The sequence below is a fragment of the Streptomyces sp. NPDC008092 genome (assembly GCF_042957285.1).
Lineage (GTDB): Bacteria > Actinomycetota > Actinomycetes > Streptomycetales > Streptomycetaceae > Streptomyces.
Window position 1 is genome coordinate 396,008 of the sequence record NZ_JBIBHY010000004.1, and the last position, 56,841, is coordinate 452,848.

The 56,841-nt window shown below is 73.8% G+C and carries 46 protein-coding genes and 1 tRNA gene (2 of these 47 only partly in view); 19 read left to right on the plus strand and 28 right to left on the minus strand.

Annotation, left to right across the window (positions count from 1 at the left end; translation table 11 throughout):
• The 3 genes from ACFZB3_RS14780 to ACFZB3_RS14790 all read right to left on the minus strand — a co-directional run.
• On the minus strand, positions 1 to 23 hold the beginning of the coding sequence (locus tag ACFZB3_RS14780; RefSeq protein ID WP_391374918.1) for a single-stranded DNA-binding protein. 457 nt of this gene lie to the left of the window's left edge; only the first 23 of its 480 coding nucleotides appear in the window; it begins with the start codon at positions 21 to 23; its stop codon lies beyond the left edge, outside the window.
• A gap of 407 nt (positions 24 to 430) precedes the next feature.
• Positions 431 to 2,689, minus strand: coding sequence for a GTPase (locus ACFZB3_RS14785; RefSeq protein WP_391374920.1), 2,259 nt, complete (start codon positions 2,687 to 2,689; stop codon positions 431 to 433).
• A gap of 3 nt (positions 2,690 to 2,692) precedes the next feature.
• Entirely contained in the window at positions 2,693 to 4,300 is a 1,608-nt protein-coding gene (locus ACFZB3_RS14790; protein ID WP_391374923.1) for a dynamin family protein, read from the minus strand.
• 321 nt (positions 4,301 to 4,621) lie between these two features.
• Between ACFZB3_RS14790 and ACFZB3_RS14795 the strand changes: the two genes are divergently transcribed.
• Both ACFZB3_RS14795 and ACFZB3_RS14800 read left to right on the plus strand, forming a co-directional pair.
• Positions 4,622 to 4,694, plus strand: a tRNA-Arg gene (locus ACFZB3_RS14795).
• Positions 4,695 to 4,849: 155 nt separating this feature from the next.
• Positions 4,850 to 7,738 (plus strand): BTAD domain-containing putative transcriptional regulator, encoded by a 2,889-nt coding sequence (locus tag ACFZB3_RS14800; protein ID WP_391374926.1) that lies wholly within the window; start codon positions 4,850 to 4,852, stop codon positions 7,736 to 7,738.
• Between the two features lie 100 nt (positions 7,739 to 7,838).
• On the opposite strand, the gene ACFZB3_RS14805 is transcribed toward ACFZB3_RS14800, so the two are convergent.
• The 5 genes from ACFZB3_RS14805 to ACFZB3_RS14825 form a co-directional block, all read right to left on the minus strand.
• Entirely contained in the window at positions 7,839 to 10,649 is a 2,811-nt protein-coding gene (locus ACFZB3_RS14805; protein WP_391374929.1) for an AAA family ATPase, read from the minus strand.
• 218 nt (positions 10,650 to 10,867) lie between these two features.
• The gene (locus ACFZB3_RS14810; RefSeq protein ID WP_391374932.1) at positions 10,868 to 12,853 is read right to left on the minus strand and encodes an acetoacetate--CoA ligase; all 1,986 of its coding nucleotides are present in this window, start codon (positions 12,851 to 12,853) and stop codon (positions 10,868 to 10,870) included.
• Positions 12,850 to 14,505: a bifunctional 3-(3-hydroxy-phenyl)propionate/3-hydroxycinnamic acid hydroxylase gene (locus tag ACFZB3_RS14815; RefSeq protein ID WP_391374935.1), complete on the minus strand. Its 1,656-nt coding sequence runs from the start codon at positions 14,503 to 14,505 to the stop codon at positions 12,850 to 12,852. The genes ACFZB3_RS14810 and ACFZB3_RS14815 overlap by 4 nt, the downstream gene beginning before the upstream one ends.
• A 144-nt stretch (positions 14,506 to 14,649) precedes the next feature.
• Positions 14,650 to 15,588, minus strand: coding sequence for a fumarylacetoacetate hydrolase family protein (locus tag ACFZB3_RS14820; RefSeq protein ID WP_391374937.1), 939 nt, complete (start codon positions 15,586 to 15,588; stop codon positions 14,650 to 14,652).
• 38 nt (positions 15,589 to 15,626) lie between these two features.
• Complete coding sequence (locus tag ACFZB3_RS14825; RefSeq protein WP_391374939.1) at positions 15,627 to 16,754, minus strand: VOC family protein; 1,128 nt, start codon at positions 16,752 to 16,754, stop codon at positions 15,627 to 15,629.
• A 136-nt stretch (positions 16,755 to 16,890) separates the two neighbouring features.
• Between ACFZB3_RS14825 and ACFZB3_RS14830 the strand changes: the two genes are divergently transcribed.
• Positions 16,891 to 17,526 carry a TetR family transcriptional regulator gene (locus ACFZB3_RS14830; protein ID WP_391374942.1) on the plus strand — a complete coding sequence of 212 codons (636 nt, stop codon included), beginning with the start codon at positions 16,891 to 16,893 and terminating at the stop codon, positions 17,524 to 17,526.
• Positions 17,527 to 17,645: 119 nt separating this feature from the next.
• On the opposite strand, the gene ACFZB3_RS14835 is transcribed toward ACFZB3_RS14830, so the two are convergent.
• The 4 genes from ACFZB3_RS14835 to ACFZB3_RS14850 all read right to left on the minus strand — a co-directional run bounded on the left by ACFZB3_RS14835 (position 17,646) and on the right by ACFZB3_RS14850 (position 21,838).
• Positions 17,646 to 18,323, minus strand: a complete 678-nt coding sequence (locus ACFZB3_RS14835) for a TetR family transcriptional regulator (RefSeq protein WP_391374945.1) — start codon at positions 18,321 to 18,323, stop codon at positions 17,646 to 17,648.
• A 190-nt stretch (positions 18,324 to 18,513) separates the two neighbouring features.
• Complete coding sequence (locus ACFZB3_RS14840) at positions 18,514 to 19,434, minus strand: MarR family transcriptional regulator (RefSeq protein ID WP_391375804.1); 921 nt, start codon at positions 19,432 to 19,434, stop codon at positions 18,514 to 18,516.
• A 209-nt stretch (positions 19,435 to 19,643) separates the two neighbouring features.
• Positions 19,644 to 21,113, minus strand: a complete 1,470-nt coding sequence (locus ACFZB3_RS14845) for a DHA2 family efflux MFS transporter permease subunit (protein ID WP_391374948.1) — start codon at positions 21,111 to 21,113, stop codon at positions 19,644 to 19,646.
• A gap of 59 nt (positions 21,114 to 21,172) precedes the next feature.
• Positions 21,173 to 21,838, minus strand: a complete 666-nt coding sequence (locus tag ACFZB3_RS14850; RefSeq protein WP_391374951.1) for a hemerythrin domain-containing protein — start codon at positions 21,836 to 21,838, stop codon at positions 21,173 to 21,175.
• Positions 21,839 to 21,989: 151 nt separating this feature from the next.
• Between ACFZB3_RS14850 and ACFZB3_RS14855 the strand changes: the two genes are divergently transcribed.
• Together ACFZB3_RS14855 and ACFZB3_RS14860 are read left to right on the plus strand one after the other, a co-directional pair.
• Positions 21,990 to 22,961 carry an NAD(P)-dependent oxidoreductase gene (locus ACFZB3_RS14855; protein WP_391374954.1) on the plus strand — a complete coding sequence of 324 codons (972 nt, stop codon included), beginning with the start codon at positions 21,990 to 21,992 and terminating at the stop codon, positions 22,959 to 22,961.
• 122 nt (positions 22,962 to 23,083) lie between these two features.
• Positions 23,084 to 23,368, plus strand: coding sequence for a chaplin family protein (locus ACFZB3_RS14860; RefSeq protein ID WP_391374957.1), 285 nt, complete (start codon positions 23,084 to 23,086; stop codon positions 23,366 to 23,368).
• Positions 23,369 to 23,436: 68 nt separating this feature from the next.
• Here the strand turns inward: ACFZB3_RS14860 and ACFZB3_RS14865 are convergent, their stop codons facing one another.
• The 7 genes from ACFZB3_RS14865 to ACFZB3_RS14895 form a co-directional block, all read right to left on the minus strand.
• Positions 23,437 to 24,303, minus strand: coding sequence for a tyrosinase family protein (locus ACFZB3_RS14865; protein WP_391374959.1), 867 nt, complete (start codon positions 24,301 to 24,303; stop codon positions 23,437 to 23,439).
• On the minus strand, positions 24,287 to 24,793 hold the full coding sequence (locus ACFZB3_RS14870; protein ID WP_391374961.1) for a tyrosinase family oxidase copper chaperone: 507 nt from the start codon (positions 24,791 to 24,793) through the stop codon (positions 24,287 to 24,289). Before ACFZB3_RS14870 ends, ACFZB3_RS14865 begins: the two co-directional genes overlap by 17 nt.
• A 124-nt stretch (positions 24,794 to 24,917) precedes the next feature.
• Entirely contained in the window at positions 24,918 to 25,442 is a 525-nt protein-coding gene (locus ACFZB3_RS14875; RefSeq protein ID WP_391374964.1) for a hypothetical protein, read from the minus strand.
• A 215-nt stretch (positions 25,443 to 25,657) separates the two neighbouring features.
• Positions 25,658 to 26,242 carry a vitamin K epoxide reductase family protein gene (locus ACFZB3_RS14880; protein WP_391374966.1) on the minus strand — a complete coding sequence of 195 codons (585 nt, stop codon included), beginning with the start codon at positions 26,240 to 26,242 and terminating at the stop codon, positions 25,658 to 25,660.
• Complete coding sequence (locus ACFZB3_RS14885) at positions 26,242 to 26,742, minus strand: DUF5949 family protein (RefSeq protein ID WP_391374969.1); 501 nt, start codon at positions 26,740 to 26,742, stop codon at positions 26,242 to 26,244. Before ACFZB3_RS14885 ends, ACFZB3_RS14880 begins: the two co-directional genes overlap by 1 nt.
• 131 nt (positions 26,743 to 26,873) lie before the next feature.
• Positions 26,874 to 27,164: a hypothetical protein gene (locus tag ACFZB3_RS14890; protein WP_391374971.1), complete on the minus strand. Its 291-nt coding sequence runs from the start codon at positions 27,162 to 27,164 to the stop codon at positions 26,874 to 26,876.
• Positions 27,165 to 27,418: 254 nt separating this feature from the next.
• On the minus strand, positions 27,419 to 27,658 hold the full coding sequence (locus ACFZB3_RS14895) for a chaplin family protein (protein ID WP_391374974.1): 240 nt from the start codon (positions 27,656 to 27,658) through the stop codon (positions 27,419 to 27,421).
• A gap of 268 nt (positions 27,659 to 27,926) precedes the next feature.
• On the opposite strand from ACFZB3_RS14895, the gene ACFZB3_RS14900 reads away from it, so the two are divergent.
• From ACFZB3_RS14900 to ACFZB3_RS14940, 9 genes are all read left to right on the plus strand, one after another.
• Positions 27,927 to 29,018: a DUF3344 domain-containing protein gene (locus tag ACFZB3_RS14900; RefSeq protein WP_391374977.1), complete on the plus strand. Its 1,092-nt coding sequence runs from the start codon at positions 27,927 to 27,929 to the stop codon at positions 29,016 to 29,018.
• Positions 29,019 to 29,076: 58 nt separating this feature from the next.
• The gene (locus tag ACFZB3_RS14905; RefSeq protein WP_391374979.1) at positions 29,077 to 30,288 is read left to right on the plus strand and encodes a glycosyltransferase; all 1,212 of its coding nucleotides are present in this window, start codon (positions 29,077 to 29,079) and stop codon (positions 30,286 to 30,288) included.
• Positions 30,285 to 31,706: an exopolysaccharide biosynthesis polyprenyl glycosylphosphotransferase gene (locus ACFZB3_RS14910; protein ID WP_391374982.1), complete on the plus strand. Its 1,422-nt coding sequence runs from the start codon at positions 30,285 to 30,287 to the stop codon at positions 31,704 to 31,706. The genes ACFZB3_RS14905 and ACFZB3_RS14910 overlap by 4 nt, the downstream gene beginning before the upstream one ends.
• Positions 31,707 to 31,708: 2 nt before the next feature.
• Positions 31,709 to 33,019: an O-antigen ligase family protein gene (locus ACFZB3_RS14915; RefSeq protein WP_391374985.1), complete on the plus strand. Its 1,311-nt coding sequence runs from the start codon at positions 31,709 to 31,711 to the stop codon at positions 33,017 to 33,019.
• Positions 33,020 to 33,111: 92 nt separating this feature from the next.
• The gene (gene murJ / locus ACFZB3_RS14920) at positions 33,112 to 34,734 is read left to right on the plus strand and encodes a lipid II flippase MurJ (protein ID WP_391374987.1); all 1,623 of its coding nucleotides are present in this window, start codon (positions 33,112 to 33,114) and stop codon (positions 34,732 to 34,734) included.
• 85 nt (positions 34,735 to 34,819) lie between these two features.
• Positions 34,820 to 35,509, plus strand: a complete 690-nt coding sequence (locus ACFZB3_RS14925) for a polysaccharide deacetylase family protein (RefSeq protein ID WP_391375807.1) — start codon at positions 34,820 to 34,822, stop codon at positions 35,507 to 35,509.
• A gap of 1 nt (position 35,510) precedes the next feature.
• Entirely contained in the window at positions 35,511 to 36,650 is a 1,140-nt protein-coding gene (locus ACFZB3_RS14930; RefSeq protein ID WP_391374990.1) for a glycosyltransferase, read from the plus strand.
• Positions 36,647 to 37,288: a lipopolysaccharide biosynthesis protein gene (locus ACFZB3_RS14935; protein ID WP_391374993.1), complete on the plus strand. Its 642-nt coding sequence runs from the start codon at positions 36,647 to 36,649 to the stop codon at positions 37,286 to 37,288. Before ACFZB3_RS14930 ends, ACFZB3_RS14935 begins: the two co-directional genes overlap by 4 nt.
• Positions 37,285 to 38,403 (plus strand): GNAT family N-acetyltransferase, encoded by a 1,119-nt coding sequence (locus ACFZB3_RS14940; protein WP_391374996.1) that lies wholly within the window; start codon positions 37,285 to 37,287, stop codon positions 38,401 to 38,403. The genes ACFZB3_RS14935 and ACFZB3_RS14940 overlap by 4 nt, the downstream gene beginning before the upstream one ends.
• 23 nt (positions 38,404 to 38,426) lie before the next feature.
• Here the strand turns inward: ACFZB3_RS14940 and ACFZB3_RS14945 are convergent, their stop codons facing one another.
• On the minus strand, positions 38,427 to 39,761 hold the full coding sequence (locus ACFZB3_RS14945; RefSeq protein WP_391374999.1) for a glycosyl hydrolase: 1,335 nt from the start codon (positions 39,759 to 39,761) through the stop codon (positions 38,427 to 38,429).
• A gap of 161 nt (positions 39,762 to 39,922) precedes the next feature.
• On the opposite strand from ACFZB3_RS14945, the gene ACFZB3_RS14950 reads away from it, so the two are divergent.
• Together ACFZB3_RS14950 and ACFZB3_RS14955 are read left to right on the plus strand one after the other, a co-directional pair.
• Positions 39,923 to 41,398: an ATP-grasp domain-containing protein gene (locus ACFZB3_RS14950; RefSeq protein WP_391375002.1), complete on the plus strand. Its 1,476-nt coding sequence runs from the start codon at positions 39,923 to 39,925 to the stop codon at positions 41,396 to 41,398.
• Positions 41,398 to 42,654 (plus strand): FAD-dependent oxidoreductase, encoded by a 1,257-nt coding sequence (locus ACFZB3_RS14955; RefSeq protein WP_391375005.1) that lies wholly within the window; start codon positions 41,398 to 41,400, stop codon positions 42,652 to 42,654. Before ACFZB3_RS14950 ends, ACFZB3_RS14955 begins: the two co-directional genes overlap by 1 nt.
• Before the next feature lie 140 nt (positions 42,655 to 42,794).
• Here the strand turns inward: ACFZB3_RS14955 and ACFZB3_RS14960 are convergent, their stop codons facing one another.
• Positions 42,795 to 43,046 carry a chaplin family protein gene (locus ACFZB3_RS14960; RefSeq protein WP_391375008.1) on the minus strand — a complete coding sequence of 84 codons (252 nt, stop codon included), beginning with the start codon at positions 43,044 to 43,046 and terminating at the stop codon, positions 42,795 to 42,797.
• A 255-nt stretch (positions 43,047 to 43,301) separates the two neighbouring features.
• A complete protein-coding gene (locus ACFZB3_RS14965; RefSeq protein ID WP_391375011.1) occupies positions 43,302 to 43,718 on the minus strand; it encodes a rodlin in 417 nt (138 codons plus the stop codon).
• Between the two features lie 266 nt (positions 43,719 to 43,984).
• Here ACFZB3_RS14965 and ACFZB3_RS14970 point away from each other — a divergent pair, with 266 nt between their 5' ends.
• On the plus strand, positions 43,985 to 44,398 hold the full coding sequence (locus tag ACFZB3_RS14970; protein ID WP_391375014.1) for a rodlin: 414 nt from the start codon (positions 43,985 to 43,987) through the stop codon (positions 44,396 to 44,398).
• A gap of 154 nt (positions 44,399 to 44,552) precedes the next feature.
• Positions 44,553 to 44,963 (plus strand): rodlin, encoded by a 411-nt coding sequence (locus ACFZB3_RS14975; RefSeq protein ID WP_391375017.1) that lies wholly within the window; start codon positions 44,553 to 44,555, stop codon positions 44,961 to 44,963.
• Between the two features lie 58 nt (positions 44,964 to 45,021).
• On the opposite strand, the gene ACFZB3_RS14980 is transcribed toward ACFZB3_RS14975, so the two are convergent.
• From ACFZB3_RS14980 to ACFZB3_RS15000, 5 genes are all read right to left on the minus strand, one after another.
• A complete protein-coding gene (locus ACFZB3_RS14980; RefSeq protein ID WP_391375020.1) occupies positions 45,022 to 46,932 on the minus strand; it encodes an AMP-binding protein in 1,911 nt (636 codons plus the stop codon).
• Between the two features lie 109 nt (positions 46,933 to 47,041).
• Entirely contained in the window at positions 47,042 to 48,541 is a 1,500-nt protein-coding gene (locus ACFZB3_RS14985; RefSeq protein WP_391375023.1) for a von Willebrand factor type A domain-containing protein, read from the minus strand.
• A 168-nt stretch (positions 48,542 to 48,709) separates the two neighbouring features.
• Positions 48,710 to 49,573: an ABC transporter permease gene (locus tag ACFZB3_RS14990; RefSeq protein ID WP_391375026.1), complete on the minus strand. Its 864-nt coding sequence runs from the start codon at positions 49,571 to 49,573 to the stop codon at positions 48,710 to 48,712.
• Entirely contained in the window at positions 49,570 to 52,215 is a 2,646-nt protein-coding gene (locus ACFZB3_RS14995) for a CocE/NonD family hydrolase (protein WP_391375029.1), read from the minus strand. Before ACFZB3_RS14995 ends, ACFZB3_RS14990 begins: the two co-directional genes overlap by 4 nt.
• 530 nt (positions 52,216 to 52,745) lie before the next feature.
• Positions 52,746 to 54,143, minus strand: a complete 1,398-nt coding sequence (locus tag ACFZB3_RS15000) for an amino acid permease (RefSeq protein WP_391375032.1) — start codon at positions 54,141 to 54,143, stop codon at positions 52,746 to 52,748.
• Between the two features lie 349 nt (positions 54,144 to 54,492).
• On the opposite strand from ACFZB3_RS15000, the gene ACFZB3_RS15005 reads away from it, so the two are divergent.
• A complete protein-coding gene (locus ACFZB3_RS15005; RefSeq protein ID WP_391375035.1) occupies positions 54,493 to 55,323 on the plus strand; it encodes a hypothetical protein in 831 nt (276 codons plus the stop codon).
• A gap of 54 nt (positions 55,324 to 55,377) precedes the next feature.
• Here ACFZB3_RS15005 and mmsA read toward each other — a convergent pair whose 3' ends face one another.
• Positions 55,378 to 56,841 carry the 3' portion of a CoA-acylating methylmalonate-semialdehyde dehydrogenase gene (gene mmsA, locus ACFZB3_RS15010; protein WP_391375038.1) on the minus strand. 39 nt of this gene lie beyond the right edge of the window, so the window shows 1,464 of its 1,503 coding nt (coding positions 40–1,503); its start codon lies off the right edge, out of view; its stop codon occupies positions 55,378 to 55,380.

Sequence of the window (56,841 nt, forward strand, 5' to 3'; positions counted from 1 at the left end):
GCGCAGACCATCGTCTCGTTCATCACGAACCCCTCCCACGCCCGGCCGCCGCGGCCGGGCGGATCCGCGTACGGGTCCGTCCCGTACGGCTGTGTCCACCACGGCGACCGTGTGCGTGGGATGCGTTCGCGCTCGTGTTCGTCTTCGTGTTCGTGCTCGTGTTCGTCGAGTGCGTCCGACTGCATCGGTGTGCGTCGGTGTGCGTCCGTCCGCGTCCGTGCGGGTCGCGATCGCCGTGGGACCAGACTGCCGCCGCCGACCCGGGCCCGCCGGGCGCTGTGGACCACCGCCGGGCTGTGGAGAACTCCACCACCCGGACGAGTGACCCCCGTCCCCCGGACGGAGCCTCACCCCGGCCCGAGACCCGACCGCGGCCCCGGACCGAACCCCAACCGCAGCCCCGGCACCGGCACCGGCACCGGCACCGGCCTCACCCCACTCCGGCGCTCGTCCGCGTCACCCTCGCGTACTGCTCCCGCACCTCCTGGTACCGCAGCAGCTCCGCCGCCACCGGGTCCAGCACCCGGGCCCGCCCGCAGCCGGCCGCCGCCTCGCGGAGCCGGCGTTCCGCCTCCAGGCCGTAGCGGCGGGCCGGGCCGCGGGCCGCCATCCGGCAGCCCCACTCGACCAGCGGGCCGCCGATGATCCCGGAGACCATCAGCAGCACCGGCACGCCCAGGTTGGGCGCCGTCACCCCGGCGATCTGCCCCACCAGCCACAGCCCGCCGACCACCTGGAGGAGCGTCATGGCGGCCTGGGCCAGCACCGCCACCGGCCACCAGCCGGGCCGCGGTGGCCGCCCCGGCGGCAGCCCGGCCTGTGCGGCCAGGTCGTCGAGTGCCTCCGGCAGGCCCTGCGAGCCGCGTACGGCCGCCTCGCGCACCGCCTGCGCCCAGGGCGCGGGCAGTCCGGCCGAGGCCCGCTCGGAGACCGTGCGCACCGCCTGCTCGACGCGCTGCCGCGCGGTGGCCTCCACCTCGGGCTGCGCCTGCTGCAGACGCCCGGTGGGCGGCTCGCCGCGCTTCTGGTGCCAGCGCCACAACCGGAGCCAGGGCGTGCCGCAGGCCCGGTTGGCGTTGCGCCGCCAGGCCCGTTCGGCGGCCTCGCCGGCGGCGGTGGCGCCGACCGCGTCCGCGAGCCGCCCGGCGAACTCGTCGCGCGCGTCCTCGCTGAGGCCGGCGCGCCTGCCCGTGGCGTAGACGGGCCGCAGCCGGGTCGCGGCGGCGTCCACGTCGGCCGCGACCCGGCGGGCCGCCGCGCCCCGCTCGGACACGAACTGGCCGAGCACCTCGCGCAGTTCGCCGACGCCGTCGCCGGTGAGCGCGGACAGCGCGAGCACGGTCGCGCCCGGGTCGCCGTACTCGCCGAGGGCGATGCCGTCGTCGTCGAGCAGCCGGCGCAGGTCGTCCAGGACCTGGTCGGTGGCCTCGCCGGGCAGCCGGTCGGTCTGGTTGAGGACGATGAACATGACCTCGGCGTGGCCTGCCATGGGCCGCAGATACCGCTCGTGGAGGACGGCGTCGGCGTACTTCTCGGGGTCGACGACCCAGATCACCGCGTCGACGAGTTTCAGGATCCGGTCGACCTGCTCGCGGTGCTGGACGGCAGCCGAGTCGTGGTCGGGCAGGTCGATCAGGACCAGTCCGCGCAGCTGCGCGTCCGCCTCCGGGTTGTGCACGGGGCGGCGGCGCAGCCGGCCCGGGATGCCGAGCCGGTCGATGAGGGCGGCGCTGCCGTCGCTCCAGGTGCACGCGATGGGTGCGGCGGTGGTGGGCCGTCGTACGCCGGTCTCCGAGATGGCGACTCCGGCGAGCGCGTTGAACAGCTGGGACTTTCCGCTGCCGGTGGCGCCGGCGAGGGCGACGACGGTGTGCTGGCCGGAGAGCCGGCGCCGGGTGGCCGCCTCGTCCAGGACCCGGCCGGCCTCGGCGAGGGTGTTGCTGTCGAGACGGGTGCGGGAGAGGCCGACGAGTTCGCGCAGGGCGTCGAGGCGGGAGCGCAGCGGACCGTCGTACGCGAGCGGGGCGGGGGCCGGGGCGCCCGGGCCGCGGGTCTCCACGACGGGGACGGCGGCTTTGGCGGTCTCGGTGACCCGGCGGGCGATGAGGCCGTCGTCCCAGACGTCGTCGGCGTTGGCCGGATCGTCCGCGGCGGCCGGATCGCCGGCGGCCGACGGGCGGCCGTCGGCAGTGGTGGCGGTGGCTGTGGCGGCGGGCGGGCGGTCGTCGGCCGGCTCCCGTTGCTCCCGCACGCGTGCGTGCGGGACGTTCTCGGATTCGGCGGCCGCCGAGGAGACCGGCTTGGCTCCGGGGGCTCCGGGGGCTCCATGGCTTCCGGGGGCTCCATGGCCTCCGAGGGATCCGGCGGTGTCCGCGTGCTCCTTGGTCACCTTGGCCACCTGGGTCACCTTGGCCACCTGGGTCGCCCTGGGCGCCTTGGACTCCGTGGAGCCCTCGGACTCCGTGGGCTCCGTGGGGCCCTCGGGCTCCCTGCGGTCCGTCCCTGCCTCGTCCCGGTGCCGGTCGCCGGCCGGGGCACGGTCCCGTGCGGACTCGCGTACGGCGTCCGGGGCGGGGTCCGCCGCGGCCGGTCCGTTCTCGAAGTCGCTGGCGTAGTCACCGGTGAAGTCACTGGTGTGATCAATGCGTTCCATGTGATCCGTGTGGTCGTGGTCAGTGACGGCGGTCACCGGTCACCTCTCCTTCTGCAGGACGGACAGGGCGGCGATGAGTTCGGCCTGGGGTTCCGGGTGCACGTCGAGGGCGTCGAGCGGGGCGACGCGGCGCTCGCGCTCGGCGTGCAGGACGCGGTCCACGTGCTCGGAGAGCAGCCGTCCCGCGCGGTCGCGCAGCCGCAGCGCGCCGTGGGCACCGATGCGCTCGGCCAGCCGCTCCCCCGCGACCTTGGTGCGCCGGCCGCCGAGCAGCGCGGTGGCGACCAGGGCGGCGACGACCTCGGAGTCCGGGGCGACGCTGCGGTCGAGCTCGCGCACCTCGTCCTCGGCGTACTCCTCCAGCTCGCGCCGCCAGCGCCGGACGGCGAGGCCGATGCGGTGCTCGGCGCTCTCCAGGGACGGGTCGCGGTCGGTGAGTCCGGCGGCGGCGGAGGCCGGCTCGCGGCGCCAGGCGTCGTCGACGCGTTCGTCGGCGGCGGTGACGGCGCAGAGCAGCAGGGCCGCGAGGCTCTCCACCAGGGCGTCCAGGAGTTCGTCGGCGGAGCAGTCGAGGGGGTAGGCGCGCCAGCGCTTGAGGGCGTCGCCGGCGAGGACGGCTCCGCTCTGCAGGCGCCCCTTCACGCGTGCGTGCTCGCTGTCGAACGCCGTGTCGACGGCGGAGGTCAGGCGCAGGGCGGCGGCGTACTGGGCGGCGGCGGCGCCGGCCAGCTCGGGCATACGGGCCCTGAGGGAGTCGAGGAGGCCGTGGGCGGTGCGGGCCAGGGTGTGGCTGCGCGCGCCGGGGTCCTGGGCCTGGTGGAGGAGCCAGGCGCGCAGCGGGGCGACCGCAGTGGCCGGGAGCAGGCCGCCGCCCCAGGCCGACTCGGGCAGCTCGGGCACGGTGAACCGGGGTACGTCGCCGAGTCCGGCCTTGGTGAGGAGGGCGCCGTACTGCCGGGAGACCTCGGAGACGACCGTGTGCGGGACCCGGTCGAGGACGGTCACCAGGGTGGCGTCGTACTCCTTGGCGGTGCGCAAAAGGTGCCAGGGGACGGCGTCGGCGTAGCGGGCGGCCGTGGTCACCATCACCCAGACGTCCGCGGCGCAGATGAGTTCTGCGGCGAGGACGCGGTTGTCGACGACCAGGGAGTCGATGTCGGGGGCGTCCAGCAGGGCGAGGCCGCGCGGGATGCTGTCGGCGGTCTCGACGCGCAGCACGCGCGCGGTGTTCTCGCCGGGGAGGAAGGGGTCGTCGCTGGGCTCCTGGTGCGGTACCCACTCTCGGGTGAGGTCGGGCAGCACGCGCATGCCGCTGAACCAGTGATGGTCCTCCGGATGACAGACCAGGACCGGTGTGCGGGTGGTCGGCCGCAGCACGCCCGCCTCGCTGACCCGGCGGCCCACCAGTGAGTTGACGAGGGTCGACTTGCCGGCGCCCGTGGATCCGCCCACCACGGCCAGAAGTGGCGCTTCGGGCTCTCTGAGGCGGGGCACCAGATAGTCGTCGAGCTGTGCGAGCAGTTCGTCGCGGTTGGCACGCGCGCGTGGAGCCCCCGCCAGGGGCAGCGGGAAGCGTGCGGCAGCGACACGGTCGCGCAGGGCGGAAAGTGTGTCGAGCAGCTGAGGCCGTACGTCCAAGGTCACCACATGCGAAGAATGCCCAATTTTAGGGGAATTCTGAAGCATATAGACATGTCTGCGTGCCGACAGGACACAACGGGCGGAAGGGGCGACTGGGACGGAGGCACAGTCCAGGCATAACGAGTGCACAACACCCGGTGCGTCGGGCGCCAAAAGCGATGCACGATTCGTACCTGCCTGCGATTATCAGGACCGCTTCACCGAACCTCCACATTGAGCCACGGAGGCGAAGCAACAGGGACAAGGAGCGGGGAGTTCTATCCTTGTCCCCGGCAACGTCACGGACCCGCCCCCACCAGGGCAGTGCGTACGAGGCCAGCACAGCCGGCCCCCGTAGCTCAGTGGATAGAGCAGGCGCCTTCTAAGCGCTTGGCCGCAGGTTCGAGTCCTGCCGGGGGCGCTTCGCAGGGGGCGGTGGGGCCACACAACAAGTGGCCGGTTCTGTCCCGTCGCCGTAGCGGATCTCCCGTCCTGGCGCCCGCGGTGACCGGCGGGCGGGTAAGGGGCCTCTCCGAGCCGCCTGAGGCGCTTTTCCCGACGGCTAGACTCCGGCAGGTGGCGACGGCGGGGGAAGGGTACGAGTTCGGGCTGCTGGGGCCGCTGAGTGGCCGCCATGACGGGCGCGAGCTGGATCTGGGCAGCCCCCTGCAACGCGGCGTCCTGGTGCGGCTGCTGCTCGCAGACGGCCGCCAGTGCGGCCTCGACCAGCTCGTCGACGCACTGTGGGAGGAGCCGCCCGGCAACGCGGTGCGCTCCGTGCAGACGTACGTCTACCGCATCCGCCTCTCGCTGGGCGAGGAACGCTCCCGGCTGGAGACCACGCAGGGCGGATACCAGCTCGGCATCCCGGAGCAGGCCGTCGACGCCCTGCGCTTCGAGCGGCTCGTCCGGGACGGCGAGGAACTGCGCGCCGCGGGACGGACCGGCCCCGCCCTGCGGGCCTTCGACGCCGCGCTGGCGCTGTGGTCGGGGGAACCGCTGTCCGGCGTGCCCGGCCCCTACGCCCGGCGGCACCGCCGGCGCTTCGCCGAGCTGCGGCTGAACGCCCGGGTGGCGCAGTTGGCGTGCGCCGGTGACCTGGGCGAGCACGCCCGGGTGGCGACGGAACTGATCTCGCTGATCGCCGACCATCCCCTGCGGGAGGATCTGTACGCGCTGCGCATGCGTGCGCTGCACCGCGCCGGGCGGACGGCGGAGGCCCTGGCGGTCTACGCCGCGGCCCGCGAGACCGTGGTGGCCGAACTGGGCATGGATCCGGGGCCGGAGCTGCGTGAGCTGCAGGCCCGCATCCTCGGCGGCGCCGGGCCCGACACCGCCGGGCCGCGGACCGGGAAGAGCGGCGCCGGTACGACCGCCTCACCCCGCGCCACCGCCTCACCCCGCGCCACCGCCTCACCCCGTGCCACCGCCTCACCCCGTGCGACCGGGTCCGCCGGTGCCTCCGGGGCCGCCGGGTCCGCCGGGTCCGCCGTTGCCTCCGGGGCCACCGTGTCCACCGGTGCCTCCGGAGCCGCCGTGTCCACCGGTGCCTCCGGAGCCGCCGTGTCCACCGGTGCCTCCGGAGCCACCGTGTCCACCGGTGCCTCCGGGGCCGCCAGCGACACCGCGACGCCGCCGGGCGGCCTCGGGCAGCGCGGCGGACCGGGCGCCGGCGGCGGCGCCGACGGTGCCGGGCGGTCCGCGACGGCGCCGGTGGCGGATGTACCGGCCGGCGTCCGACCGCAGCAACTTCCTCCGGCGCCCGGCGACTTCGTCGGCCGGGAGCGGCTGCGGGAGCGGCTCGGGCTCGCGTTGCGGCCCGGCGCGGAGGCGGTCGCGCTCGCGGTGCTCAGCGGTATCGGCGGCGTCGGGAAGACCGCGCTCGCGCTGCGCGTCGCCCACGGCATCCGCGGCGACTACCCGGACGGGCAGCTCTACGTGGACCTGCGGGGCGACGGCGGCAGCCCCGCCGATCCCGCGGACGTACTGGTCGACTTCCTCCTCGCGCTCGGCATGCCCGCCGCCCGGATCCCCGCGACCCCCACCGCCCGCGCCGGGGCGTACCGCACCCTGACCGCCGACCGCCGGATCCTGGTGGTCCTGGACAACGCGTCCGACACCGCCCAGGTGACCCCGCTGCTCCCGGGCACACCCGGCAACGCCGCGCTGATCACGACCCGGCACCGGTCGCTCGTACCGCCGGGTGCGACGCGCATCGAGGTGCCGGTGCCCGGTCCGCGGGAGGCGGTGGCCATGCTGGGCCGGTTCACCGGCGACGCCGAGGTCGCCGCCGCCCCGGAACTCGCGCTGGAACTGGTGCACGCGTGCGGGCAGCTGCCGTTGGCGCTGCGCATCATCGGTGCCCGTGCGGCGGCGCGTCCCGGCCGCGGGCTGGGCGCGCAGTTGCTGCGGCTGCGCGCCGAGGAGCACCAGCTCGACGAGTTGCGGGCCGGCGGCATGTCGGTGGAGGCCACCTTCCAGGTCGGCTACCGGGCGCTCGCGCCCGCCCAGGCCCGGGCGATGCGCCTGTGCGCGCTGCTCGACGCCGCCGACTTCCCGGTCGCGGTCGCGGCGGTGCTGCTCGACCGGCCCGGACCCGAGACCGAGGAGCTGCTGGAGCACCTGGTGGAGGCCGGTCTGCTGGAACCGCACTCGGCCGACCGCTACCGATTCCACGACCTGGTACGGGCGTTCGCCGCCCGGCGTGCCGCTCGCGAGGATCCCGTGGCGGACCGCGAGGCGGCGCTGGTGCGGCTGACGATGTTCCTGCACGCCACCCTGCTTCAGGCCATGAGCGCGACCGAACAGGCCGGCTCGCTGAGCACCCATCTCTTCCCCGTGCCGCTGACCGGACTGCGGTTCGACGACGCCGGGCAGGCACGCGCCTGGCTGCTGGCCGAACACACGCTGCTGGCCTCGGTGTTCTCCCGGGTGCTGCGCGACATCCCGGACGCCGCGCGGATCGCCGTCGCCGCGCTGTCGGTGGTCGTGTCGAGCGGGCTCTTCGCCGGGCCCGCGCACCAGCGCGAACTGGAGCGCATCACGGACCAGGCGGTCGCGGCGGCCGGGCTGGGCGACGACCCCGCGTGGCAGGCGCAGACCCGGCACATCCGGGCCTGGCTCGCCTTCATCCGCGGTGACCTCTCAGCGGCCGAGACCGATCTGCGCGAGGCGATCCGGCGGGAGAACGCCGTCGACGACCCGGTGCCGTTCTACATGTCCACCCGGCTGCTGTCGGTCGTCCTGGCGGACCAGGGGCGGACCGCGGAGGCCCTCGGGTTCTTCGCCGAGTCGGAGGCCGTCGCCGGTTCCGAGGACGACCCGAACAGCCCGGCCTGCTTCGCCCGGGAGGTGGGCCGCCTGTTCACCGCCCTGAGCTCGGACCGGGCCGAGGTGAACATCTCCGCGGCCGAGCATGTGTACGAGGTGAGCGACCGGCTGCGCGAGGAGGCGGCGAAGCACTGAGGCCCGCCGGTACGGGAGGCGGGCCGGTACGGGAGGCGGGCCGGTACGGGAGGCGGGCCGGTACGGGGTCGCGGTGCGCCGAGCGGGTCCGGCGGGGCGCTCAGCGGATCCCGAACGCCTCGTCCGTGCGGTTGCGGTGGGCGTTGACCAGCTGGACGCGGGAGTTGACGTCGAGCTTGGCGAACACCGAGCGCAGGTGGGTGCCCACGGTGTTCGGCGAGACGCCGAGTTCGGCGGCCGCCGACCGGTTGGTGTGGCCGGCGCTGACGAGGGCCGCGACCCGGGCCTCGGCCTCGGTGAGGGCGGACCAGCCGTGGGCCGGGCGGGAGGCCCCGGCGGACCAGGCGGGGCGCCGGATGCCGGCCTTGCGGGCCGCGCGGTGCAGTGCGTCCTGCGCCGGGCGGGCGCCCATCAGGTCGTAGATGGCCCAGGCCCGGTCCAGGTGGACGGCGGCCTCCGCGCGCCGGCCCCGGGCCGCGAGCAGCTTTCCGTAGTCGGCGGCGCCGCCGGCCCGGAGTTCGGGGCGGGGGCTGCGGCCGAGGGTGTCGGCGGCCCGTTCCAGCAGGGTGAGGTCCTGCCGGGCCAGGCCCTGGGTCTGGTAGGCGATCCCCTCGTAGCTGACGACCCCCGGGTTGCGGGCGGCGCCCTCCTCCGCGAGGGTGAGCGCCTCCTTCGCGAAGCGCTCGTCGCCCGCGGCCGTGCCGATCGCCAGCAGCAGCCGCGTCCAGCCGGGCCACCAGGGCCAGCAGGTCCTCGACTCGCGGGCGGTGTAGAGGACCGGCGCCAGGATGTCCACGGCGTCCGCGGGCCGCCCCTCGGCCGCGGCGAACCAGCCGCGCATCAGCCGCAGGCTGGGCTTGCGGATGCCGTCGTCGGCCCTGCTCCGGCTCTCCCGGTCCGCGACGAGCCGCTTGGCCCGCTCCCACTCGCCGCGCAGCGCGCACACCGAGGCGTGCACCACGACGGCGTCCAGCTCGTAGACGTGGCCGCCCAGTTCGCCGCTCAGCGAGATCAGCGCCCGGGCCCCGGACTCGGCGTCGTCCAGCCTGCCGAGGTTGAAGTCGTGCCACATGTGGGCGGACAGCAGGGAGGGCCGGACCGCCTCGACCTCGTCCCGGGCGTCGGCGAGGGCCGCCGCGATGAGCGCCTCCGACTCCTCGTAGCGGTCCAGGAGCTGCAGCTCGATGATCTCGCCTGCGACGTGGTTCACGCCCTCCAGCTCCCGCAGTTCCCGGAACGCGGTCATGGCGTCGAGGTGGTGCCCGGAGTTGCGGCCGACCTCCCCGACCGCCTGGAGCGCCAGCACCATGGCCTCCCGGTCGCCCACCGCCCGCGCCTGCTGGAGCACGGCCGGCGCCACGGCCCGGGCCGCGCCGGCGTCGTGCCCGGTCAGCGCCAGGGCCCGGGCCGCCTCCAGCCGGGCCCGCAGCGCCGGTGAGATGCCGGGCAGCGCCAGCACCCTGCCGATCCGCTCGACGGAGTCGCCGAGGTTGCCGGTCAGCCACAGCGCGCGGGACATCAGCACCTGGATCCGGGCCGTCGTCTCCGGCTCGCTGGTGCGCCGCAGCAGCGTCTCCGCGAGCCGTACCGCGTCGGCCGCGCGCTGCACCCGGCCCAGTACGTCCACGCCGTGCTCGCCCGTCTCCCGCCACACCCGGCTGCCCGGCCGCAGCAGCCGGAACGCCTCGGTGATCAGCTTCCCGGCGGTCTCGGGCAGCGCCGGTACGGCTTCCTCGGCGGCGTCCCGCAGGATCCGTACGCAGGCCTCGTCGTCCCCGGTGACGCTGAGCCGGGCGTGCGGGGCGGCCTCCAGGGGGCTGTGGCCGCCGGCGATCAGGAAGGCGGCGCAGCCGCGGTGGAAGCGGCGCCGGGCGCCGTCGGAGAGGGCGCCGTAGACGGTCTCGCGGACCAGGTCGTGGCGGAAGCCGATCCGGTGCCCGACGGCGCCGAGCAGTCCGCAGGCGAGGGCGGCCTCCACGCCGGTGGCGACGGCGGCGTGGTCGTGCCGGGGGGCGAGGAGTTCGGCCATCTCGTCGACGGCGAAGGTCCGGCCCAGCACCGAGGCCATCCGCACCACGTCGGCGGCGGCCGGGCCGAGGCCGGCCAGCGACCGGCGGACGCCCGCGATGAACTCGTCGGGGACCCGCTCGGCGGGCTCGCCGCGCGCCTCGGCCCGGACCAGCCCTTCGAGGACCTGGACCGCGAGGAAGGGGTTGCCGCCGACGCCGTCGAGCATCCGGCGGACCGGCTCCGACGGGCGGCGGCCGAGCCGGTCCCGGGCGATCTGCAGGACGTCGTCCCGGCCGAGGGCCGCCAGCGGGACGACGGTGACGGGTGTGGAGGGGCTGGTACGGGCGGTCAGGTCGCGGAAGACCGGGCAGTCGGCGTCCCTGCTGGTGAACACCCACACCAGCGGATGTCCGGCGAGCCAGGCGGGCAGCGCGGCCAGTGCCGTACGGCTGAGCTGGTCGGCCCACTGCACGTCGTCCACCGCGATCAGGACGGGGGTGTCCGCGGCGGCGCGCTCCAGGATCTCGCCGATCCGGTCCATGAAGGTGAGGGGCCGCGCCGACAGCCCGTCGAGCTCGGCGATCTCCCCGGCGCCGGCTGCGGCCCCGACCCGGGTCCCGGCCTCCGTCCCGGCCGGGGCCAGCGGCCCCGACCTGAGCGCCATCAGCAGGGGTGCGCCGGGCGAGGTCCGGGCGATCTCGTCCACGGAGCCGCGTCCGATCACGAAGCCGAGCGGGGCGGCCTCGGCGGCCAGGGCGTCCAGCAGGGCGCTCTTGCCCATCCCCGGTTCGCCGGCGACGAGCACGATCCCGCTCTGGCCGGACCGGACCGTGCGGCGTAACACCGCCAGCCCCAGCGACAGTTGTTCGGAACGACCGCGCAGCGGCGTGCCACGACCCAAGACCACTCAACTCCCACGCTCGTCGTCCGGTGCCCGGGTGCCGCTTCCCGGGCTCCCGGGCCGAGCAGGAGAGTGCGGGCGGATGCCGCGCGGTCGGAGCTCTCCAGGTACCCGGACAGCACGGCCCCAGCCTGCTGCCGCGCCCGCCGGCCCGGCATCCCGTGCACCGCGTAGTCCCGCCGCCCGCGCGACCACGCGCTCCCCGGCCGGGCCGTCGCTCAGGCGGACCGCTCCCGGCGTGCGGCGCCCAGCCGGGCGTAGTGGTCGAGGAGGTCCGGCGCGTCCACGGCGGACGGGTCGGCGGCCTCGGCCACCGGGGCGCCCTGGAGCAGGCGTTTGACCGGGACCTCCAGTTTCTTGCCGGTACGGGTGTGCGGGACGCCCGGCACTTCGAGGATCTCGTCGGGGACGTGGCGGGGCGAGGCGCCGGTGCGCACGGCCTCGCGGATCCGGTCGCGGAGGGTGTCGTCCAGGACCGCGCCGGGCGCGAGGACCACGAACAGCGGCATCCAGTAGCCGCCGTCCGGCTCCTCCACGCCGATGACCAGGGCCTCGGCGATCTCCGGGAGGCGTTCGACGACGTCGTGGATGTCGGCGCTGCCCAGGCGGACCCCGTTGCGGTTGAGCGTGGAGTCGGAGCGGCCGTGGACGATCACCGAGCCGTGTCCGGTGACCGTGATCCAGTCGCCGTGCCGCCACACGCCCTCGTACGCCGAGAAGTAGGCGTCGCGGTAGCGGGTGCCGTCCGGGTCGTTCCAGAAGTACAGCGGCATCGACGGCATGGGCCGGGTGACGACGAGTTCGCCGACCCTGCCGGTCACCGGGAGGCCCTCGGCGTCGTACGCGGCCAGTGCCACCCCCAGGTGCGGTGCCGACAACTCGCCTGCCCAGACCGGGGTGCTGGGCGCGCTGCCCGCGAAGCCGGAGACCACGTCGGTGCCGCCGCTGATGGAGGCCAGCAGGATCCGCTCGCCGACGTGGTCGCGGACCCAGGGGTAGGCGGAGGCGGGCAGCGCGGATCCGGTGCAGCCGACCACGCGGATGGCCGAGAGGTCGTGGGCGGACGGGTCGATGCCGAACTTGGCCATGCCCAGCAGGTACTGCGGGCTGGTGCCGAACACGGTCACCCGGTGCCGGGCGGCCAGCTCCCACAGGGTGTCCGGCCTGGCGAGAGGCGCCGGGCTGCCGTCGTAGGTGCAGGCCGTGGCGCCGGTGAGGAGGGTCGAGACGACCAGGTTCCACATCATCCAGTGGGTGGTGGTGTACCAGAGGAGGCGGTCGCCGGGGCCGAGGTCGGAGTGCAGGCCGAGGGTCTTGAGGTGTTCGAGCAGGACTCCGCCGTGGCCGTGCACGATGCCCTTGGGCAGTCCCGTCGTACCCGAGGAGAAGACGACCCACAGCGGGTGGTCGAACGGGACGGGCAGGAAGGCGAGTTCCTCGGCGCGGGTGGCCGCGTCCTCCCAGGGGACCACCAGCGAGGGGTACGGCCGGACGGGCCACGGCAGGTCCACGTGGTCGACCAGCAGGGTGGCCTTCAGCGTCGGCAGGGCGGCGGCGAGTTCGAGGACGGCGTCGCGCCGGTCGTGGGTCGCGCCGTTGAAGAGGTAGCCGTCGGCGGCGACCAGGACGACGGGTTCGAGCTGGCCGAACCGGGCGGCGGCGGCCCGCGGCGCGTAGTCCTGCCCGCACACCGACCACACGGCGCCGAGGCTCGCGGCGGCGAGGAACGCGACGATCGCGTGCGGGGTGTTGGGGAGGTAGCCGACGACCCGGTCACCCGGTCCGACCCCGAGGTCGCGCAGGGTGGCGGCGACGGAGGCGACCTGGGCGCGCAGGCGGTCCCCGGTCACCGCGTACCCGGAGCCGGTCTCGTCCAGGGCGAGGAGAGCGGGCCGGTCGGCCGGGAGGTCGCGCAGCGCGTGGTGGGCGTAGTTGAGGGTGGCCCCGGTGAACCAGCGGGCGCCCGGCATCCGTTCGCCGTCGAGCACCCGCCGGTACGGGGTGGCCGCGTCGATGCCGAAGTACTCCCACACCGCGGCCCAGAAGCCCTCCAGGTCGGTGACCGACCAGCGGTGCAGGGCGGCGTAGTCGGTGCCGTCCCGCCCGTTGCGGCGGGCGAAGTCCATGATGCGGCTGTCCGCCACGGCCTGCGGGTCGGGGGCGGCGAACGGGGCCGGGCTGGTGCGGGAGGCCGGGTGGGTCATGACGTGGTGCTCCTCGGCAGGCGGTACTCGATGAGGTTCTCGACGAGGTTCTGCTTGGGGTTCTCGGCGGGGTTCCGGTCGGGGTTCCCGGCGGGGCGGCGGCTGCGCGCGGTGTGCAGCAGGGAGGCCCAGGCGGCGGGGTCCGTGAAGGCGCGGCCGCCGGCCGGGACGACGTCCAGGACGACCCGGTCCGGCCGCAGCAGGACGGCGTCGGCCCGGCCGGCGCGCAGCCAGGCGGCGAGGGTGCCGTCGTCGTGGAGGCCGGTCACCGGGACGGCGCGGGCGCCGAGTCCGTGGGCGAGCGCGGTCGGCGAGGGCGCGGGAGCGGCGGCCGTCAGGACGGTGAAGCCGTCGCCGAGCACCTCGTCGAGGCGGACCCGGCGGCCGCGGCGGCCGCCGTCACGCACCCAGGGCTGCGGGCAGTGGGTGCCGGCGAGGCCGCGGCGGGCGCCGCGGCGGACGAGGGGTCCGGCGGTCAGGGCCGGGCTGAGGTCGCGGCCGGCCGCAGCGGTCAGGCCGGGGATACGGCAGGCGGCGGCCAGGAGCCTGCGGCGCAGCGGGGCGGCGCCGTCCTGGCCGCCGGTCATGGCCCAGCCGAGGGCCACCGCGAGCCGGATCACGTGCCGGGCATGCGGTCGGCGCTCGCTCTCGTAGGTGTCCAGCAGCCGCTCGTCGCCGCCGTGCCGGAGGACCCGGGCGAGCTTCCAGCCGAGGTTGTGGGCGTCCCGCAGCCCCGCGCACAGGCCCTGCCCGATGAACGGCGGGGTGAGGTGGGCGGCGTCACCGAGGAGGAAGACCCGGCCGCCGCGCCACCGGTCGGCGACCCGCGCCCGGAAGGTGTACTCCGTCTCGCGGACCACCTCGAACTCCCCGTCGTACGACGGCGGCAGCCAGGGCGCGACCAGCTCGCGCAGCGGGGGTCGGGTCCCCTCGCCGAGCCGGAACTCCCAGCGGTAGCGGTCCTCGCCGACCCGCATGAAGGTGGCCGGCCGGTCCGGGTCGCAGACCTGGTCGACCCCGCCCCAGGAGCGGACGGCGGCCGGGGTGCGGACGTCGACGACGGTCCAGCTCTCCTCGAACCGCAGGTCCTCCCACCGGCTCCCGATGGCCCGCCGGGTGAGGCTGTTGGCGCCGTCGCAGCCGAGCACCGCCTCGGCGCGCAGTTCGTGCTCGCCGCCGCTGTCGTCGCGGTAGGTGACCCGCACGGGTCCGGCGGTGTCCGGGCCGAGGGCGGCGACCTCGGTGACCTCCGCGCCGCAGCGCAGCTCGCACTCCGGACGGCGGGCCAGTTCGGCGCGGAGCAGCCGCTCCAGCCGGGGCTGCTCGAACATGCTGGTCTGCGGATAGCCGTGCGGTCCGTGCCCGGCACGGCGGAACTCCGCCATCACCCGGTGCCGGGCGTCGAGCAGGCGCAGCCCGTTGCCCGGGCGGGCGATGGCGTCGAACTCCTCCCCCACGCCCGCGGCCTGGAGGATCCGGCGCACCTCGTCGTCGACGACGAGGGCGCGCGGGAGCGGATAGACGTCCCGGTGGCGTTCCAGAACGACACTGCGGACTCCGTGCCGGGCGAGCAGCAGGGCGGCGGTCACACCCACCGGCCCGGCACCGATGATCACTACGGGTATGTCTGCCGAGGACGGCTCGACGGTCATGTGCGGCTCTTTCAGGGGGGCTTGAGCGCCCCGTAAGGGGCGCTGGGGGTACCCCCGGCCGAAGGCTGGGGGAGGAACTGCGCGACCAGCCACGACGGCGCCGCAGCCGGCATACGGCACATCGCGGCACTTCCAGCGGAACGCTCAGCCGGCGTCGCTGACGGGCGTGCACTGCTCGCCCAGGTCGATCCGCCCGTCCGGGGTCGCGATCGTCGCCGTGACCACGTCCCCGGCGTGCAGGTAGCGCGGGTTCTTCGCCTGGCTCCGGAAGAACGCCTTCCACTTCACGGCGGGCGGCAGCAGCGCGCCGAGCTTCTCGACCGGCTTCGGCGGCGCCTTCAGTGCGGTGCCGCCCGGGGTGCCGGTCAGCAGCAGGTCGCCCGGGTCCAGTGCCTGGAAGCGGGCGAGCAGGGTCAGCGCCCGCGCCGGGCGGACGATCATGTCGGCGAGGGTGCGGTCCTGACGCAGTTCCCCGTTGACGCGCAGGGTCAGCCGCAGGTCGAGCAGGTGCTCGAAGTCCTCGGGCGCCAGGAGGGCGAGGTAGGGGCCGGTGGGCGTGAAGGTGGGGTACGACTTGCTCTCGTAGAACTGCGTCCTGGTGAGCTGCACGTCCCGCGCGCTGACGTCGTCGGTGACGACGAGTCCGGCGACGTACGACGGCAGGTCCCGCTCCTCGACCACGGTGCCGACGGGCAGCGGCGCGCCCATGACCAGGCCGAGTTCGACCTCGTAGTCGAGGAGGGCGACGTGCGCGGGCCGGCGGATGGCCTCGCCGGGGCCGCTGACCGAGCCGGACGCCTTGCGGAAGAAGGCCGGCGGGATGTCCCCGGTGAAGCCCGAATCGCGGGCATGGCTGCGGTAGTTGACCATCTGGGCGACCACCCGGCAGGGGGTGGTGACCGGCGAGAGCGCGGCCAGGTCGGCGACGGGCGTGCCCGGCTCGTCGGAGGCGGCCGCCTCCCGTACGGCGGCGCGGTCGGCGATCAGTTCGGCGGTGGTGGCGGCCTTGGTGGGGACGGGGACGGCGCGTTCGCCGCGGACGGCCCACCAGCCGTCGGCGGTGCGCAGGACGTTGGTGCTCATGAGGGGGCTTTCTGTGAAGGGGCTCGCTGTGCGGGGGTTCAGGAGTTCGCGGCCTTGAGCAGGCCGAACAGGCGGGCGGGGTCCAGCTCGTTGTCGCCGCGCAGCGCCTGGACGACCTCGCGGACCCGCCGCGGGGAGGGGCTCGCGCCGAGGAAGTCGCGGGTGGCGGGCGGTCCCCACTGGGCCAGGCCGCTGGTGGACATCGGGGCCCAGCCGGGTTCGACGTCGCCGGAGAACAGGTCGCCGTCGGCGAAGTGCTCCAGCATGAGGCGGTCCGGGTCGCGCCAGTAGTCGAAGAGCTGGCTGCCCTGGATGTGCCGGCCGATGCCCCAGCTGCGCCGGTAGCCGCGCTCCTTGAGGTACTCGCCGCCGGCCGCGATCGAGTCCAGGTCGGTCACCTGGTAGGCGGAGTGGACGTACCCGGTGCCGGGTCCCAGGTGCATGGCGAGGGTGTGGTGGTCGGCCGGTGTGCCGCCCAGGTCGCAGCGGACGAACGCCATGACGGGCCCCCGCCCGCGCTGCCCGTCCAGGAACAGGAAGTCGGACACGATCATGCCGAGGGTGTCCAGGTACCAGTCCAGGGCCTGCCCGAACACCCGCGTCTCCAGCACCACATGGCCGAGCCGCTGGATACGGGACGGCTCCCGGGGCGGGCGCTGCGTGGCGTTCGTACGGCGGTGGTCCGCGCCGAAGTTGAGCGGCAGTGGAGGCTGCTCGGGCAGCGCCGTCAGTTCCTCGCCGCAGTGGACGACCCGCACCGGGAAGCCGGACGGGTCGAGCAGGCCGACCTCCTTGCCGCCGCCGGGCACATCCGCGTCGCGCACGGAGGTGCCGGTGGCGCGGGCCAGCCGGTCGAGGTCGGCCCGCTCGGCCGCGCGAAACGCCGGGCCGATGAAACGGGAAGTACGCCCGCGCCGGATCACCATGCACGGCGGGCCGGCGAAGGTGCCGCGCAGCCACAGCTCGCCGTCCGTGCGGGCGGCGACGGTGAACCCGAAGTCCCGGGCGAAGACCTCGGCCCGGTCCAGGTCCGGCTTCTCGAACTCCAGCCAGGCCAGGTCCGCCACCTTGATCACGGGGTTCCGGGACCGGCCCGGATGCTCGCCGCGCAGGGCGCCCTGCTCGCTGTGGAGGTCCTGATGGGCCGTCCTGACGGTTTCAGACATGGTGCCCTCCGGGCGACGTCGCCATAATGACGAAATCATCAATCATGAGATTTCCATCGTCAAGATGTCGCCCGGAGTTAACTGATGAATCCATCAGTACTGTGACCGTCATCGGCGCCGCGGCTAGACTCGGCGCATGTCTACGTCAGCCCCGCCCGCCAACCGGTTCGAGCGACGCCGCGCCGAGACCCGTCAGGCGCTGGTGCGCGCGGCCCGGCGGATCCTCGCCGAGACCGGTGACACCGGCGCCAGCATCCAGGCGATCGCCGAACAGGCCGACGTCGGCTTCGGCTCCTTCTACAACCACTTCGACTCCAAGCCGGCGCTCTTCGAGGCGGCCGTGGTGGACGCCCTGGAGGAGTTCGGCCAGGCCTTCGACGAGCGGCTGACCGGGATCGACGACCCGGCGGAGCTGGTCGCGGCGGGTTTCCGGCTCAGCGCCCGGATGGCGGACTCGCACCCGGAGCTGATGCAGGTCCTGCGCCGCCGCGGCCTCGGCCACATCCACGCCGAGAACGGCCTGACCAGGCGGGCGCTGCGGGACATCCAGGTGGGGATGGCCTCCGGCCGTTTCACCGTCGCCGACCCGGCCGTGGCCCTGTGCGCCCTCGGCGGCACCCTGCTGTCCCTGGTGGAGCTGCGGTTCGCCCGCCCCGAGGCGGACGGCGACGAGGCCGCGGCGAACCTCGCCGAGATGGTCCTGCGCATGCTGGGCCTGCCGCCGGACGACGCCCACGAGGTGGCCCGGCGCCCGTTGCCCGGCATCGACTGACAGCTGCCGAACACGACCGGCCACGGCCGAACACGGCCGGCTACGGCCTGCTCCCCGGTGAGGCGCCGGCCGCCCATGAGGATGCCCGTGGCCGCGCCCGCGGCGCGGGGGCGCGCGGCTCAGCCCCCGGCGGGATCCCCGTCCTCGGGGACGGCCTCGGCCGGATCCTCCCCCACGACCTCGGCGGCGACCTCGGCGACCACGGTACGGGCCCGCTCCTCCGGGACGCCGGCCGCGATGAGCGAGGCGACGGCCGTACGGGTGCCGTCGTCCTCGAACGTCCCGGTGTTGACCTCCTCCAGCAGGGCGATGGTCATGCCCTCCAGGGCGGCGCTGAGCACCGCGGGCGGGAGGTGGGGGTGGAAGACGCCGTCCCGCTGGCCGCGCTCCACGATGGCCGTGGCCCGGACCCGGGCGGGCCGGAGGACCCCGGCGACGCGCTCCGCGCCCAGGTCCCGGTGGGCGAGGGCCAGCAGCATCCGGTAGCGGTCGCCCACCGGCCACATCGACAGGGAGAAGCGCGCGAGGGCCCGGTCGGCCGGCTCCGCCGGCTCCGCTCCCCGCGCCACGGCGGCCTGGAGCGTCTCGGCGGCCTCCTCGGCCAGCGCCTCCAGGAGCGCGGCCCGCCCCGGGAAGTGCCCGAAGAGCGTGCGCCGTACGACGCCGGAGGCGCGGGCCAGTTCCTCCAGGGTGACGTCGGGGTTCCGGCCGAGTTCCTGGCGGGCGGTGGCCAGGATCCGCGCCCGGTTGGACCGTGCGTTGCGACGCTGCGGCACGCGGCCGACGGGCTGGGACACGGACAACCTCGATGAAGACCGGACGGACGACGGGCGCCCTCATTCTGGCACGGGCGGTCCGGGACCGCGGATAACGTTGTCAGCGGTCGGGGAGGCGACCGTGCCGACGAACACGGAGCGGAAACGGAGCGGAATCCGGAGGCGTCCACCGGACACTCGGCCCGGCCCGGCCCGGGCCCGGCGCCGGAGGTCAGCCCCCGGCGGAGACGGATGACCTGGGGTGCTCGGCGAATGCCGGACCGGAATGCGTGGGGGCGAGGAGTTTCAGCAGCAGTTCCCGCAGTTCCTCCTCGCCGCCGGGGCCGAGCATGGCGGAGACGTCCGCGGCGAGTCCCGCGACGGCCCGGGCCACGACACCGAGCTGCTCACGGCCGGGATCGGTCACTTCGAGGGCGTAGCGGCGCCGGTCGTGCGGGTCGCGGCCGCGGCGTACCAGGCCCTGTTTGACGAGTTCGTCGACGAGCTGGGAGGCAGCGGGCCCGGTGATGGCGAGCAGTTCGGCGAGCCGCTGCTGGGCGACGGGCCCGAGGGCGTCGAGGGCGGACAGCGGACCGTAGTGACGCACCCTCAGACCGGTGCCGGCCAGCTTGTCGTCGCCGTGCCTGCGCAGCCGGTGGTGGGCCTGTCCGACCAGGTACTCGGTGCCCTGCACGAGCGGTTGCGCCGACTCGGGCAGCAGCCGGCCGAGCAGTTCGTCGAGCCGCGCGGTCTCCTCGTCCGTCAGTACGGCGGTGAGCCGGGCGTCCCGCTCGGCGACCGCCCGCCGGCTGGCCTCGACGGCCTCGCGCCCCTTGTCGGTCAGGGAGAGCACGTACTGGCGCCGGTTGTCGGGGTTGCGGGTGCGCCGGACCTCGTCGCGGGCCTCCAGCCGGTCGATGACGCCGACCATGATGGTGCGGTTGATGCCGAGCCGCTCGGCGAGGTCGAGCTGGGACTCCCAGTCGCGGCCGGTGAGCGCGTCGAGGACCAGGAAGTCGCGGGGGTCGCTGTCGCGGCCGTCGTCGGTGGCGGCGAACTGCGCGTGGACGCGGCGCAGGAGGTAGCCGATGAAGTCGGTGAGCGCGTCCGGGAGGACTCCGGGGACCTCAGCGGTCTGCTCGGTCCGGGTCACCGGGCCGCGATCGTCGTCGCTCTCGTACCGCAAGTCAGCACCTCCTGCCCGAGTATATCGACGGCTCCCCGACCAGTACCGGTACCGGCACCGGCACCGGCACCGGCACCGCATCCATATCCGCACGGACACGGGCACAGACACGGGCACCGGCACCGCGGAACCGGCGGCCCCGCCCGGAATGGCCGGGGCGGGGCCGCCGGTGTCGGTCACCGGGCGGCGGGCGGGTGCCCGGCGTCCTGCTGCCGGGGGCGGGTGCCCGGGAGGGTGGCCAGGGCCACCACCAGGGCCAGCAGGTAGAGACCGCCGCCGAGCAGGAACCCGTACGAGTAGCCGGTGGTGAGGGCGTGCGGGACGCTGTCCGGCAGCTCGTGGTGCGTGACGGCGGTGGCCGCCGCCGCGAGGGCGGCGAGGCCGAGGGCGCCGCCGATCTGCTGGGCGGTGTTGACCAGGCCGGAGGCGGCGCCGGTGGCCTGCGGGGCGACCCCGCGGACGCTGACGACGGTGACGGCCACGAAGACCGTGCCGAGGCCGAGACCGGCGACCAGCTGGGCCGGCAGCAGCGCGGCCCACGGGTTCTGGCCGGGCTCGACGAAGCTGAACCAGACCATGCCGGCGGTGCCGGTCAGCAGGCCGAGGGCGGTCACGTCGCGCTCGGGCAGCCTGGCGAGCAGCTGCGGGCCGAGGCCGCCGGCCGCGATGCCCATGCCGAGGGCGAAGGGCAGGTAGGCGACGCCGGTGACCATCGGGGCGTAGCCCTTGACGAGCTGCATGTAGAGGGTCAGGAAGTAGAAGGTGGCGAGCATGCCCGCGCCGACCAGGAACATGATCAGGTTGGCGCCGACGCGGCTCCTGTCGGCGAGCACCCCGCGCGGGATCATCGGCGTCCGGCTCGCGCGCTGGACGAGGACGAAGGCGAGGATCAGGGCGAGTGCGGCGCCCAGGCCGATCAGGGTGACGCCGTCGCCGAAGCCCTTGTCGCCGGCGCGGTTGACGGCGTAGACGAGCGAGCCGAAGCCGAGGGTGGCGGTGAGCGCGCCGGGCACGTCGACCCTGCCGCGTTCGCGCTCGCTCTCGACGAGGACGCCGGTGCCGAACAGGACGGCCAGGGCGATCGGGATGTTCACGAACATCACCCAGCGCCAGCTCAGGTACTCGGTGAGCGCGCCGCCGAGGAGCAGGCCGACGACCGAGCCGAGGCCGCCCATCGCGCCGTAGACACCGAGCGCCTTGGTGCGGGCGGGGCCGGCCGGGAAGCTGGTGGCCAGCAGGGACAGGGCGGTGGGGGCGGCGATGGCGGCGCCCGCGCCCTGGATCGCCCGGGCGGCGATGAGCAGTTCGCCGCTCCGGGCGAGGCCGCCGAGCAGCGAGGCGGCGGTGAACAGGACCAGTCCGGTGCGGAAGACCCGGCGGCGGCCGAAGAGGTCGCCGGCGCGGCCGCCGGCCAGCAGCAGACCGCCGAAGGCCAGGGCGTAGGCGGTGACGACCCAGCCGAGGCCGGACTCGCCGAGCCCGAGGGCGCTCTGCATGCTCGGCAGGGCGACGGCGACGATCGTGTTGTCGAGGACGAGCATGAGCTGGGCCGCGGCTATCACGAGTAACGCGAGTCCGGGCCTGCCGTCCTGCTGCGGCGGGGCCGCGGCCTCGGGGACGGCCTGAGTGCGGTCTTGCAGCGACATGGGATGTCTCCGTGTCTGTCTCAGGGTCGGGGGTGTCGGGCCGAGCCGTCGGGATCCGGTCAGCGGCCGGTGGCGGCGGAGGCGGTCCTCGGGGTCCAGATGCCGAGGTCCTCGTAGGCCTTGCGCCAGTCGCTCCCGTAGGCCTTGCGCAGTGGTTCGGGCATGTTGCCGAGGAGCTTGGCGGCCTTGGCGGCGTCGATGTCGTCGAGCAGCCAGGGCAGGTAGCGGGCGGAGTCGTCGCCGATCCGGGTGCGCTGCTCGCCGGCGAAGGCCGCCCACTGCTCCGGGGAGAGCGTGATGTCCATCAGCCGCAGGGCGTCCCGCTCCTCGTGGTCGAGGTGGGCGCCCAGCTCGGTGCAGAGGGTGTCGGTCAGGCCGGTCAGGCGCTCCAGGCCGGAGTCGCGGTCGGCGAGGGCCGCGTCGATGTCGGCGAGCAGCGGGTCGATGACGCCGTGCTCGGCCTCCATGTCGGCGAGCAGGGCCAGTTCGGAGTCCCGGCCGGCCAGCGCCGCCTCCATGACCGGCCAGATCCGCACGTCCTCGGAGGTGTGGTGGACGGTCAGGAACTTCTTGAAGAGCTCCCAGCCGACCGCGGTGCTCAGTACGTGCCGGGGGTCCTCGTCGACCCGCGCGGTGATCCGGGCGATCCGCTCCAGCTCGCGGCGGAGCGCGTCGTGGATCGCGAACATCATCGTCATGTCGAGGTTCTTGAAGTCCTGGCTCATGGCTCTCTCCCTCACTGCGTCACTGCCGCTTCGGTACCGAGAGAGTATCGTCAACTTGCTTATCTATCAATCCTCCAACTAGCAGTCTCCCAACCATCAAGCTTGGAATCATTTGCCAGGGGCGCGCCGGAGTGGCCGGTACTGTGCAGCAATGGTTCTTCGTTGTGCGGTACTCGACGACTTCCAGGGAGTGGCCGCGGAGTTCGGGGACTGGGCCTCCCTCTCCGGTCAGGTCGAGGTCGTCTCCCTGCGGGAGCATCTCGGCGGCGAGGACGAACTCGTCGCGGCCCTCGCCCCGTTCGACATCGTCGTCACCCTGCGCGAGCGCGTCGCCTTTCCCGGCTCGCTGCTCGGGCGGCTGCCCCGGCTCCGTCTCCTGATCGCCTCCGGGATGCGCAACAGCGTCATCGACTACGCGGCCGCCGAGGCGCACGGGATCACGGTGTGCGGTACGGAGAGTTCCTCGACGCCGCCGGTCGAGCTGACCTGGGCGCTGCTGCTGGGACTGGCCCGCGGGCTGGTCGGGGAGAGCACGGCGGTGCGCGGCGGCGGACCCTGGCAGTCCACCGTCGGCGCCGACCTGCACGGACGCCGGCTCGGACTGCTCGGGCTCGGGAAGATCGGGAGCAAGGTCGCACAGGTCGGGCTCGCCTTCGGCATGCACGTGAGCGCCTGGAGCCAGCACCTCACCGAGGAGCGCGCGGCGGAGGTCGGCGTCGAACTCGCGCCGAGCAAGGAGGACCTGCTCGCCGCCGGCGACTTCGTCTCCGTCCATCTGGCGCTCGGCGACCGCACCCGGGGACTGCTCGGCGCCGCCGAACTCGCCCTCCTCAAGCCCACCGCCTACCTCGTCAACACCTCCCGCGCGGCGATCGTGGACCAGGACGCGCTGCTCGCCGCGCTGCACGAGGGCCGGATCGCGGGCGCCGGTGTCGACGTCTTCGACATCGAGCCGCTGCCCGCCGGCCACCCGATGCGCACCGCGCCCCGGCTGCTGGCCACCCCGCACCTCGGCTACGTCTCCTACGCCAACTACACGACGTACTACGGCCAGGCCGTGGAGGACATCCGGGCCTACCTGGCGGGCGCCCCGGTACGGCGGCTGCCTCAGGGGGCGTCCTGACTCCGGCCCTTGGAGTGATCGTCCGGTGATCGGCGTGACCAGCCGCAGGTCGGGGCGTTGAAAGGGAAGTGCGGCGGCTGGTCCTGCCGCCGCACTCCCCGAGCAACAAGAAGGAGAACGTGATGTCTCGCATCGCGAAGGCCGCCGTCGTAGCCCTCGGCACCGGCGCTGTGGTGATCGGTGGGGCCGGCCTGGCCCTGGCCGACGCGGGTGCCAACGGCGAGGCCGTCAGCTCGCCGGGCGTGGTGTCCGGCAACGTCATCGAGGTTCCGGTCAACATCCCGGTGAACGTGTGCGGCGACACCATCGACGTGATCGGTCTGCTGAACCCCGCGTTCGGCGCCACCTGCGCCAACGAAGGCCACCTCAAGGCCGGTGACGGCAAGAACGGCGGCTACGGCTCCTGAGCCACCGCCCGCGGAGGAGGAGCCCCGGCGCCCTGGGCGCCGGGGCTCCTCCCGTGTCCGGGGCCGGTTCAGGCGTACCGGTAGATCCGGCTCACGTCCTCCAGCGACTCGGGGGTGACGTCCCACGGCGGCAGCTTCCCGCCCCGGGCGACGATCCGGTCGCGCTGCGGGTCGCCGGGGCCCGGCGGCCTCGCCGGCAGATAGTGCTGCCCGCGGTGCCGGGACTTCCAGCGCTCCCACTGGAGGTCGACGAAGGCGTGGTGGAACCAGAAGACGGGGTCGTTGACGGAGGCGCCGCCGAGCATCGCCCCGCCGACCCAGCGGTGCACCCGGTTGTGGTTGTGCCAGGACGTCTTGCCGCTGCCGGTCCCCCAGCCCTCCAGCCGGTTGCGGAAACCCCGGGTGACCGTCGAGTCCCACGGCGGGACGTCGTAGGCGGGGTCGGCCAGCGCCCGGTCGAGTTCGGCGCTGGTGGGCAGGTCGATCGGGTCGCGGGCCCGGCCCAGGTCCCGGGCGAGGAACTCGCCGTCGGTGATGCCCTCCGTGATGGTCCAGTGCCCCGCCGCATAGGCGAAGGGCCCGGTCATCACCTGCTGGTCGCGGGCCCGGCCGTTGCCGCCGAGCAGGTCCTTCGTCCACGGCGCACCGGAGGCCGAACGGTCCCTCGTCCAGTCCCAGTACGGCACCGTCACCGAGCCGTCCACCCGGCGCAGGGCCTGCTCCAGGTCGAGCAGGAAGCGGCGGTGCCAGGGCAGGAAGGAGGGCGCCATGTGGGCGGCGCGCAGTCCGTCCTCGCCGTCGGGGGTGTAGTAGTCGATGTGCGTCCGCACGAATTCGTCGTACTCGCCCCGCCGTTTGACCTCCAGGAACGCCTTCACCAGCCGCCCCCGCTCGGCGGCCGTCAGCCTGCTGATGTCCTTACGCACGTACGCCATGGTCTCCCCCCATGTGCAGGTGTCCCCCGCCCGCCGGACCGGGCGCCGGATCGCGCAGCCGCTGCCCCGGCCCCATCTCGTCGACGGCCCCGCGGGTCGCCGCCAGCGGGGTCGGGTACGAGCTGTAGTGGTCGACCATGCTGAGCCAGGTGCCGTCGGCCCGCCGCATCAGATGCAGCGGCCGGCCGTCCACGGTGACCTGCCACTCGCCGTCGTCGGCGGCCCGCCGCGCGTCCGGGACGAGCGCGCCCCGGATGCGGCGGCCCCGGTAGGTCTCGTCGAAGGACGTGTCCGCAGGCCCGCCCGACGGCCCGCCTGCCGGGAGCGACGGGCGGGAGGCGGCGACGACCGGGGCGAACGCCAGGGCGACCACGGAGGCGAACAGCCCCCGGGCCGCCTCGCGCCGCGTCGGTCTGCCCGCCGCCGCTCTGCCCGGCCGGCCGGCTCCCGGCTCCGCGCCCACCGCCACACCACCGACTCCGACGACCATGCCCACTCCTCGTACGGTTCACCGACCACTGTCGGTACCGGTAACCGTCCGAGGGGGCGCCCGGTCACCGCCGCACTGCCGTCCGGGGCGGGAACGGGGCGAAAGGGCCCTACCGCGCGGAGGGTTACTTGCCGGGGCCGGGGCCGGCGCCCAGGTCGCCGCCGACGACCGTCTGCAGGACCGGGGCGAGCACCCCGACCTCGGGCATCTTCAGGTGCGGCACGCCGTAGTGCTGCGGGTCGGGCGCGCTCAGGGGCACGTCCAGGGCCAGGCCGGGAGTGAGGGTGCGCAGGTCGGAGGCGGGGATGTCGACGCCGACGTGGTCGAAGCCCGCGCCGAGGGCGCGCGGGAGCGGCAGAGCGAGGCCGACGCCGGGCAGCTGGCCGTTCAGCGGCACCTGCGGCAGCGCCCCCTCCGGGACGAGCCGGCCCTCGACATAGCGGGGGCCCTCGGGGACGCCGGGGATCAGCAGCGGCAGTTCCATGCCGAGCTTGGGCATCTGCACGCCGAGGGACTTCTCGACGCCGTCCAGGGGCACGGGGACAGGGACCCCGCCGGCCGCGGCGGCGGGCGTGGCGGCAGCGGCGCCCACGGCGACGGCTACGCCCGCGACGACGACGGCAAGGGTTCCTCGGGTGGTCGGCTTCATGTCAGGTACGGGCCTTTCGGGCTGCGAGAGGAGCGACGTCCGTACCGGGTAACGAGCCGGAATCGGCATCAGTTCACAATTCGCCCGGGTGCCGCATTAGTCGGCTGTTCACCAGTCCACTGGTCACTCGTCAGCTGATAACTGTTCAGCTGGTCATCATTCAGCTGATCGGCAATCCGGAATTTCCGAATTCGGCTGTTCGGTTTTTCAGTTGTTCAGCTGGTCCAGAAGTCCCACCATCGGGTCAGGATCAGCATGCCGACGATCCCGGTGTGCAGGACCGGCGGCACCCAGGTGAACTCGTCGAGGAAGTCCCGCAGCGGGCGCGGCGCGGGCAGGTAGCGACGGCGTACGGCGAAGGAGGTGACGTACCAGAACAGGACGATGGTGGCGACCCAGGCCAGGCAGCACCACAGGCACAGCGCGCCGATCCGGTACAGCGACTGGAACTGCAGCCAGGACACGAAGCCGATGCCGAAGGCGCAGCCGGCGTCGAAGGCCAGCCAGTACCAGGCGGGGAAGCGGGCGCCGGCCAGCAGGCTGGTGCCGACGCAGATCACGACGGCGTAGGCCACCAGGCCCAGCATCGGGTTGGGGAACCCGAACGCGGAGGCCTGGGCGCTCTTCATCACGCTGCCGCAGGACACCACCGGGTTGAGGCTGCACCCGGGCACGAAGTGCGGGTTCTCCAGCAGCTTGAACTTGTCGAGGGTGATGACCCAGGAGGCCAGCAGCCCGGCCGCCCCCGTGATCACCGTCAGCAGCGCGAACCCCCGCCCGGCGCCCGCGGCCTCGGCCATCAGCCGCGCAGACTGCGGGCCGGCAGGACGACGTGCGCGGCGGCCGTCAGGGTCTCCTCGGCTCCGGCGAAGTCCCTCAGCGCCTCGGGGGTGACGGGCTTGCCGGGCTCGCCCTCGGGCCACGGGCGGGTGGTGAACACCAGGTAGGCGTAGCCGCGTTCGCCGACCGCGGCGAGCCACTCCGCGGGCGCGGGGCACTGGGCGTTGAGGGGGGCCAGGCTGAGCACGGCCTGGCCGGCCTCGACGAGCAGGGTGACGGGCAGGCTGGGCCGGGCGGTGCCGTCGACGAGGTCGCCGCCGACCTGCAGCCCGTGGGTGGCGAGCAGCGCCTCGATCGCGGTCGCGGTGGCCCCGGGACCGCCCGCGGCGTCACCGAGGGAGTAGGCCAGCAGGTAGGGCATGTCGCTGCCGTCGGGGGCCTCGCCGCTCCAGGCGAGCACGACGAGGGTGCCGAGGTCGGCGAGACGGAACGGGCGGGTTTCGCTTGGGGTTGAGGTCACCGCGCGACCCTATCGACGGGCCGTGCGCCGACCGGGTGCCCGCTCACCCGACCGGCGGACGCCCACCGGCCGGGCCACACGAACGAGGGACACCCCCCGGTGTCCCCCGGACGCTCCCGGACCGTCCCGGCTCAGCTCTGCAGCGGCAAGCCGCCCAGCAGCGGGTTGTGCTGGTTGAGGGCGGCGGCGGCGGTCTTGACCGTGTTGAGCGGGGAGCGCTTGTTCTCGGTGTCGAGCGCGTTCGACTGGTGCCGCAGCGGCATCGCCTGGTTGAGGTCCAGGCCGTCCTTGGTGATCGTGTTCACGGCGCCGTTGAGGCTGGTGGGCGTGAGGTCGGCGGTGTTGTAGGCGAACGCGGGCGCGGCGACGCCGACGAGAGCCACGGAACCGGCGGCGACGGCGACGGCCTTCAGCGACTTCATCTTGTTCCTTTCTTCGGCGGCTTTCGGCAACGCAAGCCACCCGGGGAAATTCCGACGACATGTCCAACGACGTCCCTGCGGGCCGGAAACCCCGTTTCCGGAAGACATATGAGATCCCGGAAACACGAGATCCCGGAAAGACGAGATCCCGGAAAGACGGGAGGCCGGAAAGGCAGGGGGCCGGAAAACGCGGACCGGCCGTCCGCCCGCGGGGTGCGCGGGCGGACGGCCGGCCGAAGGGAACAGACGGTGCGTCAGTCGCTGACGCAGGTGTTGCCGAAGCCGGGGTTCAGCAGGCCGATCACGTCGATGGTGTCGCCGCAGACGTTGAGCGGCACGTGGATCGGAACCTCGATCACGTTGCCCGACAGCACACCCGGGGAGTGGGCGGCGGCGGCGTTCGCACCGCTGTCGGCGGCAGCCACACCGGCACCGCCGGCGACGGCCGCGACGGCGGCGGTGGACAGGACCAGGCCCTTCGCGATACGCGACATGGAGAGGTCTCCTTGGGGTCGAAACAAACATTCGGGCGGATGCCCAGCGCTGTGTCAACGCGTGGCACCGCCCCGGGTTGTGCCGCCAAAGGGGTGATCTCCGGGGAGGCGCCTTCACGACTCCGACACACTTGCACGGTTTTGACGGATTAATACGGATAGCGACTAGAGTTTCGAACCTCCCGACTTACCCGTATTGGCATCACATCGCACTCATCCCGTGTCCCTGTCTCCCCGCCCCCGCCTCCCTGAAAGAACGAAGCCGGTCATGCGCAATACCCTGGGCCCGCTGCTGCGCCGTGCGTCGGCAAGCGCGCTCGTCCTCGCCTCGGTCTGGGCACCGGGCACCGCCCGGGCGACGGCTCCACCCGCCCCCGAGGCTCCGCGCATCCCCTTCGCCGAGCGCTACCACGCGGTGCTGCACGGCGGTTTCGCCCGCGCGGCCAACGCGTCCGTCAGCTGCCGCACGACGCCCGGCGAACTGTCCGAACCGCTCTGCCCGGCCGCGCGGGAGGGACAACTCCCGGCGGTGAACGGGGACTTCGACATGTTCTACGTCGACGTCGACGACGACCCCGGCACGTACAACTCCTCCCGCGCCGAACTCCGGCTGCCGGAGGGCTGCCGGGTGACGTACGCGCGGCTGTACTGGGGCGGCAACCTGCTGGCCGGCGAGCAGAAGCCGGCCGCGGACAACGGGCGGGTGCTGATCGCCGAACCCGGCGGCGCCTACAAGGAGTTGCTCGCCGACACGGTCGTGGGCCACCGTACGGGCCGCGGCGCGGACGCCTTCCAGGCCTCGGCGGACGTGACCGCGCTGGTCCGCTCCAGCGGATCCGGACTGTGGACGGTCGGCCAGGTGAACGCGGCCGCCGGACGGTCCGCGGCCGGTGCCTGGGGCGGCTGGACGCTGGTCGTGGCGTACGAGGACCCGGCGCAGCCGCTGCGCACACTCTCCCTCTGGGACGGCTTCGGCTCCCTCGACACGCCGGCCGAGGTACGGCTGAACGGGCTACACGCCCCGCGTGGCGCCGACGCCCTGGTAGGCCTGGTGGCCTACAACGGCGACCGGGGCGGTACCGGCGACTCGCTCACCTACACCACCGCCGGGCACGCACCCGTCCCGCTCCAGGACTCCGCCGACCCGGCCGACGACGTACTCAACTCCACGATCAACGAACCCGGCCCGGTACGCGCCCGGCGTGAGCCCGCGTACGCCAACACGCTCGGCTACGACTCGGATGTGTTCGATCTAGGTACCGGTCTCGCCCAGGGCGGTGACCAGCTGACCTTCCGGCTCGTTTCCCAGCGCGACGCGGCGTGGGCGGGCGCGCTCTTCGCCGCCGTGGACGCGCAGTAGTACGCCGCGTTCCCGCCCGCAGTCCCGAGCGCGCCCCCCGTGAGCGAGGAATCCGCGTATGCACCGATCAGCCACCGACCCTCGGCCACGGGTCCTCCACCTGGCGCAGCCCGTCGAGGGCGGAGTGGCCCGGGTCGTCCTGGACCTGACGAAGGCCCAGCTCACGGCCGGTCTGCGGGTCACGGTGGCCTGCCCCGGTGGTGAACTGGCGGAGCGCGCGCGGGAGCTGGGCGCCGAGGTGCGCGGGTGGCGCGCCGACCGCTCCCCGGGCGCCGGTCTCCCGGACGAGGTACGCCGCCTCGGGCGGCTGCTCGACGAGGTACGGCCGGCGCTGCTGCACGCGCACAGCGCGAAGGCGGGCCTCGCCGGACGGCTCGCCGTACGCGGCCGCGTCCCGACCCTCTTCCAGCCGCACGCCTGGTCCTTCGAGGCCGTCGGCGGCACCACCGCCGCGCTGGCGCTGCGGTGGGAGCGGTGGGGCGCGCGCTGGGCGCACCGGGTGGTGTGCGTCAGCGAGGCCGAGCGCACGACCGGCGTGCACGCCGGGATCCGCGCCCGGTACACGGTCGTCCCGAACGGCATCGACACCGAGCACTTCACCCCGACCGTCCCGGCCGTCCCGCACGCCCAGACCGCCCCGACCGGCCCGGGCACCCCGGACGCCCCGGGCGGGCGGCCCGCGGGGGCGCCCCTGGTCGTCTGTGTCGGGCGGCTGTGCCGGCAGAAGGGCCAGGACGTGCTGCTGCGGGCCTGGCCCGAGGTGCTGCGCCGGGTGCCGGACGCCCGGCTGGCGCTGGTCGGCGACGGACCCGACCGGGACGAGCTGCGCCGGCTCGCCGCCGCCGTCTCCGCCTCCGCCCCCGTCGAGTTCGCGGGCTCCGTCGCGGATGTCCGCCCCTGGTACCGGGCCGCCGACCTGGTGGTGCTGCCGTCCCGCTGGGAGGGCATGGCGCTCTCCCCGCTGGAGGCGCTGGCCTGCGGACGGCCGGTGCTGGTCACCGATGTCGACGGCGCCCGCGAGAGCCTGCCGCCCGGCCACGCGGCGCACTGCCTGGTCCCGCCCGGCCGGCCGGGCGCGCTGGCCGGGGCCGTCGCCGCACTGCTCCTCGACCCGGAGCTGCGCACCTCGCTCGGCGGCCAGGGGCGCCGGCACGTCCTGTCCACGCACGATGTGCGGCGCACGGCGGAGGCGGTCGCGGAGCTGTACCGCGAACTCCTCGACGGGCGGCCACTGGTGTCCTTCGAGCGCAGGGAGTCCATCCACTCGTGACCGCGGAAAGCACCGTCCCCTCCCCCGGCGCTCAGCCCCGGGACCACGGACTCTCGCCCGTCTCCGTCCTGCCGCCGCGCACCGCCGGCGGCTTCCGGTTCCCGCTGCGGCGGCCGCCGGTACGGCCCGCCTCCCCGGTGCCGCTGCTCGCCGCCGACCTGTGTGCCGCGCTGCTCGGCGCGGCCGCGCTCGACGAGGCCGTCCGCCGGCCGGTCCTGATCGGTCTGCTGGTGGCCGGGGCGATACTGCTGCGCCCGCTGACCATCCGGCGGATGACCGGGATCCTGGACGAACTCCCCGCCGTCTGCGGCCGGATCGCCGTCGTCTGGCTGGGGCTGGCCGCAGCCGTCGCCGCCTGGGACCCGGACCGGGCGCTGACCGGCCGTGTCCTGCTCCTCGGCTTCGCCCTGCACGCGGCGGCCGCCGGCGCGGGCCGCGGCCTGGTGCACTGGCGCCGCCGCCTCGCCCTGCTGCGCCGGCCGCGCGCCGCCCTGGTCATCGGCCCGGCCGCCACCGCCCAGCGGGTCGCCGCCGCCGTGCTGCGCCACCCGGGCTGCGGAGTGCGCCCGGTCGGCGTCGTCGCCGAACACCCCGCGGGCGCCGAGGGCCTGCCCGTGCTGACCACCGGCGAGGAGGTCCAGCGGGCCCTCATCCAGAACGGGGTCCGGGCCGTCCTCACCGTCGACCCCGCCGTCCGTACCGAACAGGGCCCGCTGCTGCGGGCGCTGGCCGAGTCGGGCTGCGTGGTGTGGGAGGTCGACGCGGACTCACCGGCGTACGAGATGCGCGACCAGCTCGCCGGGTTCTCCTGCCGCCGGCTGGAGATGGGCTCGCGGCGGCGCGGCAGCATCGGCAAGCGGGTCCTGGACATCGCCGTCTCCGGGGCGGCGCTGGTCCTGGCCGGACCGCTGCTGCTGGTCTGCGCGACCGTGCTGCGGATCACCGACGGGCCGGGAGTCGTCTTCCGGCAGGAGCGGATCGGCAGGAACGGCCGCCCCTTCACCCTGCTGAAGCTGCGCACCCACCGCCCGGTCGACGAGCACGAGGCCGCCACCCGCTGGAGCGTGGCCGGCGAGATCAAGATGAGCCGCTTCTGCCGCTTCCTGCGCCAGACGTCGCTGGACGAGCTGCTGCAGCTGTGGAACGTGCTCTGGGGCGACATGAGCCTGGTCGGCCCGCGCCCCGAACGGCCTTACTTCGTCGGCCAGTTCAGCCAGACCTACCCGGGCTACGCGGCCCGCCACCGGATGCAGACCGGCATCACCGGACTCGCCCAGATCAACGGGCTGCGCGGCGACACCTCCATCGAGGACCGGGCCCGCTTCGACAACGCCTACATCGACAACTGGTCGCTGTGGCAGGACGTCTGCATCCTGCTGCGCACCGCGGCCGCGCTCGTGCGCTCGACGGGGAGCTGAGAATGAGCTTCGCACTGACACCGGCCAGGCCGCTGCGGCTGCCGCCGGTGCTGGCCGCGGTCGCCGTGCTCGCGGTTCTCGCGCTGCCGCTCGCCCCCGGCGGCGAGGAGAGCGGGGCCGGACCGGCGGACGCGGTGTCTGCCCTTGTGGTGCTGTACGCGGCGCTGCGCACGCTGCGGGAGCGGCGGCGCCCGCTGTCCGCCACCGCCGTGGCGGTGCTCGGCCTGCCGGTCGTGGGGCTGGCCGTCGCGGCGATGGGCGCGGCCTCGCCGGGCGCCGGGGTGACCGGCCTCGGCCGCTACCTCCAGGTGTTCGTCCTGGTCCCCGGCGCCGTCGTGCTGCTGGTCCGGGACCGCGCCGACTTCCGGCTGCTCGCCTGGTCGTTCGTGGGGCTCGCGGTCTGGCAGGGCGCGGTCGGGGTGCACCAGTACGTCACCGGGACCGGGGCGTCGTACCAGGGCGAGGAGATCCGCGCGGTCGGCACGTTCGGGCCGCAGGACGTGATGGGGATGGCCACCGTCGTCTCCTTCGGCCTGGTGTGCGCGGTCGGTCTGACGCTGGGGCGGACGCCGGTACGGCAGCGGGTGGCGGCGGGGGCGTGCGCGCTCGGGCTGCTGCTGCCGCTGGCCGTCTCCTTCAGCCGGGGCGCCTGGATCGCGACGGTCCTGACCTGCGGGGTGCAGCTCGCCCTGGCCGGGCTGCGGCGGGCGCTGAAGGTGGCGGCGGTCGCGGTCGCGGCCGGTGTGGTGCTGGTGGGCGGCTTCGGGGTCGGTACGGCCATGCTCCAGGAGCGGCTCAGCAGCATCGGGCAGGTCACGGACGCACCGGACCAGTCGGTGGTCGACCGGTACACCCTGTGGGCGGCGGCGACGGGGATGTGGCGGGAGCACCCGGTGACCGGCGTGGGCCTGAAGAACTTCCCCGCCTACCGGGACTCGCACGCCTCGCTGGCACTGTCGTCCGGGAGCGACACGGAGGGCGCGGGGGCGGCGTACCGGAAGCAGCCGCTGCTGTCGCCGCACAACATGTACCTGCTGGTCCTCAGCGAGCAGGGGCTGCTCGGGCTGCTGGCGCTGGGCGGCAGCTGGCTGGCGCTGCTGGCGTGCGGGCTGCGGGGGCTGTGGCGGGTGCGGGGCGAGGCCGGTCTCGACTGCGCGCTGACGGGGTGCGGGCTGCTGGTGTGGCAGCTGGTGGACTTCGCGTACGGGGACATCGGGGGGCCGTCGACGGTTCTCACGGCGGTGGTGTTCGGGGCGGTGGCCTGGTGGGCGTTGGTGGGGGCGGAGCGGGACGAAGAGGCTGCGGCGCGGTGACGGTGACGCCTTCCCGGGCTTCGGGGCTGGAAGGTCCGGATGCCGACTGCGGGTCCGATGCGGCTGGTCGCGCCCCCGCGGCCGAGCCGCACATGCCGCAGCCCCGCACCCCCGAACAGGGCCCTGACGACACCGGAGCCGAAGGGGCGCCCCCCACTCGCGGATTCCTCGCCAAGGCCGCTCTGGGTACCGCCGCCTTCTCCGTGCTCGGTTCGCTGCTCGGGCTGATCCGCGACCAGTCCCTCGCGCGGCTGTTCGGGGCCGGGCGGGACACCGACGCGTTTCTCGTCGCGTGGACCGTGCCCGAGTTCGCGGCGACGCTGCTCATCGAGGACGGGCTGGCCTTCGCGCTGGTTCCCGCCTTCAGCCTGGCCCTCGCCCGCCGGGCGCAGGGGGCACCCGGCGATCCCGTCCGGGCCCTCGTCACCGGGACGCTGCCCAAGCTGGCCCTGGCCTTCGCCGGCGCCGGCGCCCTGCTGATCGGCGGTGCCCCGCAGCTCGTCGAGGTGCTCGCGCCCGGGCTCCGGGACCCCGCGCTGGCCGTCGGCTGCACCCGGCTCACCGCCACCTGTGTGCTGACCTTCGGGCTGGCCGGGTACTGCAGCGCCGCCCTCCGCGCGCACCGGCGCTTCCTCGCGCCCGCCGCGATCTACGTCGCCTACAACGCCGGCATCATCGCGGCGATGTTCGCGCTCGGCGGCCACTGGGGCGTGCGGTCGGCGGCGTTCGGGGTGGCGGCCGGGGGCGCCCTGATGGTCGTCGTGCAGGCTCCGTCGCTGCTGAAGCAGCTGCGGCACAGGCCGAAGGCGCCGGAGGAGGGCGCGGCCGGCACCGAGGAGCGGCCCCTGAACGTGGCGCTGATGGCCACCGTGCTGCTGTTCGCGCTGTGCCGGCAGTCGCAGGTGCTGATCGAGCGGTTCCTCGCCTCGCACCTGCACTCCGGGGCCATCTCGCACCTGAACTACGCGCAGAAGGTCGCGCAGATCCCGATGACCATGTCGATGATGCTGTGCACGGTCACCTTCCCGGTGGTGGCGCGGGCGCTGGCCGAGGGCGACACCGAACGGGCCCGGAGCCGGGTGGAGCGGGATCTGTCGGTGGCCGCGAGCGTGGTGCTGCTCGGCACCGCCGTGGTCCTGGCCTGTGCGCCGCAGCTCATCCGCCTGCTGTTCCAGCGCGGGGCGTTCACCGCCGCGGACACCGCCGCCACGGCCGGGGTGATGCGCGTCTACGCGCTCGGGCTGCTCGGGCAGACCCTGGTCGGGGTGCTGGTCCGCTCCTACTTCTCGGCGGGCCGCGCCACCTGGTACCCGGTGGGCGCCATGGCCGCCGGGATCGTGGTGACCTCCTGGATCGGCGCCCTGACGGTCGGCTCGTACGGTGTCACCGGCATCGCCGCGGCCAACGCCACCGGCATCACCGCCACCGCCGTGCTCCTGCTGGCCGGCATGGGCGCGCGCAGCGTCCCGATCCGTACCCGGCCGGTGCTCGTCGAGCTGAGCCGGCCGGTGCGGGCGGCGGTCGTCGCGACCGCCGTCGGGATCTTCGCCGCCGCTCAGCCGGCGGACCCGCTCACCGCGCTGGCCGCCGGCACCACGGCCGTCACCGTCGTCTTCGTCCTGCTCGGCTGGGCCCTGGACGCCCAGGGCTTCGCACCCGCACTCCGTTCCGTAGGCACCGTCACCCGAAGGCTCGCCCATGCCGTCTTCCACTGAGTCCACCGCCGAGTCCACCGCCGAGTCCACCGCCGAGTCCGCCGCGAGGGCCGGACGGGGCACCGGCCCGGTCCCCTGGGTCGCCATGTACCACTCCGTGGGCGACTGTTCCGACGACCCGTACCGGATCACCGTCACCCCCGCGCGTCTGGAGAAGCAGCTGGGCTGGCTGCGTCGGCGGGGGCTGCGCGGGGTGTCGGTCGCCGGGCTGCTCGCCGCCCGGGCCCGCGGCGAGGGGCGCCGGCTGGTGGCGCTGACCTTCGACGACGGGTACGCCGACTTCCTCGACCACGCCCTGCCCCTCCTCGACCGCTGGGGCTGCGGCGCCACCCTCTTCGTGCTGCCCGGGCGGCTCGGCGGCGACAACGCCTGGGACCCGCTGGGCCCGCGCAAGCCGCTGCTGACCGCCGACGGCGTCCGGCGGGCGGCCCGGAGCGGGGTGGAGATCGGGTCCCACGGGCTCACCCACGTCGACCTGACGAAGGCCGACGCGGAGACCCTGCGGGCCGAGACCGCCGACAGCCGGACGCGGCTGGAGGAGCTGGTCCAGGCCCCCGTCGAGGGCTTCTGCTACCCGTACGGCACCGTCGACCAGCGGGCCGTCGACGCCGTACGGGACGCCGGGTACGGCTACGCCTGCGCCATCGACCCGGGCCCGCTGAACGGCCCGCACGCCCTGCCCCGCGTGCACATCGGGCAGAACGACCACGCCGCGCGCCTCTTCCTGAAGTACCGGCTGCACCGGTTGCGCCGCCGTCCCGTCGAGGGGCTGTGAGATGAGGGCCCTGCACGTCATCACGGGCCTCGGGACCGGCGGCGCGGAGCAGCAGCTGCGGCTGCTGCTGCGGCACCTGCCGGTCTCCTGCGACGTCGTCACGCTCACCAACCCGGGGCCGGTCGCGGACGGGCTGGCCGCGGACGGGGTGCGGGTGGTCCACCTGGGGATGGCGGGGAACCGGGACCTGGCCGCGCTGCCCCGCCTGGTCCGGCTGATCCGCCGGGGCCGCTACGACCTCGTCCACACCCACCTCTACCGGGCCTGTCTCTACGGCCGGATCGCCGCGCGCCTCGCGGGGGTGCGGGCCGTCGTCGCCACCGAGCACTCGCTCGGCGACTCGCAGATGGAAGGGCGTGAACTGACCCCGGGGGTACGGGCGTTGTACCTGGCGGGTGAGCGGCTCGGGCGGTCCACGGTGGCCGTCTCGCCGACCGTCGCCGAGCGGCTGCGCCGGTGGGGGGTGCCGGGCCCGCGGATCGAGGTCGTCCCGAACGGCATCGACCTGGACCGGTTCCGCTTCGACCCCGCCCGGCGCAGGGCCGTCCGCGACCGCCTCGGCATCCCGCAGGACGCCTGGGTGGTCGGTGCCGTCGGACGGCTGGCGCCCGGCAAGCGGTTCGGCGTCCTGGTCGAGGCCCTCGCCCGCCTCCCCGCCGACTGCAGGCTGCTGCTGGTGGGCGGCGGCCCGGAGGAGGACGCCCTGCGCCGCACCGCGCAGGAGGCCGGGGTCACCGACCGGGTGCTGTTCGCCGGCGAGCGGCCCTACGCCTCCGACAGCGCGCAGGACCCCGACCTCCCCGCCCTCACCTCCGCCATGGACGTGTTCGCCTCGCCCTGCGCCGAGGAGGCGTTCGGGCTCGCGGTCGTCGAGGCGCTGGCCACCGGACTGCCCGTGCTCTACAGCTCCTGCCCGGCCGTCGAGGACCTGCCGCCCGCCGCCGCGCCGGGCGCCCGCCGTGTCACGGGCGGCGCCGCCGCCTACGCCGAGGCGCTGGCCGCCGCCCGTGCCGCCGGGCCCGGCCCGCGCGGTGTGCCGGACGCCGCCCGTCACTACTGCATCACCCGCAGCGCCGCCCAGCTCATGGACGTCTACGCGGCCGCACTCGCCACCACACCTCAGGGAGCCAGTACGCCATGACCGAGAACACCGTCCGAGCGCCCCGCCCGTTCCCGCGCGCCATCCCGCCCTGGTCGCTGCTGGCGGCCGGGGTGCTGGCCGGCGGGCTGCTGGGCGGCGCCTACGGCGTGCTGACGCCGCCCAGCTACACGGCCACCGCCTACGTCGTCGCCGTCACCGCCGACAAGTCCGACACCGCCTCCGCGCAGGGGTTCGCGCAAGCCTACGGCCGGGTCGCCACCCAGCTCGCGGTGCTCGGGGACGCGCAGATGTGGGCCGGGGTGCCGCTGAGGACGCTGCAGGACAGTGTGCAGACGGAGACCTCGCCGGACGCGCCGATGGTCGCCGTCTCGGCCACCTCGCCGCACGCCCTCCAGGCCACCGACATGGCGAACGCGGTGGCCCGCTCGCTCATCCAGCACGCCAACGACACCAAGAGCGACACGAACGTCGAACTCCTCCAGTTCTCCCGGGCGCCGAAGCCGACCACGCCGACCTCCGCGTCCTCGAAGGTGACCGGCCTGGTGGGCGCGAGCGCGGGCGGGCTGCTGGGCGGTCTGGTGCTCCTGGTCCGGCCCCGGCGCCGGGTGGAGGAGCCCCCCTTCCAGGCCTCGGTGCCCGGTCCGGCCGTCGCCGCCGACGTACACGGACAGCTGTGACGACGACGGCCCACCCGACGCTCGCGGCGTACACCACCGAACTCGTCACCGACGAGGGCGCCTTCGCCGAGCTGGCCCCGGCCTGGGGCCGCCTGTACCGGCGGTGCGGCACGGCCACCCCGTTCCAGAGCCACGCCTGGCTGCACTCCTGGTGGCGCTCCTACGGCACCCCCGGCCGGCTCCGCCTCGTCCTGGTCCGCTACGGCGGTGAGCTGGTCGGCGCGGCCCCGCTGACCCTGGTGCACCGGCCGCTGCCCACGCTGGTGCCGCTCGGCGGGGCGATCTCGGACTACGCGGACGTGCTGCTCGCCGACGCCGACGACGGCCGGGTGGCGGGCGCCCTCACCCGGGAGCTGGCCGAGGCGGCCCGGACGGCGCTGATCGACTTCCGCGAGGTGCGTCCGGGCGGCGCGGCGGAGCGGGTCTACGACCGCTGGCGCGGACCGTGCCGGAAGGTGCCGGACTCGGTCTGCCTGGAACTGCCGGCCGTGCCGATGGACGAGCTGGTCGGGCGGCTGCCGTCCGGCAAGGCCCAGCGGGTGCGCGCGAAACTGCGCAAGCTGGGCTCGCTCGGGGTGCGCCGGGACGTCGTGCCGCCCGACGGGGTGGACGCGGCGCTGCACCGCCTCCTCGACCTGCACCGGCTCCAGTGGCAGGGGCGGAAGGTGACCACCGAGCACCTCCAGTCCCGGTTCCAGGAGCATCTGGTGCGCTCGGTGGGGCCGATGGTGCGGTCCGGGGACGCGGTGGTCACCGAGTTCCGGCTCGACGACGAGGTGGTCGCCGTCGACCTGACCCTGCTGTCGCCGAGTCTCGCCGGCGGCTATCTGTACGGGGCGCACCCCCGGCTGCGGGAGCGCAAGGCGGACGTGGCGGTGATGCTGCTGGACGCCTGCGCCCAGCACACCGGCACCGGTGAGCGGGGCGCGCTGAGCCTGCTGCGCGGCGACGAGCCGTACAAGCACCACTGGCGGCCCCGGCCGGTCGTCAACCAGCGGCTGCTGCTGGCCCGGCGGCGCACCGCCCCGCTGCTGACGGCGGCGCTGTGCGACGTCGCCGCCCGGCAGCGGATCAGGGAGGTGCGGCAACGGTGGAAGGAACGCCGGCAGGAGTAGGGGGTGCCGGGCGTACCCGTCGGTCAGTCGAGGCTGAAGCAGAGCCGCCCGCCGAGCCAGTACTGGATCCAGGCACCCAGGTCCATCGACGTGCAGAGGGAACCGGGCGTGGCACTCGGTGTGACGGCCGGGCTCGGGGCCGGGATGTCCGGCGACGGGGTCGGGGACGGCGTCGGGGAAGGTGTCGGCCCGGGTGTCGTGGTGGTCGTCGGGGCCGGCGTCACGGTTTCGGTGCGGCCGAAGAGGGCCTCGCGGTAGACGTGCGCGGAGAGCGGGTTGACCGAGCACTGCCAGACACCGTGCGGGCAGTAGTCGGTCAGCGTGTTGTACAGCGGCTTGTGCTCGTCCATCCAGGCGAGCATCCGCCGCATGTACTCGGCGTTGTCACCGTTGCGGAAGAGACCCCATTCCGGATAGGAGATGGGTTTTCCGTGGGCCTTCGCGAAATCGACGTGCTGCTGAAGTCCGTAGGGCTCCCGGACCTGTTGGTCGAAGGAAAGCCCGCTCGGCTGGTCGTACGAGTCCATGCCGATGATGTCGACCGTGTCGTCCCCCGGATAGCACTGCGTCCACGGAACGGCGTCGCGGCCCCGGCTCGGCGTGAAGTCGAACCGGAATTTCTGGCCCGGCACCGCGCGCATGGTGGTGACGATCCTTTTCCAGTACGCCTTCCAGGCCTCCGGGTCCGGCCCGCAACGATGGGTGTAGGTAATGCCGTTCATCTCCCAGCCGAGCACGATGACCGTGTCCGGGACCCGCAGTTCCACCAGCCGCTCGGCCAGGGCCCGGAAGTGGTGATCGAACTCTCCGGCCGCGCCCTGCCGCAGCAGCGAGCGGACCTCGTCGTCCCCGACGCCCTCCTCGTTGCGCTCCTGCATGGGCACGTTGAGGACGAGCGTCCGGTCGGCCTTCTCCCGTCGCCAGTGCGCCCAGACGTCCAGGAAACCGGGGGCGCCCTCGATGTCGGCCCAGCGGTTTCCGGGCAGATACGTGTGCGCGATCTTGAGCTCGGTGCCGCCGAGCCAGCTGCTCAGCTGGGCCATGCGGGCGACGCCGAGCGGGCCGGAGTCGAGGAACGCACCGAAGGCCGGGGGCATCGCCTTGGCCGCCGCGCCGACGGCCGGTGCGTCGGCGGCCGGGCTCGGCAGGGGTGCCGCCGATGCCGGGACGGACGTCGTGGGCGTCGGGACGGCTGTCGCCGGTGCCGGAGCCGGCGGGCCGGTGGTCCGCGCCGCCCCCGCACCCGCGGCGAATCCCGGGCCGGTCGCCAGCATCGCCGAGGCGGCGACGACGGCCGCCGCGGCCACGGCCGCCCGATACCACCGGGGCCGCGTCCGCTTTCGCAGCTGTGGGGCCATGCCTGCTCCTTTCTCCGCCGGTACTCGTCCGTTCGCAGCACCCCTGAGGAAGTGCCAGTTACTGACACTCAGTCATATCAATATGAATTCCGCCAGTGCGGTTGCGGCTTTCGGGTGCCCCGAACGCCCGCACGGGTGAACCGACGAAAAGGAAATGGTCCGTGTCGCTGCTAGACATCCGGGTCCCCGCGGTTCTGCTGCGGATCGACCGGAATCCCTTCCACCACGGCACCTTGGGGGCCGTGCGCTCGCTCGGCAGAGCCGGGGTGGAGGTCCACGTGGTCGCCGACACCGCGGGCAGCCCGGTCCGCAGGTCCCGCTTCGTGCGGCGGCTGCATCCGCCGCCGGCGCCGGGCGCGTCGCCCGCCGACATCCTCGCCGTGCTGCGCCGGGTGGCGGCGCGGATCGCCCGTCCGGCGGTGCTGATCCCGATGGACGACGCGAGCGCCATCGCGGCCGGCCGGCTCCGCGCCGACCTCGCCCCCTCCTACCTGCTCCCGCAGCAGCCCGGCACGCTGCCCGAACGCGTCGCCGACAAGGCCGAGTTGGCCGAGGTGTGCGCGGCGGCCGGGATCCCGCACCCGCCGACCCTGGTCCCGGACAGCGCCGAGCAGGCCGCCGCGGCGGTCCGGCGGCTCGGGCTGCCGGTGATCGCCAAGTGGAGCAGGCCCTGGCTGCTGCCGGCCGGCGCCGGGCTGCGCAGCACGGTCGTGGTGCGCTCGGCGCAGGAGGCGGTGGAGCTGTACCTGCGCAGCGATGAGGCGGGCAGCAGGCTGCTGCTCCAGGAGTTCCTGCCGCCGGGCCGGGACCGCGACTGGTTCTTCCACGGCTACGCCGACCGCACCGGGCAGGTGCGCGCGGGCGGCCCCGGCCGCAAGCAGCAGGCCTGGCCGCGCGGTGCCGGACTGACCGCGGTCGGCCTGTGGACGCCGAACCCGCAGGTCCAGGCGCTGGCCGAGCGGCTCACCGGCGAGCTGGGCTTCCGGGGCATCTTCGACCTGGACTTCCGGCGCTGCGGCAGCACCGGCCGCTACCACCTCCTCGACTTCAACCCCCGTCCGGGCGCCCAGTTCCGGCTCTTCACCGACAGCGCCGGCCTGGACGTCGTACGCGCCCTGCACCTGGACCTGACCCACCGTCCGCTGCCGGACGGGGTGCCGCTGGCCGGGCGGGCGTTCGTGGTGGAGAACTACGCGCCGCTGAGCGCGCTGCGTCCGGCCCCGCGCGGGCGGGAGCTGGCCTGGTCCGCGCCGGACGACCGGCGGCCGGGCCTCGCGATGTGGGCGCTGTGGGGCCGGCACGTGGCGGGCCGGCTCCTCGACCGGCTGCGCGACGGGACCGCCGTCCAGCCACCGCACCCGCACGCGCCCGTGGTCCGCCAGGCCGGGGAACCCCTCGTGCCCGCCCCCCAGTCCGGGGAACCCCTCGTACCCGCCCCCCAGTCCGGGGAACCCCTCGTACCCGCCCCCCAGTCCGGGGAACCCCTCGTGCCCACCGCCCAGGCCGGGGAACCCCTCGTGCCGGCCGCCCGGGACGAGGACCTCACCGGCGTGGCCGGTGTCCCCGCCGCGCCCGGCGTCCCCAGCCTCCCCGGTCTGCCCGACCGGTCCGACGACGAGAAAGCGAGCAGCTGCTGATGTACGACCTGCTGGTGGTGGGCGCGGGCCCGTACGGCCTGTCCATCGCGTCCCACGCCGCGGCGGCGGGCCTGAACGTGCGGGTCTTCGGCCGCCCGATGGCGTCCTGGCGCGACCACATGCCCCGCGGGATGTTCCTCAAGTCCGAACCCTGGGCCTCCAACCTGTCGGACCCCGAGGCGCGCTGGCGGCTGGAGGTCTACTGCGCGGGCCGCGGCGTGACCGCCCGGCACGGGCAGCCGATCCCGCTGGAGATGTTCGCCGAGTACGGCCTGTGGTTCGCCCGCAACGCCGCACCGCCCGTCGACGAACGCACGGTCACCCGGATCGCGCCGCGGGCCGGCGGCTTCGAGGCGACGACGGCGGACGGCGAGGTCCTGCGCGGCCGGACGGTCGCCCTCGCCATCGGCGTGCTGCCGTTCGTGGAGATCCCCGCCGCCGTGCGCGGCCTCTCCCCCGACCTGGTCACGCACAGCAGCCACCATGCCGACCTGGACCGCTTCCGGGGCCGGGACGTCACGGTGGTCGGCGGCGGCCAGGCGGCCCTGGAGACGGCCGCGCTCCTCGCCGAACTGGGCAGCCGGGTACGGGTGCTGGTGCGTGCGGACGAGCTGTCCTGGAACGAGGTGCCGCCGCCCTGGCAGCGCCCCTGGTGGCAGTCGGTCCGCGCGCCGCACAGCGGGCTCGGCCCCGGCTGGCGCAACTGGTTCTACTCCGAGCGGCCCGGCCTGTACCGGCGGCTCGCCGAGCCGACCCGGACCCGGATCGCGGCGAGCGCGCTGGGGCCGGCCGGTGCCTGGTGGGTGCGGGAGCGGGTGGAGTCCGGGGTGGAGGTGCTGCTCGGCCGCGAGATCACGGCGGCGCGCGCGACGGCGGGCGGGGTATGTCTGGACACCGCGGTGCGCGGGGGCGGAGTGGGCACCCTGGAGACCGAACACGTCATCGCGGCGACGGGGTTCAGGGCGACCCGGGGGCGGCTCGCGCTGCTCGCCGACGACCTGCGGACGACCCTGGTGACCGGGGCCGACGGGGCGCCCGAGGTGGGCCGGGACTTCGAGTCGTCGTATCCCGGGCTGTTCATGGCCGGTCTGATCACGGCGGCGGGCTTCGGTCCTGCGATGCGCTTCGTGCACGGCGCCGGCTTCACCGCGCCGACGCTGGTGCGCGGGGTACGGCGGCGGCTGCGCTCGGGGCCGGCCGGCTGGGGCGTCCCGGCCGGGCGCCGGGAGTCCGCGCCGGACACGGTGCGGAGCTGACGGGCGGGTGCCGGGCCCTTCGGGTGTCCGGCACCCGGCTTCTGCGCGGACGAGACGGCCCCGGGACGCGGATGCGAAGGATCGGCGTCCCGGGGCCGGCCAGGGGTCAGCCGGGAGGGCTGATGTACCGCGTGACGTCGTCAGACGTTGGCGCAGGCGTCGGCGAGCGCCGGGTTGAGCAGCCCGATGACGTCGACGGTGTCGCCGCAGGCGTTGACCGGGACGTGGACCGGGACCTCGATCACGTTGCCGGAGACGGCGCCCGGCGAGTTGGTGGCAGTGCCCTGCGCACCGGCGTCGGCGAATGCGGGGACGGCACCGCCCAGCGCCAGGATCACGCCGACGACCACAGCAGCGGTCTTCTTCATGAACTTTCCCTTCTCTGCGGTCATGCCCGTTTGTCGGCCGAAACCGAGCGAGCACAGCTTGAACGGCTCGCACCATGACCGGCAGCTGTAGAACGAGGAATAGACAGTCGAAGAAACTATGGAACGGGCGCCGCTGGTTAATTCACTCGAACGCTCTCCCAGAATTGACACAGAGAGAGGAAACGCTTCTCCTGGCGGCGGGAATTTCCGGGCCACGACGAAAGCCCGCCCGGCCGGCGCAGACGCGCACCGACCGGGCGGGCTTTCACAGGACCGGGATCACTGGTTGGCGACGCCGTTGGCCGCGAGGACCGCGATGTCGTCCAGAACGTGCGACACCGGCTCGTCGCCCTTGGCCTGGGTCGAGTTCTCGGCGCACTGCTGGTTCTGCGGCGCGGACAGGATCGGCACGTCCTGGGCCACCCCGACGGCGGCGATGAGGCCGAAGATCGCCTGGGCGTTCGCCTTCGCAGGGAGGCCGACGCAGAGCTTGTTGAGCGAGCTCTGGACCAGCGTGGCCTGCGGGCTCAGGTTGCCCTTGGTCACGGAGTTGCCGAACGCCTCCTTGGCGCCGTTGCCGCTGGCGGAGGTGGTGCCGTGGTCGTTCCCGGTGGCAAGCGCCTGGGGGGCTGCCGCCGCCGACACACCTACGACGGACACGGCGACCGCCGCCGCGGCCATTGCCTTCTTCAGCATTTCGCTTTTCCTTTCCCGGCCCTCGGGCCAAGACGGACGTTCCTGCCCGGCATCAACCGCCCGCATCCGGAATGGTTGCGGCAGCGGGCGGCACGTCACCCGTTCGGCCCGGTGCCCTCCCTGAATTACCCGGATTCCCGGGCCGGCCCGGGATCGCGGATTTCCGGATCGTGGGCCGTTGGAGTGAAGCGGAGCAACCAACCGGAGCGGGCGCAGTTGACCAGTGCGCTCCGGTGGACGGGGTGTCCTCAGAAGGGAACTGACAAGTGATCAAGAAGGTTCTGGCCGCCGCCGCAGTCGCAGCCTCCGTCGTCGGCGCCGCTGCTGCTGCCGCCTCGCCGGCCCTGGCCACCGGCAACGACCACGGCACCACCTCCGCCAGCGGCAACGGTGCCCAGCAGGCGTTCGGCAACTCCGCCACCTACGGCAACATGAGCCCCCAGCTGGCGCTCATCCAGGGTTCCTTCAACAAGCCCTGCATCGGCCTCCCGGCGAAGCTGAACCTCCAGGGCCTGGCCGGCCTGGGTGCCGTCGGCGTCCTGCAGGACGTGCCGATCCTCTCCGCGCCGCAGAACCAGCAGTGCGTCGAGAACTCCACCCAGGCCAAGGGCGACGAGCCGCTGTCGCACATCCTGGACGACATCGCCGCGCTGTCGGCGAACGGCACCGGCAACAAGTAGTCCGGAAGCATTCCGGGCCCCGGTCCGAGGGCGCCGGTCGGTTTGTCGCACTGCGCTCCGCCAATCGGGGCAAATCACGCAACCCAGGCGAATCCGGGTAAGTTGACGATCACGCAGCTCCTCCCCGGAGCCCGCCTTTCGAAAGGGAACAAACATGAAGAAGCTGTGGGCAACCGCGGCTGTCGCCGTCACCGTCGCCGGTTTCGCGGCCACGGCCGCTCCCCAGGCCCTGGCCACCGGCAACGACAACGGCACCACCTCTGCCAGCGGCAACGGCGCCAAGTCGGAGTTCGGCAACTCCGTGACCAAGGGCGACCTGAGCCCGCAGCTCTCGCTGGTCCAGGGATCGCTGAACAAGCCGTGCGTCGGCCTTCCGCTCAAGGCGAACCTGCAGGGCCTGATCGGTGCGGTCGCCGTCGGCGTCGCCCAGGACGTGCCGATCCTGTCCGCGCCGCAGAACCAGCAGTGCGTGGAGAACTCCACCCAGGCCAAGGGCGACGAGCCGCTGTCGCACATCCTGGACGACATCTCCGCGCTGTCGGCGAACGGCACCGGCAACCAGTAGTCCACGGACGCCGCGGGCGGCGGGCCACCGGTTCCTCCGGTGGCCCGCCGCCTTTTGCTCACCCGCGGTACAGCGCCTCGATCTCGGCCGCGTAGCGGGCCGCCACCGCGTGCCGCTTGACCTTCAGGGACGGCGTGAGCAGGCCGTTCTCCTCGTTGAACTCGCCCTCCACCAGGGCGAAGGCGCGGATCGACTCGGCGCGGGAGACGGCCTGGTTGGCGTGGTCGACCGCCTTCTGCACCTCGGCCCGCATCCGGTCGTCGGCGACCAGCCCGGCGAGCGGGGTGTCCGCCGGCAGTCCCCGTACGGACAGCCAGTGCGCGACCGCCTCGGGGTCCAGGGTGATCAGCGCGGCGACGAACGGCCGGTTGTCGCCGACCACCAGGCACTGGCCGACGGGCGCCCGGCTGCGCAGCCGGTCCTCCAGGACGGCCGGGGAGACGTTCTTGCCGCCGGAGGTGACCAGGATGTCCTTCTTGCGGCCGGTGATGGTGAGATAGCCGTCCGCGTCCAGCGCACCCAGGTCGCCGGTCGCGAACCAGCCGTCGTCCGCCAGCACTTCGGCGGTCGCGGCCGGGTTGTTCCAGTACGACCCGAACACCACCGCCCCCTTGACCAGCACCTCGCCGTCCTCGGCGATCCGGACGGCCGCCCCCGGGATCGGCTGCCCCACCGTGCCGGGGCGGGGCGCCAGCGGCGGCACGATCGTGGCGGCCGCGCTGGTCTCGGTCAGGCCGTAGCCCTCGTAGACGACGATCCCGGCCGCGTGGAAGAACAGGTTGAGGTCGCGGTCGAGCGGTGAGCCGCCGCTGACGGCGTAGCGCATCCGGCCGCCGAGCTCCTTGCGGATCCGGCGGTAGACCAGCAGGTCGTACAGCGCCCAGGCGGCGTACAGGCCGGGCCCCGGCCCCTTCCCCCTGCCGAGGAACTTCTCCAGGTGGGCCGCGGCGAACCGCACCCCGGTCCGCTCGGCGCGGTCGAAGGACGCGGCGCGCCCGATCTTCTCCGCCGTCGCCCGCCCGGTGTCGTGGATCTTCTCGAAGAGGTACGGCACCCCGACCAGGAACGTCGGCCTGAACTCCCGCAACGCGGGCCTGAGTTCGTCGGGCTTCACGCTCGGGAAGTGGCCCATCTCGATCCGGCCCAGCAGGCAGGCGATCTGGAGCGTACGGCCCAGGATGTGGGCGAGCGGGAGGAACAGCAGGGTGGACGCGGTCCGGCCGGTGACCGCCTGGAAGACGGGGTGCAGCAGCTCGACCGTGTTGGCGGCCTCGGCGTGCAGGTTGGCGTGGGTGAGGACACAGCCCTTGGGGCGGCCGGTGGTGCCGGAGGTGTAGCAGACCGTGGCCGTGGTCCCGGGGGTGAGGGCGCCGCGGCGCTTGGTGACGTCCTCGTCCGGGATCTCCCGGCCGAGGAGGGTGAGGTCGGTGAGCGCGCCGCCGTCGAGTTCCCAGATGCGCGGGGGGTGGGGGTGGGCGGCGGTGCCGGTGGTGACGGTGGCGGTGTTCTCCGGGGTCTCGGTGACGACGTGGCGGGCGCCCGAGTCCCTGACGATCCACTCCACCTGGTCGGCGGAGGAGGTGGGGTACACCGGGACGCTCACCCCGCCGGCCGCCCAGACCGCGAAGTCGAGGACCGTCCACTCGTAGCGGGTGCGGGACATGACGGCGACGCGGTCGCCTGCGGCGAGGCCGGCGGCGATCAAGCCCTTTGCCGTGGAGGTCACTTGGGCGGCGAACTCGGCTGCCGTGACGGTGCCCTCTCGGCGGCGGACGGCTGTGGCGTGCGGGTCCTCGGCCGCGTTGGTGTACGGGAGGTCGGCGAGGGAGCCGGTGGTGAGCGGGGCGGCGAGGGGCGGGCGGCGCGCCTCCCGCACGACCCCGGCCTCGTCCTTGATGACTTCGACCTTGCCTCGATCGGCCAAGTCGGTTCGTTGACGTGCTCGTTCGAGGTCGCTGCGTACGCTCATGGGGCGTCAACTTACTCGGAAGTAAGGGGAGGTCAACGGGTTCGGACGGTTTGGAGTGCGGGTGAGTGGGGGCTGGTCGCGCAGTTCCCCGCGCCCCCAAAGGGGCGCCTCAGCCCTCGTCGTTGGAAAGTCCGGCCTCACGAATGGCTGTCGCGAGGTCGGAGACGTCCTTGTCCTCCGTCGTCCGTGCCAGCGTCGCGGCGCGGGCCTGGAGCTTGCCGAGGTCAGGGCTCCCCGGGACGTCGTACTCCCCGTCCGCCAGCGCGTCCGCGAAGTACGCTGCCACCGCTGTCACCTGGAAGCGCGGGGAGGCCGACCAGACGTCGTCGTGCAGGGCGCTGGTCTCCATGGCGCCCGTGTTCTCGTGCGGGGAGCGGGTGTTGGGGTCCAGCCAGCGGACCGTGGCGGTCGCGAGGTGGCCGTCCGCGCCGGGGACGGTGCGCACCGCGTAGAGGGCCGTGACCGTGTGGCCGGGGCCGATCTCGCCGCCGTCGACCCGGTCGTTGCGGAAGTCCCGGTCGGCGACCTTGCGGTCCTGGTAGCCGATCAGGCGGAAGTCGGCGACCGTGTGCGGGTCGAAGGCCACCTGGGCCTTGGCGTCGCGGGCCACCAGGTCGATGTTCTGCGGAAGCTGCCGGCAGAAGACGTCGGTGGCGGTCGCGGTGTCGGAGACGTAGACCGTGTGGCCGTCGCCCTTGTCGGCCAGGCGTTCCATGAGCGCGTCGCCGTAGTCGCTGCCCACTCCGACGCCGAACAGGGTGATGCCGTACTCGCGGCGGTCGCCGTCGATGCGCCTGAGGATGGCGTTGGGGTCGGTCTCGCCGTCGTTGGCGAGGGCGTCGGAGATCAGGACGACGCGGTTGGTGGCGTTCTTGCGCAGTCCTTCGACGGCGGTGGCGTAGCCGGTCTCGACGCCCTCGCCGAGGTTGGTGGAGGACAGGGGGGCGAGGTCGTCGACGGCCTCGTGGATCTCGGCCCGGTGGCCGCCGAGGCGGGTCATCGGGAGGACCGTCTCGGCGTGCTCGCTGAAGGTGACGAGCGCGACCGAGTCGTCGTCGCGCAGCCGGTCGGTCATCGTGTCCAGGGACCTCTTGGCGAGGTCGAGACGGCCCGGTTCGCCCATGGAGCCGGAGACGTCGATGACGAAGGTGAGGGCGGCCGGGGGGCGTTCGTCGGGGTCGTCGGCGGCGGGTCGGGTGGCGAGGCCCACCCGGACCAGGGACCAGTCCGGCTCGCTGGTGCGGGCGCCGTCGACGGTGACCGTGAAACCGTCGTGCCCGGGGGTGCGGTAGTCCTGGCGGAAGCTGTTGACGAATTCCTCGGGCCGGATGGTCGAGGGGTCGGGGCGGCCGCCGTCGGCGAGGGTGCGGCGGGCGTAGCCGTAGGAGGCGGTGTCGACGTCGAGGGCGAAGGTGGAGAGGTGGTCGGAGGGCGGGGCGGTCTCGTCGCCCGCGGCCCGGGAAGGGGCCGGGGCCCCGGTGGCAGTCGTCCGCTTCGGGCCGTTCACGTGGTTCTCGGCCGCGCCGCAGCCGGTCAGCAGCAAGGCGCCCGCTGCGGTGAGGGCGAGCAGTGCCGCGCGTGTCTGTCGTCGGGTCCGGTGTCGGTTCATCACGTGCCCCCTGTGCCGGTCGGAGTCGACTTCCTGACTCGTCTTCCTGACTTGTCGTCGACTGTGACGGCGCAGGGGGCCGGAACGTGCGCCCCGATGCGTTGCGGATGGATCTCGAAGCGGCCACGGACCAGGGGTTTCGAGGCCGGAGGGAAATCGTCCGGTGACCTACGAGACGATGTCCTTGCGGGCGAAACCCCTAAAGGCCAGCGCGAACAGCACCAGGGCGTACGTTATCGAGACCGCCGTGCCCTGGATCATGCCGGACCACTCCAGATGGGGTTGTACGGCGTCCGCCCAGGCGAACTGCCAGTGCGCGGGCAGGAAGTCGCGCCAGTGACCGAGGGCGGTGACCGCGTCCAGGACGTTGCCGACGATGGTCAGGCCGACCGCGCCGCCGACCGCGCCGAGCGGGGCGTCGGTCTTCGTGGAGAGCCAGAACGCGAGGCCCGCGGTGACCAGTTGGGACAGGAAGACGTACGCGATCACGATCGCGAGGCGCTGGGTGGCGGTGGCCGTGTCGAGTGCGCCGCCGGTGGGGATCTGGAGGGGCCCCCAGCCGTAGGCGGCGGTGCCGACGGCCAGGGCGACCAGCGGCAGCAGGATCATCGCGGCGAGGCTGAGGCCGAGCGCGACGACCAGCTTGGACCAGAGCAGCCGGGCTCTCGGCACGGGTGCGGCGAGCAGGTAGCGCAGGGAGGACCAGCTGGCCTCCGAGGCGACCGTGTCCCCGCAGAACAGGGCGACCGGGATGACCAGCAGGAAGCCCGCCGACACGAACAGGTTGACCGCGGCGAAGTTGGCGCCGGACGCGGTGGCCGTGTCCAGGAGGGTGACCTGGCCGTTCTGTTCGCCCGGCTGGCCGCCGATGGCGAACGCGATCAGCAGCACGAAGGGCAGGACGGCGAGGATGCCGCCCATCACCAGCGTGCGGCGCCGCTTGAGCTGGCGGACCAGTTCGACGCGGAGCGGCAGGGTGCGGCCCGCCCGGTAGCCGGAGGCCACCGCGGCCTTCTCGGTGAGCGTGCTCATGCGGAACCTCCGATCAGGGTCAGGAAGGCGTCTTCCAGACGGCGGTGCGGGCCGACCGACGCCACCGGCACGTCGAGGCGGACGAGTTCGGCGACCAGGCGCGGGGCGCCGGCGCCGGGCTCCATGCGGACGAGCAGGCCGTCGTCCGTGCTGGTCACGGAGGCCACGCCGGGCAGCGCGGCCACCTTCTCCACGACCGGCTCCTCCACGGGGGTGCCGGTGCCGACGAGAAGGGTGTCGCCGGAGCCGATGATCTCGGCGACCGGTCCGGCCTGGACGAGCCGGCCGCGGTCCATCACCACGAGGTGGGTGCAGGACTGCTCGACCTCGGCGAGGAGATGGCTGGAGACGATCACGGTGCGGCCGGCGGCCGCGTAGCGGATCATCACCTCGCGCATCTCGCGGATCTGCGGCGGGTCGAGGCCGTTGGTGGGTTCGTCGAGGATGAGCAGGTCCGGCAGGCCGAGCATGGCCTGGGCGATGGCGAGGCGCTGGCGCATGCCCTGCGAGTAGGTGCGGACCGCGCGGGCCAGCGCGTCGCCGAGGCCGGCGATCTGCAGGGCCTCGGCGAGGTGGGCGTCCTCGGGCGGGCGTCCGGTGGCCTGCCAGTACAGCTCCAGGTTCTCCCGGCCGGACAGGTGCGGCAGGAAGCCGGCGCCCTCCACGAAGGCGCCGACCCGGGAGAGGACGGGTGCGCCGGGGCGGATGGCGTGGCCGAAGACCCGGACCTCGCCGCCGTCCGGCTTGATCAGGCCCATCAGCATGCGCAGGGTGGTGGTCTTGCCGGCGCCGTTCGGGCCGAGGAGGCCCAGCACCTGGCCCTTCTCGACGCGGAAGGACAGCTCCCGGACCGCGTACCGGTCGGTCGAACCGGCGTAGCGCTTGCTCAGGTCCGTTATCTGGAGCGGGACTTCGGCGAGCGCCGGGGCGGGGGCCGGGCCCGCGGTGCGGCGGCGGCCGGTGAGCAGCAGGGCCAGGGCGGCCAGCGCGCCGGCCAGCGGCAGCCACCACACCCAGGCGGGCAGCGCTGCCGCGGCCGTGTCCACCTGGGGTGCCGTCGGCACGCTCAGGGGGCTCTGGAGGGTGACGGTGTAGGTGGCCGGGGCGGTCGGGGAGGCGTAGCCGAGGTCGGTGGAGGCGAGGACGAGGCGCAGCCGGTGGCCCTTCTGCACCTCGTGGTCGATGGCCGGGAGGGTGATCGTGACGTCCTTGCCGGCCCGGGCGCCCTCGACGCGGATCGGGGCGACCAGCTGGGAGGGCAGCACCTGCTGGGTGCCGTCGGGGCCGACGTCGTACACCTTGCCGAAGAGCACGGCGTCGCCGGTGGTCGAGGTGAGGCGGACGGTGGCGGTGGGGGCGCCGGTGATCTGCACGTTGTCGGTCATCGGGGCCGAGTCGAAGCGGGCGTACTGGCCCGGGAAGTCGAGGGAGATGCCGACGCCGAGGGAGGAGAGCTGGGAGAGGCCGCCACCGCCGAGGCCGGGCAGTGCGGAGACGCCGGGCGGGCTGGCGCCGGCCGGGTTGGCGACGTGCTGGGTGCCGCCCTTCAGGGCGATGTCCTTCCGGTCGCTCTCCAGGCCGGGGTAGCTGTCGGCGGTCGCGCCGCGCAGCTGGGCGGCGCCGTCGGTGGAGTCGACGCCGCCGGTGCGGGTGATCCGGAACGCGGGCCCGGTGCCGGTGTTCTTCTCGCCCTTCAGATACCGGTCGAACCATGCCGTCACCCGGCCCTCGACGCGGCTGGTCTCCAGGTCGCCGCCGTCGTGGCCGCCGGCGATCCAGTCGACGTCGACGGGGGCGCCGTTGGCCTTGATGGCCTTGGCCGCCGCGTCCGACTGGGAGAGCGTGAAGAGGGAGTCGGTCTGGCCCTGGAAGAGCAGCGTCGGCACCTTGATGCGGCTGCCGACGGCCGACGGTGAGCGTTCTTCGAGGAGCTTGACCGCGGCGGCGTCCGGCTTGCCCGACTCGGCGACCCGGTTGTACATCGCGCACAGCTCGGGCTGGAAGTTGGCGCAGCCGCCGCCGGTGTTGAAGAAGATCCCGGCCCAGAGCTTCTTGAAGACGCCGTCCGGGAACAGGGCGTCCGCGAGGTTCCAGTACGTGATGGAGGGGGCGATGGCGTCGACCCGGTGGTCGTAGGCGGCGGTCAGCAGCGAGATCGCGCCGCCGTACGAGCCGCCCGCCATGCCGACCCGCGGGTCGCCGGCCTTGTCGAGCTGGACCTGGGGCTGCTCGGCCAGCCAGTCGATGAGCCTGGAGACGTCGGCGACCTCGCTCTTCGGGTCGTTGAGGCCGATCTTCCCGGTGGATCTGCCGAAGCCGCGGGCGGACCAGGTGAGGACCGCGTAGCCGTCGCGGGCGAGGTCCTCGGCCTCGGCGCGCATGTCGTCCTTGCTGCCGCCGAAGCCGTGGGCGAGGAGGACCGCGGGGCGTCGGCCGGTGCCGGACGTGGTGAAGAACGAGGTGTCGAGACGCACCCCGTCCACCGCCATGACCTTGTCGGTGCGGTGCACCGGGGACGGGTCGTCGGAGGCGACGGCCGTCCACGTGCCGGCGCCGACGAGCACGACGACGACGGCCGCGGCGGCCAGAAGCCGCCGCGGCCGCCCGAGCAGCGCTCGTAGGCCGGGGGGTCGAAGATCCATGCTTCAACGGTACGGGGCGGGACCGACATCCGATGCCGACGGTGGGCTGAACAGCGGGCCATCCCCGAGGAGTAGGGCTACGTCGCCACGTACTTCGGCCGCGGTACACCGGGACGCCGCCGACCCGCCTCCGACTTCCGACGGCACCGAACCGGCCGGTGGATCCCCGCAGGCCCGGTGGGGGCCGATCGCGCAGTTCCCCGCGCCCCCAGGTCGGGCGTCCGCCCCGGCGCTCAGAACCCACCGCTGCTCCACCGAACACCACCGCGCCACCCGGCTCCGCCGCCCCACCCGATCCCGCCGCCCCACTCGATTCCGCCGCAACGGCGATCAGCCACAACGGCCGAATCCGGCGGCGCCGAACCGGCCGGTGGGTCCCCGCAGGCCCGGTGGGGGCCGATCGCGCAGTTCCCCGCGCCCCTGGGTCGGGTGGTCTCGCTGGGGCTCACAACCCACCGCTGCTCCACCGGACACCACCGCGCCGTCCGGTGCCGCCCTCGGGTTCCTGGGGCGGGTGGTCTCGCTGGGGCTCAGGGCTGGGCGTCCTCCGGGATGGAGACCACCCAGTGGGTTTCCTTGCGGGGGCGGAGGTAGAAGGCCCAGTAGAGGGTGGCGGCGGCGGTGATGCCGCCGGTCCAGAGGAGGTAGGCGGTTTCCTGCTGGGTGAGGATGTAGCCGAGGACGGCGATGAGGAGGATCGGCATCGCCGGCCAGAGGGGCATCCGCCAGGCGGGGGTGTGCTTGTGGTGGCCTCGGCGGGAGAGGAGGGCGGCGACGGCGACGAGGAGGTACATGCCCGTCACCGAGACGCCCGTGACGCCGTAGAGGGTGTCGAGGTTGACGAAGCAGAGGACGGCGCCGGGGACGCCGACCGCGAGGGTCGCGACCCAGGGGGAGCCGAAGCGGCCGAGGCGGGAGAGGGCGCTGTTGACCGGGGCCGGCCAGGCCTTGTCGCGGGCCGAGGCGAACAGGACGCGGGAGTTCTGGATGACCATGACGATGCCCGCGTTGATGATCGCGAGGGCCACGCAGAGGCTGACGAAGGTGCCGACCGCGGAGTTGGACCAGGCGGTGACCATGGCGCTGATGTCGCCGCCGGTGAGGGCCTTGAGGTCGGACGCGCCCATGGTGATCGCGGCGACCGGGACGAGGATGACCACCGTGGAGATCGCGAGGGTGGCGAGGACCGTGCGGGCCACGTTGCGGCGCGGGTTCTCCAGTTCCTCGGAGAGGTAGACGGCCGTCGAGAAGCCCTGGGTGACGAAGAGGGCGATGGCGAGGCCGGAGACGACGAGCATCGCGGTGACCGTGGTGGTGTGGCCCCCCGTGTCCGCCACCTGCATGGAGGTGAGGCTGCCGACCCCGCGGTGGCTGTGGGAGAAGCCGAGGACGGCCACGACGCCCGCCGCGATGACCTCCAGGACCAGGAAGATGCCGGTGATCCAGGCGTTCGCGCGCAGGTCCAGGAGGCCGGCGAGGGTCGCGAGGAGCATCACGCCGGCGCCGGTCATGGCCGGGTCCAGGTGGACGATCGGGGACAGGTAGTCGGCCGTGCCCATCGCGATCACCGGCGGCACGATCATCACGACGAGGAGGGAGAGGACGAAGACCAGCCACCCGGCCAGGCGGCCCGCCATCGTCGAGACCATCGCGTACTCGCCGCCCGCGCTGGGGATGAGGGTGCCCAGCTCGGAGTAGCAGAAGGCCACGGCGATACAGAGGAGCGAGCCGATGGCGATCGTGAGGGCGGTGGCGGTTCCGAGGGAGCCGAACAGGTCGGGGACGACCACGAAGAGCGTGGAGGCCGGTGTGACGCAGGAGAGGGTCAGGAGGGTGCCGCCGACCACGCCGATGGAGCGCTTGAGCGTCTTGGGGCTGTCGGACACCTCGGGGAGGGCGGTCTCGACAGGGCGGAGCGTGTCGGTCATGCGGCGTTCCGATCGACTGAAGCGGAGAGGAGTTTCGGCCGGGAGTGCTATCGCCTCCGGCGGCTCGTCTCGTGCGTCTGTTCGTCCGCTCCCGGTTGCGATGCATGGAACCCCGACGAAAACCATCACGTCAATGGTTGTTAACCTACGGAATTCGTTGATCCACTCGCCGTTTTCCACGTATCCGTCGGTATGAGGCAGGCGGTTCCACACCGTCCTCCCGTACGGGAATCGCAGCGCGGGCATCAAAAAAACGTGAGGACGTCCGGTATCCGGACCTGTCAGTGTGTCCCGTTAGAGTCATCGACAGCAGAACTCACAACCGAATCACAGCAATGGGTGGGGACTCATGAAGCTGAAGTACACCGCTGCCTGGGTGGGGTTCACGGCGGCGGCGATGGTCGCGGTGTCCGCGTGCGGCTCCGGCGGCGTGAAGGCGGCCGGCGCGGCCGTGGACAACGCGGACAGGATCATGACGGTGCTGTCGCACGCCACCGACCGGACCGACCACCTGGGCTCGGCCAAGGTCAGGATGAGCACCGCCATCGGCACGGCCGCCCCGGTCACCATGAACGGCACCTTCTCCTGGGGAGACGGTCTGGCGATGGACGTCCTCATGGACACCAAGGCCGCGAAGATGGAGGCTCTCCAGCACAGCCCGACCATCCGGACCCTGTTCGTGGACGGCGCCTACTACTACGACGTCGACCCGCAGGCCTCCGGCCCGCTCAAGGGCAAGCAGTGGATGAAGATCGACGCGTCGGCGCTCTTCGGCGACAAGGGCGCGCAGGCCTTCAGCGGGAACGGCGCGGGCAACCCCGCGGCCACGCTGAAGTACCTCAAGTACGCGGACCACGTGAAGGACTTCGGCACGGAGACCGTCGACGGGCAGCGCACGACCCACTACCGGGCCGTCGTCGACCAGGCGCAGATGGGGAAGTTCAAGGACGCCTACGGCAGTGACGGCATGACCGCGGTGACCGGTGGCGGCTCGATGACGATGAACCTGTGGCTGAACGCCAAGGACCTGCCGGTCCGCCTGAAGGAGCAGATCGGCAAGGTGACCGTGACCATGGACTTCGAGAAGTTCGGCGCCACGGCCCCGGTGAAGGCCCCGCCGGCCGCCCAGACCGCCGACCTGACCAAGACGATCGAGGACGCCCGCAAGCAGCAGGGCTGACCCCGGACACGCCGGTGCCCCGCCTCTCGTCGGAGCGGCGGGGCACCGTGCGTCTCAGTGGTTGCGCGGGAAGCCCAGGTCGACGCCGGCCGGAGCCTCGGACGGGTCGGGCCAGCGGGTGGTGACGACCTTGCCGCGGGTGTAGAAGTGCGTGCCGTCGTTGCCGTAGATGTGGTGGTCGCCGAAGAGCGAGTCCTTCCAGCCACCGAAGGAGTGGTAGCCGACGGGGACCGGGATCGGCACGTTGACGCCGACCATGCCGGCCTCGATCTCCAGCTGGAAGCGGCGGGCCGCGCCGCCGTCCCGGGTGAAGATCGCGGTGCCGTTGCCGAACGGGGAGGAGTTGATCAGCGCCACGCCCTCCTCGTACGTCTCCACGCGCAGGACGCACAGGACCGGGCCGAAGATCTCGTCCTGGTAGGCCTTGGCGGTGGTGGGCACCTTGTCGAGGAGCGAGATGCCGATCCAGTGGCCGTCCTCGAAGCCCTCGACCGTGTAGCCGGTGCCGTCCAGGACGACCTCGGCGCCCTCGGCGGCGGCGCCGGTGACGTAGGAGGCCACCTTGTCGCGGTGGACGGCGGTGATCAGCGGGCCCATCTCGGAGGCGGGGTCGTTGCCGGGGCCGATCTTGATCTTCTCGGCGCGCTCGCGGATCTTCTCCACCAGCTCGTCGCCGATCGCGCCCACGGCGACCACGGCCGAGATGGCCATGCAGCGCTCGCCGGCCGAGCCGTAGGCGGCGGAGACGGCCGCGTCGGCCGCCGCGTCCAGGTCGGCGTCGGGGAGGACCAGCATGTGGTTCTTGGCGCCGCCGAGGGCCTGGACCCGCTTGTGGTTGGCGGAGGCGGTGGTGTGGATGTAGCGGGCGATCGGGGTCGAGCCGACGAAGGAGACGGCCTTGACGTCGGGGTGCTCCAGGAGCCGGTCCACGGCCACCTTGTCGCCGTGGACGACGTTGAAGACGCCGTCGGGCAGCCCGGCCTCGGCCAGCAGCTCGGCGAGCTTGACCGACGCGGAGGGGTCCTTCTCGGACGGCTTCAGGACGAAGGTGTTGCCGGTCGCGATGGCGATCGGGAACATCCACATCGGGACCATCGCCGGGAAGTTGAACGGCGTGATGCCCGCCACGACGCCGAGGGGCTGACGGATCGAGGAGACGTCCACGCGGGACGCGACCTGCGTGGACAGCTCGCCCTTCAGCTGCACGTTGATGCCGCACGCCAGGTCCACGATCTCCAGGCCGCGGGCGACCTCGCCGAGGGCGTCGGAGTGCACCTTGCCGTGCTCGGCCGTGATCAGCTCGGCGATCGCGTCCCGGTTCGTGTCGAGGAGGGCGCGGAAGCGGAACAGGATCTCCGTGCGCTTGGCCAGCGAGGACTGGCCCCAGGTCGCGAACGCGTCCTTGGCGGCGGCGACCGCGGCGTCGACCTCGTCGACGGACGCGAACGCGACCTTCGTGGTGACCGCGCCGGTGGCCGGGTCGGTGACCGGCCCGTAGTTGCCCGACGTGCCGTCGAC

Excerpts from the sequence above, each read along its gene's own strand:
- ACFZB3_RS14810 (WP_391374932.1), bottom strand. The coding sequence starts at position 12,853 with ATGACCCACCCGGCCTCCCGCACCAGCCCGGCCCCGTTCGCCGCCCCC.
- ACFZB3_RS14815 (WP_391374935.1), bottom strand. The coding sequence starts at position 14,505 with ATGACCGTCGAGCCGTCCTCGGCAGACATACCCGTAGTGATCATCGGT.
- ACFZB3_RS14820 (WP_391374937.1), bottom strand. The coding sequence starts at position 15,588 with ATGAGCACCAACGTCCTGCGCACCGCCGACGGCTGGTGGGCCGTCCGC.
- ACFZB3_RS14825 (WP_391374939.1), bottom strand. The coding sequence starts at position 16,754 with ATGTCTGAAACCGTCAGGACGGCCCATCAGGACCTCCACAGCGAGCAG.
- ACFZB3_RS14830 (WP_391374942.1), top strand. The coding sequence starts at position 16,891 with ATGTCTACGTCAGCCCCGCCCGCCAACCGGTTCGAGCGACGCCGCGCC.
- ACFZB3_RS14845 (WP_391374948.1), bottom strand. The coding sequence starts at position 21,113 with ATGTCGCTGCAAGACCGCACTCAGGCCGTCCCCGAGGCCGCGGCCCCG.
- ACFZB3_RS14850 (WP_391374951.1), bottom strand. The coding sequence starts at position 21,838 with ATGAGCCAGGACTTCAAGAACCTCGACATGACGATGATGTTCGCGATC.
- ACFZB3_RS14855 (WP_391374954.1), top strand. The coding sequence starts at position 21,990 with ATGGTTCTTCGTTGTGCGGTACTCGACGACTTCCAGGGAGTGGCCGCG.
- ACFZB3_RS14860 (WP_391374957.1), top strand. The coding sequence starts at position 23,084 with ATGTCTCGCATCGCGAAGGCCGCCGTCGTAGCCCTCGGCACCGGCGCT.
- ACFZB3_RS14865 (WP_391374959.1), bottom strand. The coding sequence starts at position 24,303 with ATGGCGTACGTGCGTAAGGACATCAGCAGGCTGACGGCCGCCGAGCGG.
- ACFZB3_RS14870 (WP_391374961.1), bottom strand. The coding sequence starts at position 24,793 with ATGGTCGTCGGAGTCGGTGGTGTGGCGGTGGGCGCGGAGCCGGGAGCC.
- ACFZB3_RS14875 (WP_391374964.1), bottom strand. The coding sequence starts at position 25,442 with ATGAAGCCGACCACCCGAGGAACCCTTGCCGTCGTCGTCGCGGGCGTA.
- ACFZB3_RS14880 (WP_391374966.1), bottom strand. The coding sequence starts at position 26,242 with ATGGCCGAGGCCGCGGGCGCCGGGCGGGGGTTCGCGCTGCTGACGGTG.
- ACFZB3_RS14890 (WP_391374971.1), bottom strand. The coding sequence starts at position 27,164 with ATGAAGTCGCTGAAGGCCGTCGCCGTCGCCGCCGGTTCCGTGGCTCTC.
- ACFZB3_RS14895 (WP_391374974.1), bottom strand. The coding sequence starts at position 27,658 with ATGTCGCGTATCGCGAAGGGCCTGGTCCTGTCCACCGCCGCCGTCGCG.
- ACFZB3_RS14900 (WP_391374977.1), top strand. The coding sequence starts at position 27,927 with ATGCGCAATACCCTGGGCCCGCTGCTGCGCCGTGCGTCGGCAAGCGCG.
- ACFZB3_RS14905 (WP_391374979.1), top strand. The coding sequence starts at position 29,077 with ATGCACCGATCAGCCACCGACCCTCGGCCACGGGTCCTCCACCTGGCG.
- ACFZB3_RS14915 (WP_391374985.1), top strand. The coding sequence starts at position 31,709 with ATGAGCTTCGCACTGACACCGGCCAGGCCGCTGCGGCTGCCGCCGGTG.
- murJ (WP_391374987.1), top strand. The coding sequence starts at position 33,112 with ATGCCGCAGCCCCGCACCCCCGAACAGGGCCCTGACGACACCGGAGCC.
- ACFZB3_RS14925 (WP_391375807.1), top strand. The coding sequence starts at position 34,820 with ATGTACCACTCCGTGGGCGACTGTTCCGACGACCCGTACCGGATCACC.
- ACFZB3_RS14930 (WP_391374990.1), top strand. The coding sequence starts at position 35,511 with ATGAGGGCCCTGCACGTCATCACGGGCCTCGGGACCGGCGGCGCGGAG.
- ACFZB3_RS14935 (WP_391374993.1), top strand. The coding sequence starts at position 36,647 with ATGACCGAGAACACCGTCCGAGCGCCCCGCCCGTTCCCGCGCGCCATC.
- ACFZB3_RS14945 (WP_391374999.1), bottom strand. The coding sequence starts at position 39,761 with ATGGCCCCACAGCTGCGAAAGCGGACGCGGCCCCGGTGGTATCGGGCG.
- ACFZB3_RS14955 (WP_391375005.1), top strand. The coding sequence starts at position 41,398 with ATGTACGACCTGCTGGTGGTGGGCGCGGGCCCGTACGGCCTGTCCATC.
- ACFZB3_RS14960 (WP_391375008.1), bottom strand. The coding sequence starts at position 43,046 with ATGACCGCAGAGAAGGGAAAGTTCATGAAGAAGACCGCTGCTGTGGTC.
- ACFZB3_RS14965 (WP_391375011.1), bottom strand. The coding sequence starts at position 43,718 with ATGCTGAAGAAGGCAATGGCCGCGGCGGCGGTCGCCGTGTCCGTCGTA.
- ACFZB3_RS14975 (WP_391375017.1), top strand. The coding sequence starts at position 44,553 with ATGAAGAAGCTGTGGGCAACCGCGGCTGTCGCCGTCACCGTCGCCGGT.
- ACFZB3_RS14980 (WP_391375020.1), bottom strand. The coding sequence starts at position 46,932 with ATGAGCGTACGCAGCGACCTCGAACGAGCACGTCAACGAACCGACTTG.
- ACFZB3_RS14985 (WP_391375023.1), bottom strand. The coding sequence starts at position 48,541 with ATGAACCGACACCGGACCCGACGACAGACACGCGCGGCACTGCTCGCC.
- ACFZB3_RS14990 (WP_391375026.1), bottom strand. The coding sequence starts at position 49,573 with ATGAGCACGCTCACCGAGAAGGCCGCGGTGGCCTCCGGCTACCGGGCG.
- ACFZB3_RS14995 (WP_391375029.1), bottom strand. The coding sequence starts at position 52,215 with ATGGATCTTCGACCCCCCGGCCTACGAGCGCTGCTCGGGCGGCCGCGG.
- ACFZB3_RS15000 (WP_391375032.1), bottom strand. The coding sequence starts at position 54,143 with ATGACCGACACGCTCCGCCCTGTCGAGACCGCCCTCCCCGAGGTGTCC.
- ACFZB3_RS15005 (WP_391375035.1), top strand. The coding sequence starts at position 54,493 with ATGAAGCTGAAGTACACCGCTGCCTGGGTGGGGTTCACGGCGGCGGCG.